The 57,671-nt window shown below is 64.2% G+C and carries 42 protein-coding genes and 6 pseudogenes (2 of these 48 cut by a window edge); 22 read left to right on the forward strand and 26 right to left on the reverse strand.

Annotation, left to right across the window (positions count from 1 at the left end):
- Positions 1-1,965, forward strand: the final stretch of a protein-coding gene (locus tag ACZ6DL_RS21585; RefSeq protein WP_466053549.1) for a DEAD/DEAH box helicase. The gene continues 3,312 nt to the left of window position 1, outside the view; the window shows 1,965 of its 5,277 coding nt (coding positions 3,313-5,277); its start codon lies beyond the left edge, outside the window; its stop codon occupies positions 1,963-1,965.
- A 602-nt stretch (positions 1,966-2,567) separates the two neighbouring features.
- Here the strand turns inward: ACZ6DL_RS21585 and ACZ6DL_RS21590 are convergent.
- From ACZ6DL_RS21590 to ACZ6DL_RS21615, 6 genes and pseudogenes are all read right to left on the reverse strand, one after another.
- Complete coding sequence (locus tag ACZ6DL_RS21590; RefSeq protein WP_466053790.1) at positions 2,568-2,819, reverse strand: transposase; 252 nt, start codon at positions 2,817-2,819, stop codon at positions 2,568-2,570.
- A pseudogene (locus ACZ6DL_RS21595) lies at positions 2,788-4,003 on the reverse strand (IS110 family RNA-guided transposase). The gene ACZ6DL_RS21590 and the pseudogene ACZ6DL_RS21595 overlap by 32 nt, the downstream one beginning before the upstream one ends.
- A 325-nt stretch (positions 4,004-4,328) precedes the next feature.
- Positions 4,329-4,886, reverse strand: coding sequence for a hypothetical protein (locus ACZ6DL_RS21600; protein WP_466053551.1), 558 nt, complete (start codon positions 4,884-4,886; stop codon positions 4,329-4,331).
- Between the two features lie 110 nt (positions 4,887-4,996).
- Positions 4,997-5,662 (reverse strand): hypothetical protein, encoded by a 666-nt coding sequence (locus ACZ6DL_RS21605; RefSeq protein WP_466053553.1) that lies wholly within the window; start codon positions 5,660-5,662, stop codon positions 4,997-4,999.
- Between the two features lie 383 nt (positions 5,663-6,045).
- A complete protein-coding gene (locus tag ACZ6DL_RS21610; RefSeq protein WP_466053555.1) occupies positions 6,046-6,264 on the reverse strand; it encodes a hypothetical protein in 219 nt (72 codons plus the stop codon).
- Positions 6,265-6,685: 421 nt separating this feature from the next.
- The gene (locus tag ACZ6DL_RS21615; RefSeq protein ID WP_466053557.1) at positions 6,686-7,114 is read right to left on the reverse strand and encodes a hypothetical protein; all 429 of its coding nucleotides are present in this window, start codon (positions 7,112-7,114) and stop codon (positions 6,686-6,688) included.
- A gap of 778 nt (positions 7,115-7,892) precedes the next feature.
- Here ACZ6DL_RS21615 and ACZ6DL_RS21620 point away from each other — a divergent pair.
- The 3 genes and pseudogenes from ACZ6DL_RS21620 to ACZ6DL_RS21630 all read left to right on the forward strand — a co-directional run.
- Positions 7,893-8,195 carry a helix-turn-helix domain-containing protein gene (locus ACZ6DL_RS21620; protein ID WP_466053559.1) on the forward strand — a complete coding sequence of 101 codons (303 nt, stop codon included), beginning with the start codon at positions 7,893-7,895 and terminating at the stop codon, positions 8,193-8,195.
- A 179-nt stretch (positions 8,196-8,374) separates the two neighbouring features.
- Positions 8,375-8,521, forward strand: a complete 147-nt coding sequence (locus tag ACZ6DL_RS21625) for a hypothetical protein (protein WP_466053561.1) — start codon at positions 8,375-8,377, stop codon at positions 8,519-8,521.
- 29 nt (positions 8,522-8,550) lie between these two features.
- Positions 8,551-8,634 (forward strand): annotated as a pseudogene (locus tag ACZ6DL_RS21630) (single-stranded DNA-binding protein); the annotation flags it as partial.
- A gap of 362 nt (positions 8,635-8,996) precedes the next feature.
- Here the strand turns inward: ACZ6DL_RS21630 and ACZ6DL_RS21635 are convergent.
- Positions 8,997-9,577: pseudogene (locus ACZ6DL_RS21635) on the reverse strand (8-oxoguanine DNA glycosylase OGG fold protein).
- Between the two features lie 200 nt (positions 9,578-9,777).
- Here ACZ6DL_RS21635 and ACZ6DL_RS21640 point away from each other — a divergent pair.
- The 3 genes from ACZ6DL_RS21640 to ACZ6DL_RS21650 all read left to right on the forward strand — a co-directional run bounded on the left by ACZ6DL_RS21640 (position 9,778) and on the right by ACZ6DL_RS21650 (position 18,314).
- Positions 9,778-10,740 (forward strand): phosphatidylserine/phosphatidylglycerophosphate/cardiolipin synthase family protein, encoded by a 963-nt coding sequence (locus ACZ6DL_RS21640; protein WP_466053563.1) that lies wholly within the window; start codon positions 9,778-9,780, stop codon positions 10,738-10,740.
- Between the two features lie 709 nt (positions 10,741-11,449).
- Positions 11,450-17,587, forward strand: a complete 6,138-nt coding sequence (mobF, locus tag ACZ6DL_RS21645; protein WP_466053565.1) for a MobF family relaxase — start codon at positions 11,450-11,452, stop codon at positions 17,585-17,587.
- A 256-nt stretch (positions 17,588-17,843) separates the two neighbouring features.
- The gene (locus ACZ6DL_RS21650; RefSeq protein ID WP_466053567.1) at positions 17,844-18,314 is read left to right on the forward strand and encodes a hypothetical protein; all 471 of its coding nucleotides are present in this window, start codon (positions 17,844-17,846) and stop codon (positions 18,312-18,314) included.
- Positions 18,315-18,543: 229 nt separating this feature from the next.
- Here the strand turns inward: ACZ6DL_RS21650 and ACZ6DL_RS21655 are convergent.
- A pseudogene (locus tag ACZ6DL_RS21655) lies at positions 18,544-19,152 on the reverse strand (DUF4913 domain-containing protein); the annotation flags it as partial.
- A 122-nt stretch (positions 19,153-19,274) separates the two neighbouring features.
- Entirely contained in the window at positions 19,275-20,075 is an 801-nt protein-coding gene (locus ACZ6DL_RS21660) for a type IV secretory system conjugative DNA transfer family protein (protein ID WP_466053568.1), read from the reverse strand.
- A 1,333-nt stretch (positions 20,076-21,408) separates the two neighbouring features.
- Between ACZ6DL_RS21660 and ACZ6DL_RS21665 the strand changes: the two genes are divergently transcribed.
- Positions 21,409-22,458 (forward strand): tyrosine-type recombinase/integrase, encoded by a 1,050-nt coding sequence (locus ACZ6DL_RS21665; RefSeq protein ID WP_466053570.1) that lies wholly within the window; start codon positions 21,409-21,411, stop codon positions 22,456-22,458.
- A gap of 361 nt (positions 22,459-22,819) precedes the next feature.
- On the opposite strand, the gene ACZ6DL_RS21670 is transcribed toward ACZ6DL_RS21665, so the two are convergent.
- From ACZ6DL_RS21670 to ACZ6DL_RS21720, 11 genes are all read right to left on the reverse strand, one after another.
- Positions 22,820-23,197, reverse strand: coding sequence for a hypothetical protein (locus tag ACZ6DL_RS21670; RefSeq protein ID WP_466053572.1), 378 nt, complete (start codon positions 23,195-23,197; stop codon positions 22,820-22,822).
- 445 nt (positions 23,198-23,642) lie between these two features.
- Positions 23,643-24,611 (reverse strand): DUF6301 family protein, encoded by a 969-nt coding sequence (locus tag ACZ6DL_RS21675; protein WP_466053574.1) that lies wholly within the window; start codon positions 24,609-24,611, stop codon positions 23,643-23,645.
- The gene (locus ACZ6DL_RS21680; RefSeq protein WP_466053576.1) at positions 24,608-25,099 is read right to left on the reverse strand and encodes a DUF6301 family protein; all 492 of its coding nucleotides are present in this window, start codon (positions 25,097-25,099) and stop codon (positions 24,608-24,610) included. Before ACZ6DL_RS21680 ends, ACZ6DL_RS21675 begins: the two co-directional genes overlap by 4 nt.
- Before the next feature lie 186 nt (positions 25,100-25,285).
- Positions 25,286-31,534 (reverse strand): toxin glutamine deamidase domain-containing protein, encoded by a 6,249-nt coding sequence (locus ACZ6DL_RS21685; protein WP_466053577.1) that lies wholly within the window; start codon positions 31,532-31,534, stop codon positions 25,286-25,288.
- A gap of 1 nt (position 31,535) precedes the next feature.
- Positions 31,536-31,850, reverse strand: a complete 315-nt coding sequence (locus ACZ6DL_RS21690; protein WP_466053579.1) for a WXG100 family type VII secretion target — start codon at positions 31,848-31,850, stop codon at positions 31,536-31,538.
- The gene (locus ACZ6DL_RS21695; protein ID WP_466053581.1) at positions 31,847-32,365 is read right to left on the reverse strand and encodes a YbaB/EbfC family nucleoid-associated protein; all 519 of its coding nucleotides are present in this window, start codon (positions 32,363-32,365) and stop codon (positions 31,847-31,849) included. Before ACZ6DL_RS21695 ends, ACZ6DL_RS21690 begins: the two co-directional genes overlap by 4 nt.
- Before the next feature lie 159 nt (positions 32,366-32,524).
- Entirely contained in the window at positions 32,525-33,298 is a 774-nt protein-coding gene (locus tag ACZ6DL_RS21700) for an ESX secretion-associated protein EspG (protein WP_466053583.1), read from the reverse strand.
- Between the two features lie 113 nt (positions 33,299-33,411).
- Positions 33,412-34,611, reverse strand: a complete 1,200-nt coding sequence (locus tag ACZ6DL_RS21705; protein WP_466053585.1) for a WXG100 family type VII secretion target — start codon at positions 34,609-34,611, stop codon at positions 33,412-33,414.
- A gap of 9 nt (positions 34,612-34,620) precedes the next feature.
- Positions 34,621-35,067 carry a hypothetical protein gene (locus ACZ6DL_RS21710; RefSeq protein ID WP_466053587.1) on the reverse strand — a complete coding sequence of 149 codons (447 nt, stop codon included), beginning with the start codon at positions 35,065-35,067 and terminating at the stop codon, positions 34,621-34,623.
- Between the two features lie 72 nt (positions 35,068-35,139).
- Positions 35,140-35,817, reverse strand: coding sequence for a DUF3558 domain-containing protein (locus ACZ6DL_RS21715; RefSeq protein ID WP_466053589.1), 678 nt, complete (start codon positions 35,815-35,817; stop codon positions 35,140-35,142).
- Between the two features lie 515 nt (positions 35,818-36,332).
- Positions 36,333-36,737: a hypothetical protein gene (locus ACZ6DL_RS21720; protein WP_466053591.1), complete on the reverse strand. Its 405-nt coding sequence runs from the start codon at positions 36,735-36,737 to the stop codon at positions 36,333-36,335.
- Between the two features lie 764 nt (positions 36,738-37,501).
- On the opposite strand from ACZ6DL_RS21720, the gene ACZ6DL_RS21725 reads away from it, so the two are divergent.
- From ACZ6DL_RS21725 to ACZ6DL_RS21750, 6 genes and pseudogenes are all read left to right on the forward strand, one after another.
- The gene (locus tag ACZ6DL_RS21725) at positions 37,502-37,993 is read left to right on the forward strand and encodes a hypothetical protein (protein WP_466053593.1); all 492 of its coding nucleotides are present in this window, start codon (positions 37,502-37,504) and stop codon (positions 37,991-37,993) included.
- A gap of 885 nt (positions 37,994-38,878) precedes the next feature.
- The gene (locus tag ACZ6DL_RS21730; RefSeq protein WP_466053595.1) at positions 38,879-39,616 is read left to right on the forward strand and encodes an exonuclease/endonuclease/phosphatase family protein; all 738 of its coding nucleotides are present in this window, start codon (positions 38,879-38,881) and stop codon (positions 39,614-39,616) included.
- A gap of 1,247 nt (positions 39,617-40,863) precedes the next feature.
- Entirely contained in the window at positions 40,864-41,403 is a 540-nt protein-coding gene (locus ACZ6DL_RS21735) for a hypothetical protein (protein ID WP_466053597.1), read from the forward strand.
- Positions 41,404-41,411: 8 nt separating this feature from the next.
- Positions 41,412-42,437, forward strand: coding sequence for a site-specific integrase (locus tag ACZ6DL_RS21740; RefSeq protein ID WP_466053598.1), 1,026 nt, complete (start codon positions 41,412-41,414; stop codon positions 42,435-42,437).
- Positions 42,438-43,443: 1,006 nt separating this feature from the next.
- On the forward strand, positions 43,444-43,602 hold the full coding sequence (locus tag ACZ6DL_RS21745) for a hypothetical protein (protein WP_396982732.1): 159 nt from the start codon (positions 43,444-43,446) through the stop codon (positions 43,600-43,602).
- Between the two features lie 150 nt (positions 43,603-43,752).
- Positions 43,753-44,032, forward strand: a pseudogene (locus tag ACZ6DL_RS21750) (FGGY family carbohydrate kinase); the annotation flags it as partial.
- A 260-nt stretch (positions 44,033-44,292) separates the two neighbouring features.
- On the opposite strand, the gene ACZ6DL_RS21755 reads toward ACZ6DL_RS21750, so the two are convergent.
- Both ACZ6DL_RS21755 and ACZ6DL_RS21760 read right to left on the reverse strand, forming a co-directional pair.
- The gene (locus ACZ6DL_RS21755) at positions 44,293-45,591 is read right to left on the reverse strand and encodes an endo-1,4-beta-xylanase (RefSeq protein ID WP_466053601.1); all 1,299 of its coding nucleotides are present in this window, start codon (positions 45,589-45,591) and stop codon (positions 44,293-44,295) included.
- A gap of 541 nt (positions 45,592-46,132) precedes the next feature.
- The gene (locus ACZ6DL_RS21760; RefSeq protein WP_466053603.1) at positions 46,133-47,374 is read right to left on the reverse strand and encodes an MFS transporter; all 1,242 of its coding nucleotides are present in this window, start codon (positions 47,372-47,374) and stop codon (positions 46,133-46,135) included.
- Positions 47,375-47,723: 349 nt separating this feature from the next.
- On the opposite strand from ACZ6DL_RS21760, the gene ACZ6DL_RS21765 reads away from it, so the two are divergent.
- The 3 genes and pseudogenes from ACZ6DL_RS21765 to ACZ6DL_RS21775 all read left to right on the forward strand — a co-directional run bounded on the left by ACZ6DL_RS21765 (position 47,724) and on the right by ACZ6DL_RS21775 (position 49,571).
- Positions 47,724-48,161, forward strand: a complete 438-nt coding sequence (locus ACZ6DL_RS21765; protein ID WP_466053605.1) for a nitroreductase family deazaflavin-dependent oxidoreductase — start codon at positions 47,724-47,726, stop codon at positions 48,159-48,161.
- Positions 48,162-48,396: 235 nt separating this feature from the next.
- Positions 48,397-49,091, forward strand: a pseudogene (locus tag ACZ6DL_RS21770) (SDR family oxidoreductase).
- A 24-nt stretch (positions 49,092-49,115) separates the two neighbouring features.
- Positions 49,116-49,571 carry a nuclear transport factor 2 family protein gene (locus tag ACZ6DL_RS21775; RefSeq protein WP_466053606.1) on the forward strand — a complete coding sequence of 152 codons (456 nt, stop codon included), beginning with the start codon at positions 49,116-49,118 and terminating at the stop codon, positions 49,569-49,571.
- A gap of 351 nt (positions 49,572-49,922) precedes the next feature.
- Here ACZ6DL_RS21775 and ACZ6DL_RS21780 read toward each other — a convergent pair whose 3' ends face one another.
- The gene (locus ACZ6DL_RS21780; protein ID WP_466053608.1) at positions 49,923-50,186 is read right to left on the reverse strand and encodes a hypothetical protein; all 264 of its coding nucleotides are present in this window, start codon (positions 50,184-50,186) and stop codon (positions 49,923-49,925) included.
- Between the two features lie 173 nt (positions 50,187-50,359).
- Positions 50,360-50,737 carry a hypothetical protein gene (locus tag ACZ6DL_RS21785; protein ID WP_466053610.1) on the reverse strand — a complete coding sequence of 126 codons (378 nt, stop codon included), beginning with the start codon at positions 50,735-50,737 and terminating at the stop codon, positions 50,360-50,362.
- Between the two features lie 58 nt (positions 50,738-50,795).
- Here ACZ6DL_RS21785 and ACZ6DL_RS21790 point away from each other — a divergent pair, with 58 nt between their 5' ends.
- Both ACZ6DL_RS21790 and ACZ6DL_RS21795 read left to right on the forward strand, forming a co-directional pair.
- Complete coding sequence (locus tag ACZ6DL_RS21790) at positions 50,796-50,999, forward strand: hypothetical protein (protein ID WP_466053612.1); 204 nt, start codon at positions 50,796-50,798, stop codon at positions 50,997-50,999.
- The gene (locus ACZ6DL_RS21795) at positions 50,966-51,469 is read left to right on the forward strand and encodes a thioesterase family protein (RefSeq protein ID WP_396982200.1); all 504 of its coding nucleotides are present in this window, start codon (positions 50,966-50,968) and stop codon (positions 51,467-51,469) included. Before ACZ6DL_RS21790 ends, ACZ6DL_RS21795 begins: the two co-directional genes overlap by 34 nt.
- A gap of 1,109 nt (positions 51,470-52,578) precedes the next feature.
- On the opposite strand, the gene ACZ6DL_RS21800 is transcribed toward ACZ6DL_RS21795, so the two are convergent.
- Together ACZ6DL_RS21800 and ACZ6DL_RS21805 are read right to left on the reverse strand one after the other, a co-directional pair.
- Positions 52,579-53,352, reverse strand: coding sequence for a hypothetical protein (locus ACZ6DL_RS21800; RefSeq protein WP_466053614.1), 774 nt, complete (start codon positions 53,350-53,352; stop codon positions 52,579-52,581).
- A gap of 152 nt (positions 53,353-53,504) precedes the next feature.
- Entirely contained in the window at positions 53,505-54,365 is an 861-nt protein-coding gene (locus ACZ6DL_RS21805) for an IclR family transcriptional regulator (protein WP_466053615.1), read from the reverse strand.
- 322 nt (positions 54,366-54,687) lie between these two features.
- Here ACZ6DL_RS21805 and ACZ6DL_RS21810 point away from each other — a divergent pair, with 322 nt between their 5' ends.
- The 3 genes in view from ACZ6DL_RS21810 to ACZ6DL_RS21820 are tightly spaced (at most 22 nt apart) and all read left to right on the forward strand, a layout consistent with a single transcriptional unit that may run on beyond the window.
- Complete coding sequence (locus ACZ6DL_RS21810) at positions 54,688-55,914, forward strand: DegT/DnrJ/EryC1/StrS family aminotransferase (RefSeq protein WP_466053617.1); 1,227 nt, start codon at positions 54,688-54,690, stop codon at positions 55,912-55,914.
- Positions 55,915-55,936: 22 nt separating this feature from the next.
- Complete coding sequence (locus ACZ6DL_RS21815; RefSeq protein WP_466053619.1) at positions 55,937-57,154, forward strand: cytochrome P450; 1,218 nt, start codon at positions 55,937-55,939, stop codon at positions 57,152-57,154.
- Positions 57,151-57,671, forward strand: partial view of a TIGR03621 family F420-dependent LLM class oxidoreductase gene (locus ACZ6DL_RS21820; protein WP_466053621.1) — the 5' portion only. The gene runs 460 nt beyond the window's last position; 521 of the gene's 981 nt are visible here — the first part of the coding sequence; its start codon is at positions 57,151-57,153; its stop codon lies off the right edge, out of view. Before ACZ6DL_RS21815 ends, ACZ6DL_RS21820 begins: the two co-directional genes overlap by 4 nt.

Here is a 57,671-nt window from a genome sequence, read left to right on the forward strand (position 1 = left end):
ACGACGATGGAAGTGGGCGTCGACATCGGATCTCTGCGGTCCACGCTCATGGCGAACATGCCGCCTCAGCGGTTCAACTATCAGCAACGCGTGGGCCGCGCTGGCCGAGCGCGGCAGGCTCTGAGCTTCGCAGTGACGATCTGCCGCGACCGCACGCACGACGAATACTACTTCAACCGTCCAGAGCGCATCACAGGAGACGTCCCACCGCAGCCTTTCCTCGACCTGGGAAGACGCCGCATAGTCCAGCGGGTTGCCGCGAGCGTGTGCCTCTACGAGGCGTTCGCCGCACAGAAGCACCCTCCCGCATGGACGCAGAGCAGCAATCACGGGACATTCGGCCAGATACACGAGTGGCCCGCCCACCGCGACGGCGTCGCCGCATGGCTGGCGAATTCCGTCCATGTCGATGCGATCATCGACCGCCTCACCGCGCACACCCTGATAAACAGCGATGACATCGAAGCGATCAAAAAGTACATCAGATCTGAATTGATCTCCGAAATAGACATGGTGACAGTCGAAGAACAGAATTCGACCGACACCGAGCTCAGCGCAGCGCTAGCCCGATACGGCCACGTGCCGATGTTCGGATTCCCGACCCGAGTGAGAAACCTTTGGAGACGCCGCATAACGAGCCGCGAGGAGTTGGAGCGCTTCGCAGTCAGCGATCGAGCGCTGGAACAAGCGGTTCGCAGCTTCGCGCCCACCGCTGAAATCGTCAAAGATGGGCTGGTTCATACGGCCAACGGCTTCGCTGCGTATGCACTTAAGGGCAACACAGCCGTAGCCGTCGACGATCCCCTTGGTCCGCCTAGGACCGTCGCACTGTGCAGGACATGTGGACAAACAGCGCTGACCACCGCACCAAAATGTACGGCGTGCGACGAGGCTGCCGAGCAGATCAGTCTGTTCGAGCCGAGAGGATTTCGCACCGACTATCACGAAAGACCTTATGATGACGACCAGGAGGCTTTGAGCGTCGCCTCGCCCCCAGCCCTGATACCAGGAAAAACGCCGACAAGCAGCGAGGAGCACGAACGATTCAAAGTGGACCTCTTCGCCCACAGTCAACTTGTCACGATCAACGATAACTTCGGCCGCGGATACTCTTTCCGAGGCCAAGTCGACAAGAGCGTAATCGCCGAAACTCCCAGCGCCGCCGGAACAGAAAAGACTGCCATAGGCGAGGTGCGAGTCACCGACGCGTTGCTCATCACCCCCGTTGGCCTCGACATCGGCACAGGCTCCATCGCCCTCTACGAACTTCAGTCCGGCAAATCGATCTACAACTCCTTCGCAGAAGTACTCCGAAGAGCTGCTCAAGTACTTCTCGACCTCGATCCCACCGAACTGACTTCGGGCCTCGTGCCCAAGAAGCTCCCTATCCTCGGGCAATTCCGACACTCCGACGAGCAGGTCGGCGCAGGCGTCTTCCTCGCCGACACCGCTGAGAACGGAGCAGGGTATGCCGTAGAGCTCGGCCAAGACTCTGTCTTGCCTGCGCTGCTGAAGAACGCGCTAGAAGAATTCCGAGAGGCCTGGGAAGACCCGGCCCACAGCCGGACTTGCGATACCTCATGCCCGGATTGCCTTCGCTCCTACGACAATGCCCGTCGGCACCCGCTGCTCGACTGGCGGCTTGCGCTCGACCTGCTCGAACTCATCACCGCACAGCCGTTGACCTTGTCACGATCGCTTCCCAGCGAGGGAAAGTGGATCGAAGCAGCGGCAGCTGCGCTCGAAGGCTCATCCGCCGCTGTCATCGAAGAGATCCCCGCCGTGACAAGGAACGACAAATGCGTGCTTCTCATCCACCCGATGTGGCGCACCGACGACAACTACTTCACTACTGAGCAAACGCGTGCCGTGCAGGCCGCGCAGGAGGACTTCCAACAAGTTCGGATGGCCGATATCCGAGCGTTTCGTCGAAACCCTGTATCGATATTCGAGGACCTGAGGTAATCGTTTACTTGCGAGGGTCGATCAGTGCTCCGGCTTTCACTGCGACCAAACCGCCGGGGCTCCGCGCTCGCTTGCTGTGCGCTTGCCCCGACGGCCGTCAGGCAGGTGGAAGACGTCTGTCGCTGCTTTGCCCTGGCAGCATGTGCCGAGCTCAGCGGCTGGCGGGGTTCGTGCGGCTGCGGCGCAAACTTCGCCGCAGTACCGCCTCGACCGATCACCTTATATGCGCGCTGCTTCCACCGGTCGGGGTGTTGGCGCTAAGCGAGTGTTGGCCAGAGTTGCCAATCGAAATGGGCCAGATGGCTTGAGGTGGAACCTTAACAGGTTCGGCGGTGTAGTGGGACGATCGTGGTGTCGGTCGGGACGCTCGGTCGAGCGGCTTCCGGCGTTGTCAGCAGTGCGACGATGGTGATGGACTCGCCGCAGTGCGGGCAGGCGCGTGTGGCCCCGTCGCCGGGCAGCGGTCGCGGGTAGACACCGACATGCCGAAACAGTCCTTCAGCATGTCCACAACGCGGCGGCGGGCGGCCGGGCTCACTATTTCCTCTTGGCGATCTTCCGCAGCGCGTCCTTCTCCAGCTCGGCATCGACCAACAGCCGCTTCAACCGCGCGTTCTGCTCCGCAGCTCCTTGAGCTCTTTCGCGGCGTCGGTGTCCATCCCGCCGTACTGGCGGCGCCAGTTGTACAGCGTGGCCGAAGAGAACTCCAGCTCGGCGGTGATCTCCTCACCCAAGCGGCCCTCCGCGGCCAGCTCGTCGGCACGGCGCAGCTTCCGCACGATCTCCTCCGCGGAATGCCGCTTGCGACTCTCAATGATCTTGTCAAGCCGCAGCAGCGACGGGATTCGGTGAATCGAGCACGAATTCTCGTCCGTCGCGTAGCAATGCCCACAGCACGTCGACCAGGCGGCGGGCCAGCGCCATCAGTGCTTGGGGGTGGATCCGTCGTTCGGCGCGCTTTCGGTCGTAGAACTGCCGTGACGGGCCGTTTTCCACGCGCAGGCTTGATAACGCTGCGAGGTAGAACACGCGGCGCATGCGGCGGTTGTAACGCGTCGGGCGCCGCAGATTCCCGCTGACGCGACCGGAGTCACGCGGTACCGGGACCAGACCGGCGTAGCTGGCCAAACGCCCGGCGGAGCCGAATGTTGCCAGGCTGCCGCCGGTTTCGACGAGGAAATCGGCACCGAGGCCGGCACCCATTCCGGGCAGGGACTCGATGATCCGCGCCCACGGGTGAGCGCGAAACCGCTTCGCGATCAGCTTGTCGGTGTCCTTGATCTCCCGATCCAGATCGAGCAGCTTACCGGCGATGCGCTTGACCAGCACGGCCGCGTCTGCCTCGCCCGGCACTGCGATATCCTGCACGTTCGCGACGGCCACGGCAGTCGAAGCCAGCTTGGAAACCCTCGAGGGCCGCACGCCATTCTGACTCAAATGGGGTGTGACACCGTCAATTCCGGCGGCCATGATCTTCGGACGGGGTGCACAACGCCGACACCAGAATCAGCGGGCCGCGGTTGGAATAGTCGAACGCAGCCTCAAGCACCGGAAAGATCGATCCCAACACCGCACGCAGACGGTTGACCCCTGCGACCCAATCCGACATCAGATCTGACCGATATCGCGTCAGCTGGGTCAGCCCGGCCACAAGCTCTTCGGGCATCGCGACCTCGGCCAAATCCCTACGCATGCGGGCGGTCTCGGCGATCCCCCGTGCATCCCTGGCATCGGTCTTTCCCTCGCCGCGGAACCCGCGACTCATGGCGTTCACGACGCTACCCGGCACATAAACAACTGCCTGACCAGCGTTCAGCAACACGGTGACCAGCATCAATGACAACGGGCCGGTCAAGTCGACCGCCCACCGCACGCTTCGTGCGGCGCTACCCGAACGGGCAACCAACTGTTCGATCGCGCGTTGGTCGTTGCCGAATCTCTGACTGAACACCACCTCACCAGCGGCGTCGACCGCACACGCATGATGCGATCGCTTGCCGACATCGATCCCGACCCAGATCTCCGGGCGCTCGGCCACTCATCCACTCCCGTCGTCGCAATCCACGCCCATGGACACCCCGCCGACAGGTCCCTAAACAGCGATGATCCGCAACAGCTCTCAATCAGCGGCCGGAGAGTCCAGGGCGGCAGGGCGGCAAGTCGCAAGAAGCCACAACGACAACATCCAGCACATCAGCCACACCCCACCGGCCCAGGCATCCGAAGACCGGCTCCGGACCCCTATCAACTTAGGGTCCTGCCATGTCCCGCAGTGTCCCTTCCGACCCCCACCAGGGCCAACAGGACTCTAAACCAGGTGGTCTCATTCACCGGGACACGCCAGGTGGGCTGTCCGGATACCTTCACTCCTGGACAGATCTATATCCGGGAGGCAGCCATGCGCCTTCGCTAACTGGAAGTGCGCCGCTCTCGATACCCAGGTCAGCTCGTGCGGATGCGTAAAACTCATCTCTCAAGCGTCCGATGGACTCGTAGAGCCGCACGTACTCATCGTGCTCGATGGTTGTATCTCCTCGAGCGACGTATCGGAGCGACCAAGCAGCTTTGTGCCAGCTACGGGCGGCTGCAATCGTCTCTGGCGACCCCAGCAGGAGCACGGTCTCCCACTTGGCCGTCCGATCAGCTTCTGCCGTAGCCAGCGCTTGCAGTCCGCCTTCGAGGTCGATCGGCAACGCGGAAGCGGGATAGCCTCGTGTGGCCGCGAGACGGTATGACACCTCCAGAGACTTCTTCAATACATTGGCATAGTCGCTGTAGGCGGTCAGCCGCCTGTCGTCCCAGCGAGTATCAAGACTTCGTCGCCACTTCGTTCGTTCAGTCGAGGCTGTCGCTGTGTACGTCGCGCCCGCGCCAAGTAGCACGCCGGCGAGTGTCAGAAGCTGTTGGACCACTGTGCTCACAGGTCCAATTCTCTCTGCAGCAGAACGCGAATTGGGTTGGACCCCGGACTTCGGGACGTCCGCGGTGTCGTAAATCGATCAATTCGCTGGTTGACAGTGCGGCTGCGACTTCAACTACATCGCGATGTCGCCGAACAGTTCGAGCCGCTCGCTGTCGGTGAGCGCGAGCGGTTGCGCGGGCGCGGCACGGTGCGGCCGAGCAGGGCGCGTACTCGGTCGGGGTCGAGTGCCTGCTGCCCGAGGCGGGCGGCGACGACTGCGGGTAATAAACCTTCGCGCAGCATGCGTTGTTCGGCGGTGGCGCGCAGCGTGCTGGCGAGATGTCGAGGCGGGTGTCTGCGCCGACAGCGCGGATGGCATCGTCGACGGTGCGCACGGCCAGCCGCCGGTGCGGTGCCTGCTCGGTGAGGAACAGCGCGACCTGTTCGGGGCGGCCGCGGAGCAGGCGACGGCCTTCGCCAGCCAGGCGACCAGCGCGGCCCGTGCGCCGCCGCGGCCCGCAGCAGGGCGCGCTGCTCGGAGGGGCCGAGGATGCGTGGGTTGATCGGCTCCACCACCCGAGGCGTGGTCGAAGCGCCGAAATTAAGCCAGGTGTAGAAGACGGTGAGCGCGGTGGAGCTCAGATTGACGGTGCGCCCCACGATCCCGCGTTCCTCGACCGCCGCGCTCAGGTAGGCGTCCACAGCGCGGTCACGCCCGGAGCCGGAGTGCAGAGCGTCGTCGTGGCCGCGGTTGGCCGCCAGCCAGCCCGGGAAGTGTCCGACCCGCTGAAGCACTGCCGAAGACTTTCAGATGCCCCGGTGATGTCGTGGGTGTCCCTCCCGGAGGAAGGATTCACCTGGACTGGTCCGGGCGGGGAACCGACCTGGTTCGAGATGTTCCCGCAGGTCTGCCGCGGGTTCTGCCCGAAGTGCGGTTCCTCGGTCGCGTCCGGGCGATGAAGCCGGCCTGGTGGGCGTCACGATCACGGCATTGGATGATCATGCCGACCTGGCGCCGGTCAAGCAGAGCTTTGCCCACAACGCAGTTCCGTGGATGGCCCCGCTGAAGTGAGGCGCTGTGGGCATACCCCTACTCGCCGCCAGTGCACTCATCATCGCCACAAACCGATGTGCCTCGACCAGCTCAAGCGTCAACAACGTCCTGATAAGCGCAATAACTAGTCACTGCCAGCGTGTCGGTCACTGCCCGCGGTCTTACCTTTCGTCATCATCTGCTGCTGTTCAGCTTCGCGCAGCAGCTGTTCGGCGTTGCCCCTGGTTATCCGCGGCAGAATAGACTCTGGCGCCTCCAGTTCTTCGGAGAAGACCAGACAGTCGAGGAAATCCTGCGGGCTGTTGGCGCTCGCGCCTAGTGCCTGCTCCCACAGATCAGCCATGCGAACGATTATTTCATGCCGAGTCATGTTTGCTCGCGGAATATCCATCCGAACATTATTGCTGGGCGTATCACTCATCTTTTTGACTACCGTCGTGTCTGCCGGCAGTCACCGTCGGCGCGGGACAGAAACGAACAGGCGTTCAGGTTCCCCGCGGGCAGGCCGGCCCGGTGGACTCCGCGAAATACCCGTAAGTGTGTCAGCAAAGCGTGGAACGCTCCCCGCGCCTACACCACCCATCCACAGGCTCATACCGCCATCGCCCGGTCTCCCACTTTGATCTCGACGGTGGACCGCTGGCGGCGTACTGCGCCGCACGATTGTCGGCACCGGCCGGTGGCTTGCGATCGCGCCTGCACTCGGCAGCGATCCGCTCGACCGCTGCAGCGTTCGGGCGACGGCGGTAGAGCCGCCAGCCGGTCTACTGCCCTGCCGGTCTACTGCTGTGGATGGTGGCGAAGACATGAATTCCGTCGCTGTCACCTTGTTCCCAACATAACTCCCCGCTGTCGTAGGCATTCTCGAAGTCTGCGATCACTTCCAGCGGCGTCTGCTCGTTGTCAGCTGCCCATTGCGCTACACACGTCGCGACCTCAGCCCCGTCGCAACTGCGTAGCCGGATGGGAGTGTAGGTCAGCAACTCCAGGCACAACTCGACCGACATGGGTGCCGATTCCGGCTCGGACGTCACCTCCGCCATATCTGCGGCGATTTCAAAAGCACGCAAAGGAAACCGCCACACGGGCACACCCGCCGGCTTGTCGCCCAGTGCTGCCAACCACGCATTGAGATTACGAATGACAGTCCGGTTCAGATCCGCAGCATCAACCGGATCCGCCGGATCACGCATGGCAGCGTTGCGCGATCCTCGGTCCTGCGACCGCGACGGCCACCGAACTTCACCAACCCCGTTACAAAGCCTCATGCGCCACTCCTCCGTTCTCTCTCACTACTGCTGTCGTGCACACCGGACGCTGTTGCGCCTGCCACTGCGAGCTGTAATTGGAGATCCTGTTCAACACGTGCGCCCTGCTCCTCCTAAGCCGTCCGCCGAACCGACTCCGGACCATGATGATCAGCACACGCTGAAGCGTCGACCGCGTAGTCGTTTGAAACCGGCTGCGCACGTTGTAAATCGAGCGCGATCCGCGTCGGCATTGCGAGGAAGCCAGAATCAATGGGCACCGGACCACCCGCCCTGTACCGGGCCGACGCGATAGCTTCGGACGATTGGGGGCGGCCAGCGAGTCGCCTGCCGAGTCGGTGGCCGCCAACTATCCTCTCAACCCCTTCACAGATGCCTTCCGCGGCACCCTTCACGAGCGAAGCCGACAACTGCATCCTTCCGATCCTGTAAACACTCGATCCCCGTGGAAGACGGCGGCCTCCCGCCGCCCCAAACCTCGATGCGCCACAGCATGACACCCTCGCGTGCCTGCGAGTCGCAACCCTGGCGGCGTGTCCCCATCGTTAACATGCTGTTTGTATCGCATGAGATACTTTGGTTCCGGGATGCCTGTCTGGTTCCAAGCGGCTGGTTCGAGGCTGAGTAGGGCATGCCGTGCGATGATGCGGCCATGCCCGTACCAGAAGCCTCGCTGTCTCCGCAGCAGAGGAAGGTGCGCAAGATGAGAAGAGACGCAGTCGGTGCGGCCATACGGCGCGCACGTGAGGCGGCGCAACTGAGTCAGGACGAACTGGCCACCGCGTCAGGCGTCTCGAGACCTGTCATCGCCCGCATCGAACTCGGCAACAGCAGCGTCCAGATCGATCGACTGTGGGATCTGGCAGAAGCACTAGCCACAACCCCGTCGGCACTACTAGCCGACGCTGAACAGCATGTGGCCAACGACAAGAGACCCAACACCTCACAACCCGCCCGGACATCGAAGAGGCGCAACGCGGGTCGCGAGCCCGCTGGCGACCACTGAGCGGCGCTTCACCACAACGAACCGTGGTGAGCGTTAACCAGCGGCAGGAGGTTATTCGACTCGCTTAACCTGATCATCGCCGCGAGCGCGGAGACACGAATCACGCATTCCGGCGGCTGTTCGCGGAGGCCGGACATCTGCCACGACCAGTCTAACGACAGCAGTCGTACCGTTCCGGTTTGAGCGTGATCAGTCAGTTCACCGGGCACCAAAAGGCCGACATCGAGGTCCGCAAGCCGAGCTCCATCCTCGACATCGTCAACCGCGCCTACCTCAGCACATCGACGGCATCGAGCCTGGCCAGCACGCCGGGCGTGAGATGGTGATCGTCAGCGGGGTGACTTAAGCAGCGCCTTCCGTGAGCCCCCGTGGGGGTGAGAAGCGCATGGTCGTTGCACTGGAAGTCGACGAAATCGGTCCGTCCCTGCGTTACGCCACCGTCTCCGGCGTGTCCAGGAAAACTTCGGATCTACCTGCCGACCACCCTGAAACCCCAACATGCTTCTGCACGTCGAACCTCCGAGCCCGACACCCCAGCCGATGCACTGGAAGCGAGCGCGGCTGCAGCCGTCCTACTGGATCACTTGGGCCATCACGACAACAGCACTGTCGGCCCCACGGCCATGCTCGCCCTGTCCGGCCGCACACGGCGCGACGCGATCGGCCACACCGTGACCGCACTGGTCATCAGCGCAGCGCCGGCCTGCGGTTGGATGATGCTCGACGTCTCCCCGGTGCCCTACCGACCTAGGACATCCGAGTGCGGCGTACTCGCGCCCGCACCGAAGGCAGACCGGCTGTTCAGATCGCCGAGCCGGCGGTGTCGAACAACCACCGCTTATCTATCGATGCCCGCGCAACCACATTCGTCTCGCCACCTGTGTAACAAACGCAGATACCGGCCGTAGACCTCGGACTCCATCCGCTGCTGCCCAGCCCTGCCCAGCCCGCTGCTCGCAACGCGGCGGCTACGCGGTCATCGATGATGCAACAGGGGTGACCGGTACGGCCACCACCGGTGAAATAGAGGAACTTGGTGAAGAACGCAGGCCTTAGCCACCGCACCGCATTTCGGTATGGCGAGTGCCGCAGCAGGGTGTAGGCCGGGACCGGGCCCCTGCGGCCCACGGTGCCGCCTCGACCAACAGCGCACTGTAGGTGTCGCGATTGGCCGCCATCGCCGCGATACGCCGCCGGTTGTTGCGGGCTCTGCGACCCACACCCCACACCAGAGTGTTCCACAGTAACGCCAGCGCCCCATCGGCCGTCGCGCCCGCGGCATCGGCCAACGCGGACAATTGCCCCCGGCTCACGCCCGTGTCCACCACCGGATTGTCGAACCCATGCGCGGCCAAATTGTGCGCCCACCAATCGGGGGCCATATCGATGCGGTCGTCGACGATCACCGTATCGGGGCCGGTACCGGGAAACCACCGTTTCAATCCGGCATGCACGTCGAGCAACACCTCGGAGGTCACAACTCGAACATGCCATCCCCCATCGTCCCCGCACGGGATATGGGCGGCCGCCCGGACTCTCCGGGCGGCGGGCGTACCGGGACTGGCGATGCCATGATCGGGGCATGGGTACCGAGTTCGTGGGAACGACACCGTGGAAACGCATCAGCGCCGCCATCGCCACCACCGGCCCCCGCGCCGCAGCGATCGCCTATCTCGGCATCGACAGCCCTCGGCTGCTGCGGGGATTGCGACGTGGAGATCTATTGGTCGTCAACGCAACCAAGGAAGCAGTCGCCTCACACGCCACCTCACCGGCAGCCATCGCCGCGCTAATCGCTCGCGGCGTCACCGTGAAAACTTCGGCGCGCCTGCACGCCAAAGTCGCCGCTACCGCCGATCACGCGGTCATCGGATCAGCCAACGCCTCAGCACATTCGCAAGCCAGCGACGAAGCGGTCGTGATCACCGACGTGAAATCGCTCGTGCGCGATACCCGCAACTACATCGACGCCATCGCCGCAGACGCCACACCGATCACCGAGGAATACCTACAGCACCTGCAGCACGTGTGGGACCAAGCGCCACATGCCACCCCGGTCCCCGGGGTCAACGCCGTCTCCACCGAAACCGGGTTGCTTCCCCGTCGCATCGCCGCCGTGAGACTCGTTCCCACCGCATACGACGACCTCACAACCAGCGAACGAGCCGCGATCGCGGACACAGTCGAGCACACACCAGAATTTCCAGTCGAGGCTCTCCAACTCGACGACGGCGACAACGGATACCCGATCGACACGGTCCTGCTGCGATGCGACCCCACCGGTCAGGCCATCCTGCGGCCAGCGGTCACCTGCTCACCGGCACTATCGCCCATACCGACCCGCGGCACCGGCGCCTACCAGCTCATCAGGGAACAACGCAGCCACCGCAGCCGCAAAGTAGCCACAATCCGCGCTCACCTGTCCGCGAGCCAGTTACGCAGCTTCGACGGCGCACTCGCCAACGAGACCGACTCCACCCTGCCACCGGCCCTGAGCGAAACCCTGCTCGCGTTGTGGAAGCTCCACCCACCCGCCAATCAGTGACCGGCCCGCCCCGTCGTGGGGACAAGCGGTGCCGCAGCCCGCGCCGAACAAGCCGACTCCCAGGAAGCCCCTTGCAGTATTCTCGCCGACCCGACACGTTCACTGACACTCGGTGGGAAAACACTGACAGCCCGGGAAACGTGAGATCAAACGACTGAACTCCAATGGGGACTCTCATCGTGGACGGCGTTAGCGGGGTCGAGGATGACCGGTTGAAGCGAGATGTGGCCCACTACCTCATCACTGAACTGCACAAGCGCGTGGCGCTGACCACCGCCGCGGCCTGAACCGCGACCGCTTACGCGCACCGCGCCCCTGCCCCTGGTCGGGCAGGGCTAAGCGTACCGCGTCTCGGCCCTGCCGGGCCGGTCGGCCGCCGCCTTGCGGCGCCCGGCGCGCCGCAAGGCGGGTGGTACTAAAGATGACCGACGTACGCGGCAGGGAAGCGTCTTACCGCTCTCCCACGCCGCCCCTCCGCTGCCGGCCCGCTTCGCTTTCTCTACTCTTGTGCCGCGATCCGACTGCATAGCGCACCCTTCCCCCTCGCCGTCTTCCTCCCACCCCCTCTTTTTCGTCCTTTTCGCCCGTCATACCTCTTGCATCCCGGATAACTTTTCCATAACGGCAATCTATTGCGGGAATGCATTAATGCCGACTGCAGCACCAAATCGACTGGCCGACAAAGGAGAGTAGGTCCTGTCATGGAGGTGTGACCGTTACCCTCGCCAAGATCAGCGCTGGCGACGGCTATCAGTACTATCTGCGGCATATCGCCGCGCATGATGCGGCCGAGCGGGGCCGCTCGAGCCTGGCGGATTACTACTCCGCGCACGGTGAGTCGCCGGGGCGATGGTCTGGTGGCGGGCTCGCCGCGTTGGCAGTCCACTACCGGGGGATGCCGGTGGAAGGCTCGGCGGTGCGGGCCGGGGATGTGGTGACCGAGCCACAAATGAAGGCACTGCTCGGTTTGGGCCGTCACCCGCAGGCCGATGCGATCGAAGCGGCCGTGATCGCCGAGGAAATCAGGCGGGGTGCGAAACGCAAGGACGCGAAGCGGGCTGCGTCGCAGGCGTCGAGGTTGGGTGCGCCGTTCCGGATCTACAACGGCGCCAGCGAGTACCGCAAACGGTGCGCGGTCGCGTTCAACACCTACAACACCGACCTCGGTCTTCCCCGGTATGCGCCGATCCCCGACGAGCAGCGGGCCGTGATCCGCACCGCGGTCGCGCGGGAGATGTTCAGCGAGAACTTCGGCCGTCCCCCGCTGGATGCCCGGGAGTTGTCGGGGTGGGTGGCGCGTAACTCTCGTCAGCACACCACGGCGGTGGCGGGTTTCGATTGGACGTTCTCGCCGGTGAAGTCGGTGTCGACCTTGTGGGCGGTCGCGCCGCGCGATGTGTCGAAACTGATCGAGCAGGCACATCATTGCGCGGTCGCTGATGCGATGCGCTACCTCGAACAGCACGCCACCTACACCCGCGTCGGCCGCAACGGGGTCCGCCAGGTCGAGGTCGACGGACTGATCGCCGCGCAATTCGATCACCGCGAATCGCGTGCCGGTGACCCGGATCTGCACACGCATGTTGTGTGCGCTAACCGCTCGCGGGCTGCGGATGGGCAGTGGCGGACGCTGGATGGCGCGGTGTTCTACCGTGCCGCGGTCACCGCCTCGGAGATCTACAACACGCGCCTGGAAATGCATCTGGAGCGGCTGCTCGGGTTGCGGTTCGCCGAACGCGCGGGCCTGGATCCCGGTAAGCGCCCGATCCGGGAGATCGTCGGTGTCGACCCGGCGTTGAACGCCCACTGGTCACAGCGTGACGCGGCGATCACCGCGCGCTTGGGCGAGCTGACCGTCGCACACCAGGCGACCTACGGGCGCGAACCGCTGCCGGTGGAGATGTATCAGCTGGTGCAGCGCGCCATCCTCGACACCCGCGGACCCAAACCGGCAGCGCGGTCGCTGGCCGAACAACGCGCCGCGTGGCGAAGCCAAGCCCTCGCGGTGCTCGCCAGCCCGGCGGCGTTGGCGGCGATGATCACCGCCGCGTTGCATCCGGGCGCGCCGGTGCGGCCGGTGATCGACGCCGACTGGATCGCCCGGTGCGCGGACCGGGTGGTCGCGACGGTGTCGGCGCAGCGGTCGGTGTGGCGGCGTTCGCATGTGCGCGCCGAAATCGAGCGGGTGATCCGCGGGCTGGTGCCGGTCGCGCAGTGGGCACGCGTGGTTGCCGCGGTCGAGCAGCAAGCGCTCGCCCCGACGCGGTCGGTCGCGCGCGGGAACCCGGACGTGGCCGCCCATCCCGAACTGGCGGTGGTGCCGGCGTTGTTCCGCCGCGCGGACGGCCGTTCGATCTACACCAGCGCCGACGGCCAGCTCTACACCTCCCCGAAGGTCCTCGCCGCGGAGGCGGATCTGATCGACATGGCGCGAACGCGCGACGGTCACGCGATCCCCACGTCGGTGGTGGATGCGGCGATCGCGGCGTTCAGCGCGGATCCCGACAACCAGCAGCGGCGCTTGAACGAGGGCCAGCTCGCGACGATCCGCGCGTTCGCGACCTCGGGCGCGGGAGTGCAGATGGCCAACGCGCCCGCGGGTTCGGGCAAGACGACCGCGATGGCGGTCCTGTCCGACGCGTGGCTGGTCGGCGGGGGCACCGTGCTGGGTTTGGCGCCGACCGCGCGCGCGGCCGCCGTACTCGGTGCGGACATCCGGGCGCGGGTGGAGACAGTCGACAAACTGCTGCACGTCCTGGCACGCCACACACCCACCCGGGAGCGGTTTCTGTTCGAACCCGACCGGCTGCCACCACCGCTGCCGCAGTGGGTGCTGGACATCGACGACCGAACGCTGGTCATCGTCGATGAGCACGTACAGATCCCCGACACCGCCCGGCTGCGGCTGCTGATGTTCCTGCGCTCACGCGGGGCGACGGTCCGGCTGGTGGGTGACACCGAACAGCTGCCCGCGATCGACGCCGGGGGCGCGGTACAGGACATGATCCACGCCGCCGGATCCCGCACCCAAACCCTCACCCACATCGTGCGTTTCGTCGACGACGCCGAAGGCGACGCCAGCCTGCTGCTACGCGACGGCGACCCAGCGGGTTTGGCCTACTACCTCGACCACGGCCGCATCCACGTCGGCAGCCCCGCCGCCGTCGCCGACGCCGCGTTCGCCGGATGGCTGGCCGACCACAGCGCCGGACGCGACAGCGTCATGCTCGCCGCCAACCACACGAGGGTGACCGAGCTGAACCGGCTCGCCCGCGAACACCGCCTCACCGGGCAACCGGCGGGCGCGCAGGTGCCGTTGGCCGACACCCTGCACGCGTCGGTGGGTGACACGATCCGCACCGGCCTCAACAATCCCCGGTTGAGCGTCGGCGCCGACGACTACGTCCGCAACGGCTACCGGTGGATCGTCATCGACGTCCATGCCGACGGGTCGCTGAGCGTGGTCCAGTTGCTCGAACACCGCCAGCTCGGCGCGCGGGTGCGGTTGCCGGGCGACTATGTCGCCGCCCATGTGCGGCTGGGTTACGCCGCCACCATCGGCTCCGCCCAGGGCATCACCGCCGACACCTGCCACACCGCGCTGACCGGCCACGAGGCCCGCCCCCAGTTGTATGTCGCGGTCACTCGCGGCCGCGCGGGCAACCACCTGTATCTCACCACCACCGTCGACGGCGACGAACCCTCGTTCTGGACCGAAGAAGCAGTGTTACCGCGCACCGGCCTGGAGTGCCTGATCCGTATCCTCGGGCGCGCCGACACCGACAAATCCGCCCACACCGAACTGCGAGACGCGCTGGACCCGTGGCGGCGACTCGGGCGCGCCACCGACATCTACCTCGACGCCCTGTCGGTCGCCATCGACCACGTCCTCGGTGCGCCCATGTTGGCGCGCATCGACCGCGAAGCCAACAGGTTGTGGCCGGGCCTGACCCGCAGCCGCGGCTATATCATGTTGCGTCAGCATCTGGGGCGGCTACTGCTGGCCGGCCGCGACCCCATCGGCGAACTCGCCGCCGCGATCAAAGCCCGAGAACTCGGCAGCGCGGACGATGTCGCCGCGGTGCTGGACTGGCGGCTGGACACCTCCGGCGCGCACTCAGCCCCTCCCGGGCCGCTGCCGTGGCTTCCCGGCATCCTGGAGTCGCTGCGCACCGACCCGGACGTCGGTGGGTTCCTCATCGCCCGCGCCCGCATCATCACCGAACTGGCGCAGGAGATCCGCGCTACGGCTGCCGCGTTCACGCCCGCGAGCGCACCGCTGTGGGCACGCCCCCTCCTCCGCGCCGATCCGGGGTTACTCGGTGACCTCGCGGTGTGGCGCGCGGCCGCGCATGTCGATGACCTCGACCGCCGCCCCGCCGGACCATCCCGGTTCGTCGCCGCCGAACGCCACCACCACGAACTACTCACCGCCCGCACCAACGAAGCGATCGGCGATATCAACCTCGCGGTCAACAAATGGTCGCCGGCCGCCAAACGCATCGCCGTCGGGGTCACCGACGACCCGTTCTGGCCGGTCCTCGCCGAACGGCTCGACACCGCCGACCGCGCCGGCATCGACGTGTCCGCCCTGCTCGCCGAAGTCGCCGCGATACGCCCGCTGCCCGCCGAGATGCCCGCCGCGGTGCTGTGGTCACGCCTGGCGCTGGGCCCTAGCACCCTGGACACGCCTCGTGCAGAGGCGCCCCTGACGCCGGCGTGGACACCGCAACTGCGGGCGGTACTCGGTGCCGAGGCCGCCGACCGGGTGCTGGCCGACCCGGCATGGCCGAAAGTCGTCGCCGCCATCGACCGCGCCGCCGAATCCGGCTGGACACCGAGCGAACTGCTCGAAGTCGCCAGCGAACTGCTTGTCGGCGGCCGCAGCGACCAGCACGACCGGCTGCGGCCCGACCAGTTCGCCACCGCCCTGGCCTGGCGCATCGACGCCCTCAGCCGCCGGGTCCCCACCTACCCCGATCAGCCACCCGGCGAGCCGCCCGACCTCGACGAGTACCCCGCCACAGAACCCGACATCCCCCCGGTCCCCGACCACATCGCCGAAACCCTGTCCGTGCCCCCGGAGGCCACCATGGACGACAACCCACCACCCCGGACAGCGACCGACCCCACCGCCGCACATCCACCCGACAGTCCACCACCAGCCACGGCATCCCCCGACCGGGTGCCGCTGGCCGCGCAGATCCGCGAGGCCGCGAACCTGCTCAAAACCGGACGGATCACCTCCGCGGCCGACGCCATCGCCCGGCTCAGCGGTGCCGCCAGCCCGCTGGAACGCGACACCCTGCGACGGGTCGAGGAAACTTTGCGCCGCTACGCCTTCCCTGTTGCCCGCGCCCGCCTGGAACACGCCGCCACACTGTTCCCCGACCGAGCCGAGCTGATCCGCGCCTGCATCCCCGACACCGACCCCGGGATCTTCCGCCGCGACACAGATACACGCCAACCCTGGTACCGCCGCAACAGACGCCAGTGGACCGATCCCACCCGCAAAATCCTCCTCGACCGACAGCGACGGGAACCAGACGAGGTCTACGACTACACCACCCGCTATCTCGACTACATCATCCAACCCGACGCCGATGACCGCACCCGCGACGACGAACACCTTCCCCGCAAATCGGGCGGGGTCGTGAGATCGGTCCGGATCGGGGACAGCGACGACCAACGCCCCCTCCGCAGACCCACACTGCACCGAAGCGAGGACCCTGACCGCTTCGACGACATCGAACCCGCCCGTACCCGGCACCGTGCGGGAGATCCGAGCCGAGACGAGCACCTGCAGGCACTGCTGGAACCGCCGCGCGACCTACCGTGCGTGGGTTGCGGATTCGAACGTCCCCTTCTCGACCAACCCGCATTCGATCCCGCGACCGGAGACACCGAACCCGACGACGGGCTCTGCCGCGATTGCCGCGACCACGGCGTGGCAGGCATACCCAACCACGACCCCAACCGATACATCGAGGCACGCTGCGCACACGTCGCCGCGACCCGACCGGCGCCGGAAGCGTTGGCGTTCCTGCACCGCGACTGGCACCGAGTCGCTCTCGCCCACCGCCACCGCATCCGCACCTGGGTACTCGACCACGGACTCAAAACCCAAGCCGAACAAGCCCGTAGCGAGCCATCCGACTCGATGCGCGAGATGTCTGACACGGAACTGAGCGACCACATCGAGCAGACCCACCGGCGAATCGCGTTGACCGCCAGCATGAACGCTGCCGAAACCCTGCCAACCGCGCCGACCATCATCGACCCCAGTACTGCCCGGTCGCAGGGTGTTGCGGCCGCGGACGCGATCACCCATGCACGCTCTGCCGCCGCTGCGGTAGACGAACTGGGCAAGCAACTGCACAGCATCGGCCGCAAGATCGCAGCCACCCGCACCCAACTCGTTTCCGCCAAAGGCGACGCCCAACCCCTGCAGACCGCTCTCGCGGCCCTCCACCAAACCAAACAGCAGCTGATCCAGACAGTGGCCGCCGCCAAACGCACAGCACAGGACGCCCACCGCGACGCCGAACTCCTTGCAGGACCACCCGAACGCTGGGACGAGACCCTCACTAACCCCGGAAGAATCCCTCCCCCATCTACCACTGCGACCGCGACCGCGACCTCGGCTGACCACGAGCGCCTACACCGCCAACTCGAGCAGCTGCGCGCCGAACAACGCCGACGCACGACCCTCTCCCAAGCTCAGCGTGAGCACGAACAGCCACGCCGAGCATCCGCCCACCGTGCGCCGGAGCCGGCCGACCTCGACCTCCCTCACAGCATCAACGAACCACCGACCTCCGCGCCAACCGACGACTTGGGGTTGTGACCCGGTATCGCCGTCGTGTGCATCGAGTGCGTCGCGCCACAGCCACACCGAGCCGTGGCCAGCACTACCGACAGCTGCGCACCGCACAACCTCGGTTGTCCAGCTACGGTCCAGACTGGAGAAACGCGATCAGCGACCTCGACACGGCACCCGCGCCACGCACCGAGAACTGTTCGCCAACAGAAACAAAACACTCAACAACCGGAGACGGGCTGCGGCAGCTGCAACGCCGCTACCGCAGACAGGAGTGACCGTCGTGGGAACGATCCTCACCCCCACCGCCGACATGACCCCCTGGTGCGTGGAGGTCGGCAGCCGATCCGCGCACATCATCGGCGGCCAGCTACTCGCACGCTGCGACGGTGGCGTGGGCCATTCCGGATTCGCCGTTCGCGCTGCCGAAGCCCCCGGGCCGCTGGCCGCGCTGGATCAGATCATCGACCACCCCGCATATCGGGAGCAGCAGCCGAAGGTGCCCATTCGTGCCATTCTCAACCCCAGCTGGTCGGACACCTACTCCAACGGCTGGATTCAGCTCGTCGGCGGCTCCTGCCACGTCTACGGCGCCTCCGGCACCGGCTGGGTACCCGCCTCCATTATCCGGTTCGACGGCTGCGAAGTCGGCATGCTCGAACTCGGCTATGAAGAGATCTTCCACGTGCGCGACAGGGTGAGCGCCGCACTGATCCGCCTCGTAAACACGAGACCGACCGACGTGACCGAGTAGAACGGTGACGGATGCGTCGGAGCACAGCCCGGCTGCACGCCGACCAACGTTCGAAACATGAGCACCGCAGGCCATCCTCCGCCGCATCGGCCTGAACGCGTGCGCACCCGGGGTCACGAGATTCGGAAGTTGTTGAGGAAACGGAAGTCCGGTCCGAATCCCGCGTCCTCGACCGCGACGAGAACTCCGGGCAGGTCGAACCAGTCGTGCGGTACGTCGGTGAACGGTAGTCCGGGCTGTCGGTGTGATGCTCGGGTGTGCAGCGATGCAGTGGCCCGTTGGCGGCGTCGAGGATCAGCCGCATGTGGGGGTCGATGTGGCCGACGAAAAGGCTGCTCATCTGGCTGCGGTCCTCGCTGCGGCGCGCGGCTTCGAAGATCGCGTGCAGCGACGCGAACCGTACTGCGACGGTTCGGTGTCGCCACCACTGTCGGCACCACGTGTACATGCCTTCGCGGCCCTGCCCGATCAGCCGCACCGAGGTCACCGGCAACAACCATTGCTCGGTTAACTCCACGAACGTGGGAAACCGCAGCGGCGGCGGCTCGTCTTCTCCGCCGTCGCCGGTCGGCGGGGCGGCGACGGTAGGGACCGAACCATCCTGGGGGACGGGGTCGAACGGCAGGGACGGCACGGCGACGTGTTTGGCGCGGCTGCAGCGATGCAGGGGCCCGTTGGCGGCGTCGAAGATGATGTGGAAGTGCTGGTCGACATGCCCCAGCAGATAGGTGCTGACCGCGGCGGCGTCTTTGCGTGCGTGGAAGGTTTCGAACGCCGTGTGCAGGTGGGCGATACGGACCGCGCCAGCGCGGTGTGCCCACCATTTGGTGCACCAGGTGTAGGTGCCTTCGCGGTTGGCTTAGGCCAGCCGCACGCTTTTGCAGTGGTCGGCGAAGGTAACGAAGTCCCGAAACCGCTGCGGCGGTGGCGGGGCGGCCGCAGCGGTGCGCTTCTTGCCGGTCACAGTTCGTCCTCGTCCTCGTCCTCGTCGTCTATACCGGGGTCGAGGGTGACTGTGTGTTTCGGTGTTTCGTCGAACATGGCCAGGGAGGCGGTGATCAGCGCGGCGTGTTCACCTTGTTGCCACCAGGGTTTGCGGACCAGGATCGGTCGGTGGCCGGGCAGCCGCACCAGGGCCCGCTGCTTGGGCAGTGCCGCCAACGCGGCCACGTTGAGTATCGGTTCGGCCCGCCAGGTCAGGGTGCGGTTGGAGCCACCGGGGCCGACGCTGTGGGAGCGGTCGGCGACATCGTGCTCGTCGGTGACAGTGGACAGTTGCTGGAGGAATTCGGTGTCGCTGATACCGCCGCCGTAGACCTCGATCGCTTGGGCTCGCATGGTTTTCAATCCGTTTTCTCCCCAGAGGTCTTTGCCTTGTTCGAGGACCTGCAGAAAGGTCATGAGGATGACGCCGTGACCGCCCGCATACGTGTAGTAGCTGGGTAGCAGGGAGATGGGGCAGCAGTTGGCGGCCTCATCGAGCACCGCCAGCAGCGGCACCGCCAACCTTCCGTCGGCGCGGGCCCGGGCGGCGGTGAACGCCGATTCGAGCAGTTGCCCGACCAGAGCGGCGGTCAACGGTGCCGCCGAGTCGGGGCCTTCGATGCTCAACGCGTACAGGGTGTCGTTGCTGGTGACGAACTCGCGGGGGTCGAATTCGGGCAGGTCGTGACGCGGCCCGCCCTCGTCAAGCCCGATGTCGATGTCGTTGTCGCCGCGTTCGTGGACGGTGATGGTGCGCCGGATCGGTGGGCACACCATCTGCGCGCGGACGTGAACTCCGCAGCACGGTCGATTCGGCGTTGCGGCGGTGGCAGACCCTGTGGTCCGGTGGCGTAACTGCTGATTGCGCTGCTCCAGCAGAGATGCGGTGTCATGGCCCTACCGCGGCGGCGACGTTTTGGTGCGCTGGCCTCCTGCGCGGGTTCGGTTGCGAGATTGGACTGCGCTGCCAGTTTGGGGGCGGCGTTGGCCGCTGCTGGGGCCGAGAAGAAACAGAGGCGGGTCTGCGATAGGCGGCGGCCGCCTCTGGTCGCTTCGAATTAACCAGAGGCAACTGAGCATTAATGCAGAGCGCATCGTGCGTCCCCCTGGTGGCGCAGGCGTCGATCGTTGTCTCATAGAAGTGAGCCGACGCGCAATCCCACATACCTTGCGGGGTTCGCATCGGGAAACACTCGCCACTTCATGCCCCTGCGAGTGTGTTTCGAGGTAGATGCGCCACGGATCCATGAGACTCTGCGGTAATCGTAGATCTGTCACGAAGTACGGACGGTGGGAAAATTAAGAGAGAAGACCAGAGCAGACGTGTTCAGGAAAAATCAATACGGAGGAACGAGGGAGCCGGCTACGCACGCCACCCGGGAACGCTTATGCAGCCGGATCGGGGCACCGATCGGCAATATGTCCGTCCACCTTCTGATCCGTTCCCTAATCGCGTACATGGTCCTCTACAAGGATCTGTACTGCAGATATTGCAGACAACGAAGAAGCAACCGATGACTGAACACCTTGCGCCTCGCCCTGACAGGGCGGTTAAGCAGGAGCTGAATATCGCCACGCCGCCTCGGTTGGTCACCGCTTTTGACAGCGATGACCCTCCCATCGAACATATAGAAGCGCCGTCAGCGTTAGAAGGAAACGAGTTCGTAAGTGAACTTTTCATTGGACTGTACAACGCTGGACCCGTGTGCTCGGGAGCACCGGAGGCGTTGGCACCCCACTTTGCTTTTCCAGACGGCCCCAACGAAGCGCCGATCGCCGTCTTGCACTGTTCGGTCACAGCCGTTGACAGGCGGGGGCGTCTGGGAGCGAAGTCGTTACTCAGTCTGCTCGGATGGATTCCGGGGCAACGCTTCTCATTCGAAGTCGATCAGACATTGATCAAGATCCGCCGGTCAGGCCCTGGTTTACCGCTAGGGCGCGACGGGTTTCTCGTGCTTCCCGCCGACGTCCGCAATCGGAGCAACGTCAGTGCCGGAGATCGGCTATTGATGGCGGCTTCTCTCCAGCACGATCTTCTTGTCGTGTACCCGCCGAAAGCGCTGACGGCCGCCTTGTGGGCGTGCCATCCACGCCTCTGGGGGAAGGCGTCATGAAGGAGGAAGATGCCGCTGAGTTGCTAGAGAAGATCTCGCAGCTGGTCGGCAAGGATGCAGCTAATACTGCTGTCGAGGCGCCGACGTTTGGCGAGTACATCCCACGCGTGATCAATGCCGTGACGGCGTTGCAGCGTGAGTCGTACGGTTCCTACTGGAACATCATGCTACGCGAGTGGGAAGAGCGTCGACTGGACGAACTGGCACCCGCTGAGATCGTGGGGTTGATGAACCGCCATAAGGCGAATGCGGTTGTGCGCTCGAACTGGCGAGGGGGCGCCGGCGCGGCGCGGAATCTTCTTCATGCTATACGGTGCGTGTACCGGTTCGCCGAGATGGAGGACTTGATCAAACCCTCGGCCAACCCTGCCGCGAAGGCGCCGATGCCCCGGAAGATGGCGGGCAACCGACACGGACTCACCCCAGAACAGGTGGCTGATCTTGGCCGTATTGCTACGCAAACTGGCAACGACGTTGAGCTCGATGCGTTGATCGTGCGTCTGCATATCGAGACGGCGTGCCGCCGCGACGCAGTACTGCGACTGCGTATCGATGAATTGAGTATTGACGACTGCACTGCTCTCCTGCATCACAAGGGAGGCGTCGACGCCTGGCATCCGATCAGCCCGACCCTTATGCGGAGACTGCGCGAACACTTCGAGCGTCGAGGAGGAATCGACGCCTCAGCTGGGCATCGAGTACTACGGACCCGCAGTGGGAACCGGATCACCGATCGCCGTTACGACAACCTTCACGGCCGGTTTCATCGGCATCTTCCCTGGGCGGAGGCGAAACGTGTGACTGTGCACTGGCTGCGTCACACGACCCTCACCTTCGTCGAGCGTAAGTTCGGTGAGGCCGTCGCGCGGCGGTATGCGGCCCACCACGACCCTGGGTCAACCGCTACGCCGACCTACACAAAGGCGTCGATCATCGAATGCGCGGAGGCTCTGGTCGCGGTCACTGGGCAACTGCATCCACTTGCTCGAACCGTTCGGCACCCGTTGGCTTCTCAAGGCGAGGAAGAGAATAGCTTCGACAAATAGGTGTTGTAAAACGGCATATATCCGAACAGTGCGCAGAAATGGGCGGCAGGCTTTTGGCGCAACGGTGGTGGCGTTGATAGGTCGTTCCGATCACCCCGTCCGGTTTCAATGACGCTATCACGTGCTCATCGAGCATCGACAACTCGATCTTGGCCAGCAGTGGCGACAGGATCCCGCCCTGCGGGGCACCGGTGTCACACTCGATAGACCACTATCGGTCATCCCCGCCAGCCTTGGGCTTCGGCGGCGAAGCTCTGTCATGTACAGCTCTATGTTCGGAAAGTGGCAAGATTCCGAGCCCCATCGATCGTCAACCTCCTAGCGCATCCAGCCTCCTCGGCGCCCCTCCTGCGGCACTCCTTCAGGTCAAACCACGCCGCGCAGGTCCGCGTCGGGGAGACAGCCGCGCCAGCGCTTCAATGACAGCACGGCTCGCGGCCTGCTGAGCCGCTACAAGCGGCACCGCCTCCGGCTCAGGCTCGCTGCCATATGCCCTTTTCAGATCCTCTTCGGCGAGCCAGCACAGATAAGCGCTCTTGGTCATGCCCAGCTCTGAAGCTCGGATGGAAACCCGCATATCCAGTTCGTTGGACATCTTCACCGATCGCGGCTTCTTACGGGCCCCAGCTTTGGGGTCGGCAACCAGCTCAGCCTGAGAATCCTTGCCGCGCTGGGCGTCGGCCACGATCTGCCCCATCTCGTCCGGGGTCACGTCGTTGATATCGCGACGGTCGATCATGGTGGGGTCCTCCCATTATTCGAACTCGGTGACTTTCGCAGCGATGAGAAACCGGACGTGAGTGGCGTGGGAGCCCACGGCGTGATTAATCGAGACTACCTCGTCGGGCAATCAGACTACTAGCGGGGCGCTGCCAATCCGTGATCGACGATCGTCGTCGCCCGGGATGTCACGCGGAGCGGCCGAGATGCCGGTAGATCGTCTTGCGTGACGCCCCGAAGGTTTCGGCGATCTGAGCGACGGTGTAGCGGCGTTTGTCGCGTTCGTCGGTCTCGTCGTACATCTCCCGAGAGTTCGACGAGCACGAAGCGGGTGTCAGCCACCCGGTGTCGCCGGGCTCGGGTGGCGTCGACAGACCGCTATTGGGGACAGGGCCGATGGTGATGGCGCTAACTGACACGCACGGATTCGCAGCCTGGTCGACGTTGACAGTCCGGTCAGCTAATCACTGATCCTGCGGTTCGTTGGTTCTGTCGTACGCGCGCAGCCACACGTTGCTGACAAGACGTAAGCGCACCATCAGCTGCAAGTTGGTCAGGAGCAACGTCGTTTCCTCTTCCGCCCAGCGGGTCTCGGGAATCGAGCCCGCAATTTCCGTGGTCGGCGCACCGAGTGCGCCGGTCAGGGCAGCCTTCGCTGCCGTGTATGCGTCATCGACTGCAGCTCGACCGGCGGTGTCATCCGCGGCGAGAGCGGTGAGCGCGATCTCGATGCGCTCCGCGGCGCCGTCTCTGCCTATCACGTCGCAGCTACCCGGGCCGAGACCGCTGTCGAAGCGGACCCAATCGTTCGACTGGATGATGGGATCCCGCCAGTTGAATTCCGCCAGCAGGTGCATCAGGTTTTCCATCCGCCACGACCAGACCAACGACTGCAGCTGCCTGGCAAGTGCGATGATGTCCGAGTTCCCCATCACCCGCCAACCGGCGGCGAAATCCTCGGAGCTCGGAACAACGCTCGCTGTAGCGTGTGCTGTCTTCGTTGACAGGCCGAGAAGCGGCAGTTCGACCTCGCCGCCGTGCTCGTTCCATGCCTCGTACACCAGCGTGGCCGGATTCGTGATTCCGAAAGCGTCACGTAGACCAGTGACCATCCTTACCGCCAGCTGGCGATAGCCGTCCGACGAGGCCGGCCAGCGCAACTCGTACCACCAGTTGTCACAGTGATCGGCGTCCGGGCGCTGCCAGCCGGCACCCTCGATGATCCGGCCACCGGAATCTCCGACTTGCACGTCGGGGTCAAGCCAGCTGTCGCCAGTCAGCTCTGCCCAAATCATGGTGTCGAGCTGCCGGAATTGGACGAAGCGGCGGCGCTCCTTCGGTTGGTCTGCCTCACCGATGATGACGACCGTTCCAGCAGACAACGTGGCTAGGTGCTGTGTCAGGCCGTCGGTGAACTCCGCCCAACTGGTCATATCAATCCTTGATCTTGCAGCTCGACGGTCTTGTCGTGCATGGCGAGCCATGAGTTGGTCACCAAGTACAGGCATACCGTCGTTTCGAGGCATACCAGTTGAAGCGTTGTCTTCTCCCCGGCCCAACGGACCTCGGGTTCTTCGCCTGGGAGTTGCTTCGACGGTGCGCCCAGTTCAGCAGTAAGTGCCGACACCATTCGCGCGAAGGCGTCGCGCAAGGATGCGTGGCCCGCTGCGCCACCGGTTGTCCTGGCAGTTACTGCGACCTCGATCACTTCGGCCTGGTCGGCGCGGCCTTGCACTCCTCCGCTCGCCATGCCGAAGCCGACGTCGAGGATGGCTGATCGCTCCTTGAGACTCTGCACCTGCCAGCCGAATTCGGCGGCCAGCTGCGGGATGTCGGACATCTGCCAGGACCAATCCAACGACAGCAGGCGGGTCGCCAACTCGACGATCTCAGAATTATCGAGCGCGCGCCACTCAGTCACCGGAGCATCCTACGCAGCGGATCGGAAAGCGCTCCGTCATCTTTTGGTAGGTCAGCTGAAATATCTACCCGATACAACGCGAACCGCCTCCAATTCTGCGTTCACTTCTCGACTTCACAGTATTCCTTGAACCGCTATACTACAGTAGGAATCCGGTACTAGCGACATTCTTGCAGGCTCCTTTGCTTAACGGTCTCTGTATTGACCTCGCTCACGTTCGCGAGCTGCGGCTTGATCGCGCCCACGCATCTGCAACTCCTCCGCCGTCGGCAGTGTGCGAACCGCTTCCTGCGCCGGAGCAGCCTGGCTTATTCGGGACAAATGAACCAGGGCAGCGTGTTCAACGGCGAGTCCACGTTGGATAGCTTGAGAAGCGCGCGCTAGATGCGCGGCCTGCGAATTATAGGGGATATGAATAGGTTCCCGACCCGGCAGCTCATAGACAAATGTATTCGTGCTGCTATCAAAGCGACTCGGAGCGTGTTCGAGGCAGAGCAAATATACGCGGGAGTCGAATGACGATTCCCGTCCCTCAGCGACCCTCAACGCGGGGTTCTGCTGTACCAGCAGGTTGTGCTGTTGGACAACTTGCCTCGTAACGACGTCTCTAGCCTGTTCGACTATCCGGGATGGGTCGGTTTCCAGCGCTTGAAGCACTTCCTGGACATGTTCGGGTGCCGGCTTTATACGGTTGAGCACGCTGGCATTGTTTTCACGCTCAACGTGCTGTACCAGCTCCACCTGCTCGATCAGCTGATGGGCATCGAGCAGGTTCGCCATGTCCAAACCAGGGACTTGCTCGCGACTTTGCGCCAGCTGTTTGACCTGCTCAAGCGCCTGCTCCGCAGCGCGCTCGGCGGACGCGGATTGTGGTTCCCTGGCATTTAGTACCTGCTGCTTCAGCTCAGCTATGACTTCGCGATGCGCGCTGTCAAGTCCTGCCGCTATCCCGCGATCCTTGCCGTTAACGTCAACACGCAGTAGCTCTGCCGCAACTTGTTTCAGGTGTGGTTCGATATTCAGACTATTCAGCGCCTCAGTGCCGCGATATATTTCGAACGCCTGAGCCTGTTCCAGGAGCTGGCTTGCCTTCAGGATATCCCTGCTCGCTTGCCCCACATCTTGCCCGAGCGTTTCTCGGAATTTTTCGATTGCTTCGATCGCCTTGACTCGAAGCTGTGATGGCTTGGCAGGATCGACCGCCTCAAGCACGCGCTCGACGGCGTTTTGCACAACCTCACGGTCGCGCGGGTCCAAAGACTCCAGCAGTCTCGCCCTTTGGGCCTCTATCGCCTGTGCCATGTGCTGCTCCCGTTCCTGCGCACTGACGAGTTCATAGGCACGGGACTTGTCAATGCCACCGAGCAGTTCAGGTGAGAAGGGCTGTCCATCACGTTCGATATTGAAATGCGCGACGTTGACGGTGCCGTCGCGGGATACGTGGACGAGGTTGTACTCGATTAGGAGGGTTCCGTCGGCGTGAGCTCGGAGCAGCTGCTCGCGAGCCTTCAAGAACTTCTGCCCTTCAGGGCTGTTCGGGTCCAGGCCACGCGCCCGCATCTGCTCAGGGGTTTCCGAGAGCAGTCGCTGGAGGTTCTTCTCGATAGCCGCGGTGCGCTCGGCGTACTCGCGAGAGCCCTGCTGGGCGCGTCCATTTTCGGTATTGGCAGCACCCAGTTGTGAGGAGCCGCCCTTACATTCATCAACGATCAGCGTGGGCGGATGACCGGTGAAGGAGATGACGTCGAAGGTGTCGCGTCCATCTACCGCGCTCTCGAACGGGGTCAGCAGGACAGCGTCAGGGCGGTCGGTGGCGTGTGAGATCCCGCCCAACTCCCCCATCGCTTTTGAGGTGAGGACCTTCTCAGTGCCGAGTCGGTTGTAGTCCCGGGCGTTGTCCCGCATCTCGTGCAACCGCTCAAGCTTGGCCAGCTTCTCCTGGTTACTGAGGGAGGAATCATTGACGATGCGACCTTCTTGGTCTTTGACGAAGCCGGCAAGCTTTATCTCGCTCAGCTGGTCGATCTTGTCGACACCGAACTCCCTCATATGGGATTTGACGGCTTCGGCGGCAGCAGCGCGGTCTTGGTCTTGGCGGACGGCATCGGCGGCCAATTCGTCAAGCCTCGACCGTATGTCTGGGTTGGTTACTTCGTGAGTTCGGGCCGGGCCCTTATCTGCCAGGAACGCGACGTCTTCCCTGGATGCGGGATCATTGACCCACCTATTGCCATACCTCAGCTGAAAGCCTCTATCGCGGTAGCTGCCTTCTCGGTCTCCGAATTGGTGCCATCTTCCATCGGGGTCTCGATAGGAGTTGGCCGGATCACCCGGTCGGTGAAGCATGCCGTCCTCGCCGCGATACATGCCCGGCGGAGTCGACTGATTGTCACGCGAGGAGTTCGATCCCTCTGAGGAAGAGTGCGGGTCCCGTTCATTTGGCTGCTCGTGCGGATCTCCCTCTGGTCCGCCGGGGTCAGTGTGGCCTGGCGGCGCGATGTCTGGCACCTGCGCCGATCTCGGCGTGAGTAGCTCGCTAGGCGCGGCGCCCAGCGGGCTTAGTACTCGAACGTCCCTTGCTCCGGCCAGGTCCCGTTTATCCGGCTGCGCGTCTCTGCCCAGGCCACTGCGTTCGCCGATGGGGTGTCGGTCGGTTGGTAGGACAGGGTGTGCTTGTCGATCAGCAGTTGGTGCATGATCGTCGGTTCTGGGGGTTGCGCCATCGACTGCGCTTCGAGCCGGTACTCGATCTTCTGTTGATCTTCCTGCGTCCGCTGGATGCTCACGCGCCACTGTGGCGGGTAGACCTGACTGCCCTGAATCGGTTGTCCGTTCCGAATCGCTTCGTCGTACATCTGCCCGATCACGTGTGGGGGAAGGCTCGAATGCGCTGTCACTACCCCGGTCTGGGCGTTGATCACGTAGTTCCCCAGCCCGAGTCCCATCCCCTTGGCGGTCTCCTCTGGCGTCAGCACTTTCCGACAGACCCACCCGTACTCGGTCTTGAGTATCTGGAACTGTTGCTCGGTCGGGAAGATGCGTGCCAGATACTGTTCCACTTGCTCCCGTGTCTGAAGCTGTTCTGGCACTGTTGATTCCTCCATCGGGGCCGTTTGTCATGAACCAGAGCGACGATGAGTTCGCGGACAGGTAGGCCGGCGGGGTGTCTGAAAGCAGTCGCTGCTGCGGATCCCACCACACGGGCCCGCTGGCATCGTAGGGGTAGACGATGGCGGTGGCGTGAGAGCCATCGACAACCGGTGATCCGTCGGGGTGGTAGCGCAGTTCGCCTGTGTTGACGTCGCGTGCGTGCCATTCATTGACGATCAGTGCCGACGATCCTGGGCCCAGGTGGGCGACCCATTGGTGGAGTGCGTCGAACTGCTCCTGAATAGACTTGCCCTGGTGGTTGAAGTCCTGCCACTCACCCCCAAGCCATTCGGTAGCCCGTTCCGGTCCCCCCTCCTCACCTCCTACGCGATCAAGCGTTCCGTCTGGCAACACGTCAAGCCACCTGGGGACGCCCACCTGGGGGTCGCCGTGGAAGGACGAGATCGCGGCCAGTGCTTGCTCGAGGCAGTTGTTGCTGCGCCCGGGATTTTCGGGCCCGCCGTCGTTGATGAGTTGCCCATATAGGTTGGTACGGGGATCGGCTCCAACCAGGAAGCGGTTGCCGTCGCGCAGCGCATCCTCGACCGCGGCTTGGAATGCCTCATCCTCCAGGTGATTCAGTCGACCGCTGCCGACCTCGCGCGTTTGGGGCAGGTCCTGGAACCGGGACGGTGTGTTGGCACGGGCTATGGCGTTGCTGATGTGGCGCAGGTCAACCGCGTCGAGGCCCGGGGCGTGGCCGGCATCGGTGGGCAGGCCGAGCTGGCGCCGGAGGTGGTCAGCGAGGACGTCGGGGTGGTCGTTCGGATGCCAGGTATTCGGACCGGTCGTCGCGTGGTCGACATTGATGAGCAGGTGCGCCGCGGCCGAGTCATCGGTGTGCACGATATCGACCAGCAAGCGGTCGCCGCTGAGAAGTCGCTCACCGCTGTTGAAGGCTCGATCGGTGCCCAGCTGGGCGCTTTCCAGCACACGCTGGATGTCCTGCGGGGATAAGTGGTCGCCGGACGACAGATGCACCTGGATGGTGATCAGCGCGACCGGGTCGTCCGGGTTATCGGTAAACCGATGCACGTCGTAGGCGGCGTCTTCGTTCGAGCGTCCGCGCGGCGCAACCGACGTCAGGCGGCTGCCGTCATCGGCCTGGTGTCGGTAGTGCTCACGCTCGGGGCGAGCCTCGTTGACGTGCGGCGCCTCGCGCGGGGCATGGTGTTGAGGCGGGGCGCCGGGATCGCGCGGCGGCCGATGAGAATCATGTGGCCGAGCGACAGAGGAGTCATCTCGCGCGGGCCTGTGCTCTGGAGTCGTCGTGGTTGGCCGATCAGACTCCGACCGCGGCTCTGAAGCGTGGGTACTTCGCTCGGACTCGTAACGAGGCCGACCAGTAGTGGATTCGGCATCGTGGGCCACGCTTCTCGGCGTCGGATCTGAAAGCGGCGGCGCGGCCCCCTGCGGCACCCGAGAATCTGGACGCACCGCGGAAAGGTTGTCTGGACGCGCAGCGGTCGGTGGAACCGCAGCCGAAGTAGGCAGACCAGGCTGAGCTGGATCGGAGAGTCCCGGGTGGCTGGGTGTGCTCGGCCTGCTGACCACCTCATGCGCAGAGGCGCTCAGCCCGGGAGCGACGGCCGTGCCGAGCGAGGGGTGCGCTGGTACAGAGAGAGCATCAGCCACGGCGGTCGACGTCGAATGGGGAACCGCAGTCGTATCCCGATGACTTGGCACGGCAGTCTCGACCGCCGCACCATCCGGAACATCACTGACCGCCCTTGGTGCGATGACGTCGTGGGGCGTCGAGGCGGGCGCGTCTACATGCGACGGCTGAGAGTTGGGTTCACCGGTCGGCGTAGCAAGGGGTGTCTCACTGCCGGGCGGGTGGAGAACGGTTTCGATGTCCAGTGAGCCGTGACCAGACAGCAGCGTGGAGCCGTCCGGGAGACGCTCCATCCTCGGACCGCTGACTTGGCTGTCAGAGAGTGACGGCGAGGACTGCTCCGATGGCAGCGTCGGGCTCTCGTGATGGCCTGTGGGCATCGCGTCGGAATGCGCCAGCGATTGCGTCGAGGCGGGCGGGGCGTCGCTGGGTGCGGTCAGCCGACTGGTGGTGTCTGTGGTTGTCGGCGATGGACTGTCCTGGTGGTGATCCGGACGAACTGTTTCGGTGCCAGTAGAGGCCGGCGCGGTAGTGACCTCGTGCTGACCGGGTGATGGCGGTGCCGCAGGTGATGCGTGTTCGACGGCCGGTGTTTGGGGACTTGGTTTGGTGTCGGTCGTAGCGAGCGTTGGCTCAGCCTCGATGGTCGGCGATGGCTTCGTGCCGGTGTCCTGGGGGCTACTGAGATCGAGGTGCGGCGTATTGCCATGGTCGATGCTGGGCGCAGTCGAGTCGTGGTTGTGGTGGGCACCCGCACCGGCAGCAAAGATGGCGCCGTTGGCGACGGAGGAGGTCACCATGGGCGCGCCGAACTCGAAGTTTCCGCCGAGGGGCACCGTTGCTGCAGTGCCTGCCGCATAGGCGGCCGTGCCGACGGCACCGTCGACCGCGGTTTGGGTGGCGGCTTTGCCGAGTTTGGAGCTTGCCGCGTCGACAGCGTTACTCCCGAGGCCACTGGCGCCGAGCCCGCCACCGATTGCACCGGCAACTGTTCCGGTCAAGGTGCCGAGACCGACTTGGTTCCAGTCCTTGGCGTTTAATCCGTCACGGTGACCGTCGGCGATCTGCACAAGGCGGGCGCCGAGGTCCACACCACCGCTCTGCAGAATGCCCCACCCAACTCCCTTCAACGCGGCACGGGCCGCAGCTTTGGCCGCGGCCCGCGTCAGCATGCGTTGAATGAGCTGCCGGATCGCCATCCGGATTGTGATTTGGGTAGCGACCCGCGCGGCGACCTCTGCAGCTGCCGCGGCCGGGGCACCGATCCCGGTCGCGGCGACGCCCAATGCCCAGAGCGCTTGGGCAGCGAAGATGACCAGCGCCGCGATGATGACCATCTTGGTGTGCTCGATGTCATTGGCGCCATCGTTTAGGCTGTCGGCGAGAGACTGGCAGCGCTTGATCAGCGCAGGCAGTGACCCGTCTGGGCCGTCGATTTGCCGCCAGTAATCGGCGAGCGCGTCATGGGTCTTGCCGCTATCGAGCGCAGTCAGGACATCGCGCAGCGCACCGTCGGCGTCGCCCTCAATGTCGCTATCGAGCACGGTGGCTAAGGTGTCCCACGCCTCGGCGACCCGCCGCATCGCGGTCTCGTCACCCTCAGGCCAGTCCCCCGCACCGACAACCCATTTCGCAACCCATTGCAGTTCGCCCGGTAGCTCTATGCCCATGTCACGGCCTGATCTGGTTCACTTTGTCGGCGGTTGATTGATCTTGAGCCTGCACCTTGTCGGCGATAATGACGACGCTGTCACCGAGGTTGGTCAGTACCTTCGCCAGGCCGTCTGTCCCCTTCAACCCATCGTCGGCGCCGGGTACGTAATCCTTTGCGAAGGATTGCCCGATCTTGTCGTCCCCCCAGCACGTTCCTTCAGCGTCAATGACCCGCCGCAGATCCGCAGCCGCCGCTTTCACTCGATCGGCAACGTTCACGAAGCGAGGGTTGGTCGTGCGCAACGCCTCTGGATTGACGCCAAAGTCGCTCATGGACGCTCCTCCAGATAGGAGGCATTGCGGAAGTACTCGTCTTCGTCTGCGTCATCAACTTTCGGCCGCTTCGGCTTTGACGGCGCAGGGCTCGGCTGCCGAGGAACGACTGACTTGAACAAGTCCTTGACGCTCGGGGCACCGGGAATGAGGTCGGGGAGATCAGGCATGCCGTCCACCAGATCCTCGATAGGACCGAGAGCCCGCTGAGACTTCTCGGCGGCCAGTCGAGCAGCCAGTTGGGCGGCTTCGGTGAAGGACCGGCCGAGCTTCTCCGGCGTCGAGCGCTTGAATGCCTCCGGGATCACCTGCACCTCGATGGGGATTCCAGCGATGTTGCTCACCACCCGAACCAGCCGATCGGACGACCATGCCTCGGCCGTGGTCGACGCCAGGCGGGACTGCGCAGCGACGAACCCCTCGCGCTGGCGCTGCAGCTGCTCAAGCATCGAGTCGACCTGCTCCCCTAGCCCGCTGCTGTGTGCGCCGAGAGGATCCTGCTCGATGCCACCCATTCGTGCTCCTCGTGTCCGAAATCAAGTCCGTCAATCTATTCCGACGCAGCAGGCCGCCGATCGGTTCCATTGGATCGCAGTTGGTTTGGCGGCGTGCCCGCGCAGACGCTGTCGCACGCGCAGCCGTGCTTGCGGGTTACCGCAGGCCCAGCCGGACGGCTACCACCTGGCGCGCGTGTCTTCTTGCAGGCGTTGCAGGGCGCGCTCGATCCAGATCGTGAACTGGGTGGATAGCTCCTCCACCGAAGCGGGGCCAACAGTGACTTGATCTCCGCTGCGCCGTTCGATGTAGCGGCCATCGTTGGTGAGGTCGTGCCACTGCAGCTCATATATCGGCCGAGACACCACGTTGATAGGGCCGGTGAGCAGGCTGGCGCTGCCCCCGCCGTCGGCTGGACGATGGAGCAGGCGCTCGTACCTCTCTCGGGGGCTGGCGCGTGAGACGTCTTCGAGATGGCTGCCAGTGTGAGGCTGCAGGTCTCGGATATCGAAGGTCGCCAGCTTATGCTGGCCCGCTTCGCGAACGGGGATCGACTTCGCCACGTGCGCGGGGAGATTCTCAGGGTTGAACAGGCGCAGTCTGATAGGTCCGTCATGTTCGACACTGGCAGTCTGGTAGAGCGATACAGCCTGGTACTTGGTCCGCGCACCCACGATCCGGTACATCCGCACGCTGCCGTCGCGGCCCTTGTGTTTGGTGGTGCCGCCGAGTACTTCGATGCGCAGATCTGAGGTCGTCAGCGTGTCGACAGCGAGCTGGATTCGCTCCAGCTCGTCCCAGGAGTAGCGCTCCCGCACGGCAACCCGGTGCGCTGCGAACTCGTCTCGAAGTGCGAACCGGCTTCGGTAGTGCAATGGATTGGGGAAGCGATCGTTGGCGTCGCTGTACCAAAGCGCAGCGAAGTCATCTGGTTCCCAGGTCCATTCATCCATCCCATATCCATTCATTCACATCGCAATGCCCTCCCAAAGTGCATGCACTGCGGCGATGTTCTAGCGCGGCGTCGGCGTTGCGAAGCTGGGGGCTCAAAGAAGGGCGACAGCGATCAGATCTCAGTAGAGTCGGGCGTTGCACTCACCTCTGCACTTTCGTCCTCGTCTGCGGGGAGGCCGACGTACTGCGGGTCCCGGCCGATAACTCCCGCCGGTATGGTCCGCGGCAGCTCCCCGATCAGCTCAGCGGTGTTTTCCTGGTTGATCAGGTAATCCGGGGTCTTATGCGTGGACTCCTCATCGGACTTGCCACGACCAGCCCCACCCATTCCCGGGACCATCCCCGGCGTGCCAATACTTCCGCGACTGGCTGCCGATGGGCTGACCGCGGACGTGTTAGCACTTGGTCTGGGAGTGCCCGGTGCGTTGCTTCCTGGGATCGGAGCGCGACTTTCGGGACTACCCGGAACCACAGAAGTCGGCGTATGCGGCGTGCTCGGAGAGAGCGTGCTGGTCGGCACCGTACTCGCTGGGGTTGTAGTCGGAGAGGCCGGAGTGGGGGTGCCTGGGTCGGTCGCCGTCGGGTCGTAGCCGGTCGGCGTGGTGGCAGGCGCATCCGAATCCGGCTGCTGCGACGGTTCGTCTGTAGCAGGCAGGTCCTGCGCCTGATCAGTTGGCACACTGGGCGAACCCGGATTGTCTGGCGCGCCTGGATACGATGGGCTGAAGCTGCTGTCAACCGTCGGACTGGGACCCGGAGTGAACGTCGGAGTGTCGGACTGTTGGGTCGGATTAATCCCCGACGGCAGCACTGGCACCTGCGCGTCGTAGTCGGCGAAACGGCTGACGTAGATGCTGTGCATGGCGTCACGGGCGCTCTGCTCGGCCTCGTTGCGGGAGCGCTCTTCTTCAGCAGCACGGGGCGGCCAGACATTCGCAGTCCATGAGTGATCGGCATAGCCGGGGATCGCATTACGGGTATCAACGATGGCAGCCGCCGATTCATTGATCTTGTTCGACAGCTGCGTCAGCATCGGCTCGAGTGTCCGCACGGCGTCGGTGTACCGCTTGATCGCGTCCTTGGCAGCCTCAGCCGCCGAGCCTTCCCACGCCTGCGAGATCGAGCTGATGACCGAGCGCGCGAAGGTTTCCACCCCCTGATCCCACATTGTCGCGGCATTGGAATACTGCACTGCGGCGTTGTAGGCGTTATGGGTGTTGAGTGACTCGAAGGCGTCCTTGATCTCGCGGTGCGACCAGGCACCGGTGTACTCGCCGTTGCCTGGGATCTGCTTCGGTTCGTTCTCCTGCATCGACGACCGTCACTCCTTCGCGAAGGGCACTGAGAAGATGCGCTGCGGCGCGGGGGATTGCGGCGGCAAGGTTGCCTCCAGCTCGCGGTAGCGCGCACCCCACTCGGCATCCTGCTGGCTGTAGCGCTCCCGAATCGTGCGGAATAGATCCTGGATGTCCTCGACGACCCGGTAGTGGGACTCCATCACCGCGTACACGCTGTTCTGGGAGCCCCGGGCCTTCTCGCGATACCGCTGGACCATGGTCTTTCCCGACACCAGCTCGTTGCCACTCTTGCTTCGGTAGTGCTCACCGAGGCCCCAGGTCTGCTGCTGCGCGATGTCGGTCATCATCTGCTGGATATCGCGAATCTTGGCCTTGAAAAACTCGCAGTCGCGATCGACGTAGACGAACTGCTCCGGATCCATCCGCACCAGCAGCCGGCCGTCGCGTGCTTCGTTGACGAAGTTCGCCAACGGCCGAGGTAGGTTGTCATCTCCGCTCAATGATCCAGCCTCTCTATCAGTGAGTCCTGCCTGCCGACGCAGTCACGCCGTCGCGGGCATGGTCGGCACCACTTTCGCCGCGAGTGTCCGGGCGAGATCACATGCATCAACGCTTCCGGTGTCACGGTTGGAGGTCGGGTTATTGAGGTTGAACTCCAGGCTGCCGCCCCGCATCGACACGTCCACAGTGCAGGCTTCCTTGACGAAAGGGCCATCGAACTGCCGGGTGGATATCGCCTGACGGTCGGCAATGGTGAACTCCTGCGCCTCCGGAAGGTTCCTGGCGCGCACGGCATCGACAGTCAAGTTCGTCGTTCGGATGCTCACCACGTAGCCGTTCGATCGGCCGTACCGACAGCCGCGCCACTTGACGCCACCCTCTGCCTCTGCATCCGCTTGCCCCCTGGGCGTGAGGTTCTCCGATGTCAGAACGCCAGCCGGGATGTCTTTGCACGGGTCGAACCCTTGCGGTACCCCCGCTGCGAGTGATGGCACTGTCGTACGAGCGGGACTATCTGGTGGTGTGTCACCGCTGCTGTCGGAGGACCCGCATCCGACGAGCGACGCGGCAGCAAGGATCGCCAGACTGGCAATGCACGATGTATCGCCGCGTGTCATGTGGCTCCCCTCACGGCCGCGGCGCACTGGTGGCGGCAGGTGGATTGGATCCGGCACCGTGCTTCCTGTTGGCTGCCTCGGAGCACCGTACCGCGAGTCCATTCGCACTTGCAAGCACGCCTAGAGCACGTCGGTCTCGCGGATATGCGCTGCTGCAACATGTTTCATTGATGCGAGCTGCCTACAAGCAAAGCCGGTGCACCGCCATGGTGCCGTTGACTCCGAATACACTTTGGACGTAGTCCATGGCTGGCACACCTCCGGTCCTGTCTGAAGGCTTATGCAAGAAGGCCGACGCGATGCCCGACTGAAAGACCCGACTCGACCGCTTGTCAAGGTCCGCGCTTCGCGCTGACCTCAGCCCTGTGGTTCGGTCCGGCCGATTTGGACCGATCGACGGGGTCTCGTCAGTGGGACAAGTTTGTGGCACCAACTCCGCACGCATGGCTGGGTCTGCCTTCTTCAGCGTGTCCAGTTGCCTCGCCTTGACGCTGCAAGGTGTCTCGGGAGTTTGCAATGCGGCCGTCGGTACGGGTACGGACGGAAGAGGTGAAGTTCGGCGGCGTCCGAGCTGCTCGGCTGGCTCACGTTGCAGGTCGTCGCATACCGCTTGGTGATCAGTGTGGTCGGTGGAAACCGGGCGATGCGACAGACAGACGCAACGTGTCGTCACGGTGGGTCAGGGTGAGTTCGTACCAGTCAGAGGTGCGGACGTTGGCGAGGATTCCGTCGGCGTCGGCCGACAGCGTCACCCGCCAGCCGTGCTGCTCCCAGATGCGGACAATGACGGGCGGGTAGATGTCGGCGCGGTCGAGGGCAGGTGGGTCGAGGAAGTAGCGGGCCTTGAGCCGGTCGACCTGGTAGATGTTGCCCGCGTCGTCATCGAACGGCAAGATCGCCTCTCCGTCGAGGCCCTCCTGCGGGCGGATGCGCATCTGCCCGCCCAGCGCGGCGAGCAGCTCGGCGACGAGGTCGCGGATACGCTCGCGCGCGCAGCGTCCTCGGTGAGTTCGCGGTTCCAAACGACCGCCCGCGCCGCCCAGGGCAGGGACATGCTCGCTTGCCGCAGTGCATCCGGTGTCGCGGGCGCGGCAGTCTCGGGTGAGTGGTCACGCTCGAGCTGGAAGCCGTTGCTCATCAGTTCGTCGAAGGTGCGCGCGAACTCCAGGGGCCGCTCCATATGGCCGTCTGCCTCCCAGCCGATACTGCCGCCGGGCAGGTCGGGCGAGACGAAGTAGCGCGTATCGCCCGAGCCCTTGGCGATGAGCATCCCCCTATCGCCCGGGACATTCTCGCCCGCGTCCCAATTGTGCACGGCTCGGGCAAGTTCAGCACGGAATAGGTCTGCATGGCCCGGGGCTGGGTGGGGCCATAGGAGATCTCATCGAGATCGGTGAAACCCGCGCGCATCGTAGTGAGGAACACCCGTAGCGCCTCGGGCAGCGCATCCCAATACGGCGGCAGGTCGGCGCCACCCACGAAGAAGTCGCCCACGCACTCGCAACACTCACCAACGAACCCCACCCACTCGACCGCGGACCCACACAAACACCGACACAGCCCGTAACCTGCACCCGTCACCCGTGGACCTACGACAGGTCTCTACGGTGACTTGCCAGGCCCCCTCCAACTTGGAGCCCCATCCTCTGAACTGACGTGTCCGATCCCCCGCCGAGGTGAGCTGAGGACGCCAGATCTTCGCCAGTCGGCGTTGTGGTGGCGGGTTCTGGTCTCCGAGGCTCGGATCGCCCCTAGACGACACCTCACGAGGGGCATACTCCGTGGAATGACCTCGAAGCCGCCCGGGACATACCCACCGGACGAGGATGCACTCAAAGTTCTCCTGGGCTGGTATGCCTCCGAACGCTCTGACGGAGCGTCGTTGATGACGGCAGGTTTCACCCAAGTCACAGGCATGCTCGCATACGTCGGCGTTGTAACCACCCTCGTGGGAAAGGCGCCACCACCGACGCCGTTGGTCATCCTTGCCGCGCCGATTCCAGCGCTATTGCTGCTGGTCTTCTACACCGTTCACAGCTTCAACCAAGGACTTCGGGCGACCTCGGCGCGCACCCTCGAACAACTGATCTACCCAAGCTTGAACGGATATGTCACCAGCCAGCCACTCCCCGGTCACCATAGGAGACTGCGGCCCACACGGTTCCACCGGAACCACGAAGTCGACTTACGTCGAGTCGCCATCGGCCTGCACGCTACAGAACTGTTCTTCAACGCCTCGCACGCAAACCGTTGGCACGCCGCGCTACTGACATGCTAATACCTACTCGCCGCAATAGTAGTCCTCGGATTCACCGGCATCCTCGACACCGTCGGACTGTACGCAGTATTCGGGCAATCCGTCGCTCACGACTGGACCGTGATCCAATGGACCCTGCTCTGGACGGAGTTCGGAGTCGGGATCGCGCTGGCCATCCTCTTCGCTTGTTTCACCGCATCGGGCATACGTCACCGCAACCGCGCCGAGGACGCCGCAGTCGTAGTCATCGCCAATGCTGGCACGACGCCACCTCCGGACCCAGAACCCATCCCCTCAACCGCCAACCAACAAGCCACCGAACCGGCGCTCGCGCTACCGTTGCGGCCGCGACAACGATGGATGAATCTGCCGCAAGCGCTACACGACTACCTCCTAGGATCGAATCGCTCGCGATGACGACCTCGTGACCGAGTCAGCGACAATCAGAACCGTCGGGCATAAGCATTCGGATGCCCGGATCCGGCGAGGAGTTCGACGGCGCAAGGGATGCCGACACGGACCCGCGATGTTCGTCCGCGTACGTATCGCGTCGCACCCTACGTCACGGGCAGAAGCAGCCCGCGAACGCCGAGATCGTTGCGGAACCACCGGCGATAGCGCAGATTGTCCTGTTCACTTATCGACGGCTACGCCGCTACCCATGATCAACAGCTGGCGGGCGATAACCAATCGTGGCCCTTGAACCAGGCAAACCGGTCCAGGGCCGCAATCAGGGGTATTCGTACCTGAGCGTTCGCTCGGTAATTGACATACCAACTGTATGCGAAACCCTGCGAGGCATACAAACTCGGGCCGAACGACTCAGCCGACGGCAAGCCGGTCTGCGACGGCGTGTCCTGAGCAGGGTATCGATTCCGGCTCAGTGGGTTGTGCTGCAATATAGCTATGGGCACGCCGCCGGTCGATGTTCAGCAGCAAGCGTCTCAGCTGGGTGCTGCTGTAGCCGCCACGATCCCTGCGGCGACCGCTGACAATCTTCCTCATCGGCAGCTGGAACCTGCGCATGTTCGGCAACCTCAGCCGCACCTGGCAGGCCACCTCCACCGACTCCCCAAACGTGACTGGCGTGCGGTCACCCTCATCGCCGAGGTGATCTCCCGCCTCGACGTGGTCGCCCTGCAAGAAGTCCACCGCAACACCACCGCCCTCCCCTTTCTTCTGGAGCAACTCGGCCAGCACTGGCACGTCATCGCCTCCGACGCCACCGAAGGCGACGCAGGAAACGACGAACGCCTCGCCTTCGTCTACAACTCCCCCCGCGTCCAACCCTCCGGCCTCGTCGGCGAAATCGTGCTACCACCCATCGCAGACACGCCGGCCCGCCAATTCGCCCGCACACCCTACGCAGCCAGCTTCGTCCGCGGCACGTCCGAATTCATCCTCACCACTGTGCATGTCCTGTGGGGCGACAATCCGGCGCAACGACTGCCGGAGGTCACCGCCTTCGCGCAATGGATGCGCTCATGGGCCGACCGCAAAACGGACTGGAACGACAACCTGCTGGTCGTCGGTGAAAAGCTGCGGGAACTGTCCGGCGTCGGCCATCTGGTGCGGTTGGGCGGAGCTGATGACCACGATCCCGTTACCCGGGGTCTCGTTCGCCGGGTGCGGCGGCGAAGGTAGTGCGTTCGAGGGTGAGCCGGTTCTCGATTTCCTACAGAGCTAAACAAGTGCTGTTCTGGACCTCGACGTACGTCAGGTCCGCTGCGGCCGCCCGGTGTACCGTTCGAGATATGGCAGGCCAACGGGACCGTGTGAAGATCACGGAGTTGCGCGACGAGCGCGGCCACCTCGTGCGCCTCCCCAGTGCCATACTGCGCTGCGGGCTACCATCGGGATACTTCGATGAAGATGCGCGCGCCCGGGAGGCTGCTGCCGCCGCGGCGGCTTTGGCACGCTACCCCTCCGAGGAGATCGTGGCCGCTCGGGCGTGGTCGGGCGCAATCACCGCCGGGCCTGGACAAGGCGATGGATGCAGAAGTCACGTGAGCGCGCGGCGGACTGAGCACTCCCCTGCGGCCTCGCTACTGTCCCGCTTACAGAGGTTCGCTCAAACAATGTTCGCTGCCGTCGCATCCATCTCAACTCGACTGGCGACAGACTCCGGTTGAGCGCCAGAGACGTGGACTGCATCGACATCCGGACCACGACCAGCGTCTCTTCAGCTGCGCGAATGGATCCTTCGCCGCGTGATCTGCCGTCCCCGACTTCCTGCCCCAGGGCTGGCTCCTGATAGGGTTCGACGCCTTCTCGCCAGCCAGCGTCTACATCCATGCCGCGTGTGCAGGCTCCGACTGGCTTGCGTCCCGCCGTGATGCCGGGACCTACGAGGGCGACACGAACGTGCCTGTCAGGTCCTGACATCCGGCCAAGTACTCCCCTCTTGCGCAGAGCAAGTCGGCCCACACCGCGCTGACGGCACACCGGATCAAGGAGAAGTTGCACATCATTGCGCAAGCACGCGGCTCGTCGGAAAGAACCCGTTCGTTAGTTTAGAAAGAGCTGCTAGAAACTCGTCTCATCGAATTGCTGAACATTCGCGAACTAGTCAAATTTCTTCCAACTCGATGACCTTGAACTATTGACAGGAGTACCGGCGTGTAGCAATGCTGAAACTGTGTCAGGGCAGCATGATCCGACTCCGAACAGCTGTAGGAGTAACTACAGCATCGGCATTCGGCTGTCCGCCTGCTCTCGGGGTCATGCCCTCCGCCCCGGCCACGCTGATACCGATGAAGTGGCGATCGCCTCGTCAAATCAATCGCATTGCGGGGCAGCGTGTTTCGTCAATACTCGCAGTTGCACATTCGTGTCCCGTGCCCGATATCCGGCGACCCGCTTCGTACACGGAGTACGTGTATGGTGAAGCCATGTACACGAAAAGTGTGCAGAAATGGGACAATTCGGGTGTCCGAGTCCCCCTCCGGACATTCAATGACACGGTTCTGTGGCAGATTTGCCACAGAACCGTGTATTTTTTGGCCTTTAACCAGGGTCCGGACCCGTTTTCGGCGGCAAAATTGCCGCGCGGTGGTGTCATTGAACGGCTCGGACACGGCCCCGGTGTCGCTGTGGCTGACACGAAGGATCCGCCGCCGTGGCTGCGCGCGGGCCGGTATCCGTTCCCCGTGACAGAGCATGTCCGACCGGATCACATTCAGCCCGATGACCTGGGTAAAAGTCGTCACGGTGGATCTGCCTTGAAGATCTTGACCGTGCTGTGGCGAACATCGGATGATGGACACCTGACAGTGGTGATGGTCACCGCGAGCCGTGAAGTATTCCCGGTTCGAGCCGGTCGGTCGACCACCCCGGTCCAGCGCAGTCGGCGCTGGTGCCGTCATTTTCCCGAGCGTCTTCCAGCCAATCAGCCCTGCCGTTGCAGGCACCGTCACTTCGCCTCGTATTGAGGAGCACCGTGAGTTTCGACGAAGTCCCCACCACACCACCCCCGCTCCCCCATCAGCCGCCGGTACTCGACCGCAGCGCCGGCGATGCCGGCCGCTCACCGGCTGGTTCTCCCCGGCTCGGTGAGTACATCGCCTGGGTGCGTACGAAGGTCCCGCCGAAGACGCTGAGGACCTACGACTCGGCATGGCGTGCGGTCAGTCAGGTATGGGGCGACCGAGTGTTGAGCGAGCCGACGACGAGGGAGATAGAAGAGCTGATGGATGCGCATCAGATTCGTTCTCGCGCTCGCGCCAACTCCCGTGGCGGAGGGGCAGCCGCGGAGAATCTGCTGTCGGCGTTACGGCACATCTACAAGCACGCCGAACGCGACAGACTCATCGATCCCTCCAGCAATCCAGCGGCGGCAGCAAGGCTTCCAGGCCGACGCGCCGGCAAAGGCGATGTTCTGACCAGCGAGCAGCTGCGGGAAGTTCATCGTGTTGCTTCTTCGACCGGTGATGACCCCGAGCTGGACGAACTGATCGTCATGCTGCACATCCAAACCGCGAGTGACCGGCAAGCTGTCATCGATCTGGCGCTTCACGATCTCGACCGCGACAACTGCCTGGTGCGGCTACGGACGCGCGGCGGCGGGTTTCACTGGCATCCGGTTTCGCCCCGTCTGATGGCCGCTCTGGGAAGGCATGTCGAACGTCGCGGAGGTGTGAACGCTACACATCGCGTACTGCGTAAACGCAACGGGCGCCCGATCAGCTACAGGCGCTACGACGGGTTGTGGAACCGCGTCCGCGAGAGCCTGCCGTGGGCAGAGGAGTTGGAGGTCACCACCTCCTCGATCACTGAGACCGTGCGTGTGCACGTCCGCCAGTTGTTCGGGGAGACGGTCGAGCGGGTCTATATCGGCCAGCACCACGACGACACCGCTGTCCTGACCCACCTGCGTGGTGATGTCATCGAAGCACTCATGACGATCACCGGCGAACCCCACCCACTTGCCAGGACCAAACGGTCCCAGGGGTCACCGGGTCGGTGAACGAAGTTGCTCGCAGGAGAGTGGGGTATCAGGGGTGGTCCACCCTGGATGAACAGCTCAAACAGATCGACAAGCTCATCGAGAGCCGATTCCCCCGCCGCCGCGCCACCGAAATGCCGCCGATTATGCTCGGCACCGGCCCCTGCTCGGCACCGAATTGCTCTCCGCCGCTGGCGACTCAGCGGCCCGCCTGTTCCACCGCGTATGTTCTGGGCAGCGGTCTGCACAATGGTGCGCCACGGTCGCCGCAACGTCCCAAAACGAGGTGGTAGGAGCCGACGGGCAGCGGCAGCGAGTGGTGCAATGTGAACAGCGCGAATAGTTCCCGAGACGGTGCGCGCCGTGCGCGCCGACACGTAACGGGTGCGCGAAGACGCCGAGATCGCCGTCGTGGACTGGACGACCGTCCACCTCGCCCACTCGGTGGATTCGCGTCTGAGCAAGCTTCGACGATGGATGCGCCCAACGACAGTGACTGGCTGGCCGTGTCTTGAGTGGTGACCGCGGCGCTGCTCGAGCACGGGCTTGCGGCGAGGACGGCAACGGTCGCGGATTGGGCAGATCCAAGCGCCACGATCGTCCGGTTCTTTCACCAAGTCAATGTGGCGAGGTCGCCGGCAACGGTTGGTCGACCAGATCCAACTGAACACCGGGAACATCGTGACCCCCCTGGCGGTGACTCGACGAGCCGACCTGACCAAGGTTCAATGGGCCCGGCTCGAAGCCGCTGCTGCCGTGCCCGGCCTAGCCCGGACGACCCTCCCGGTACAGCAGACGCTAGCTCATCGACGGCATCCGCTGGCGCATCCGGGTCGGCGCACCCAGGCGTGACATCCCCACCTGCTATGGATCCTGGCGAGCGATCTACGCGCTGTTTCCGGCGCTGGGCTCGCACTCGACCGAGGGCTGCACACCTCGCGCATCACCACTGGACGGGGTGATGGAAGATCCGGACCGCGCGGCCTGGTGAGCCGGGTGGGCGGCGGCATGGTCAAGGCTGTAGATCGTGAAGAGGATCGGCGCTGGCGCTGAGACCGCCGAGGAGTGTGTCGACGAGGGGGCGGATCTGGGCAGGGTCGAGGGGTTCTCGGGTGAGTACCACCCTGAAATGCATTGGAAAGAGCAGCATTTCGAGGGCATCGACATCAGCACCGCAACCCAGTAGGCCACTCGGTCCAGACGAGACTGGACCGACTATCTCGCTGCCCGCACCGAGGCAGGAAACCAATGACCCGACTCGACGAGGGGGCGAATGCTGCGCCATTCGAACACCGACTCGTCACCAGTCGATCAGGGCCTTAAATCCGGCACAAAACTGCGAGCAGCAATTCGGCAAGTGGCGGGCCTTGACGACGTCTCCGCCCTGTCGATCGGCGGCAACAGCACGGCATGATCTGCCTGGACGCCGACGGCCGCGTGATCCGGCCCGCCCTGTTGTGGAACGATACCCGCTCCGCCGAGTCGGCCGACGATCTCATTCGTCTCGTGAACTCGGGGATGGTGACAGGACAGTCGGCCCACGCCGCTGGGCGGATGCCGTGGCCACCGTTCCCGTTGTCTCGCTGACGATTATGAAGCTGCGGTGGCTCGCCGACCAACTTACTCGGGTCGATAGGCTCGGCAGAGGTCATCGCGTGAACTTCTCCTTCGCTGAGCTTGGCGGTTCAAGAAAAATCACGCGGTGACCGCCCGCCAACCGTGGCAGCGCCAGGAGTCGGTGCGCAGCATTGCGGTCCTGGATGTCGGCGGCGGTCACTGGTTGCCGCTTCGTGTGATGCCTTCACCTGCTCCAGGCCGCAATGCTGGTCTCGACACCGTGCCACAGGGTCTCTGCGGCGCTATCCGTCCATAGCGCTCAGTTCAACTTCGACAGTGCCCAGTTGAGCTCGAAGAGCAGACCTTGCCCATCTTCACGCGACAACTTTCCGCTATCGACCAGGTCCTCCGCGAACTTGATCGCCGACTGCAACTTCGAGGCGGCAATCTTACTATTTTTCTTATCCATATCGAGCTGCTTCACAATCGAATCGAGCTTGTTCGTCAATTCGGCAGCTTGGGTTGCATCGAGAGCGCCGGCGTTCACGAGTTTTTGTACATCCTTCTGGACCGCCCCCAATGCTTGCTGCGGTGAAGCCCACGCATGATTTGCCAGAGCTGCCCAGGTAGCGAAGAAGGCCGGCTTCGGATTGTAGTCCTCGTCGAACATCAATGGTTTGGCGCCAGGAACCCATGTATAGGCGTGCTTGTCGGTGAAGCCCCAGAAACTGATGTCCCGTATGCCCGCCGCCAGCGCCTCGGTGATGACGCTTCCGTAGATCTTTCCCTGTTCGACGTTGCTGTTTGCGTCGGGAGTCAGATGAACGTCCATTTCGGTGATGGCGACTTCGAGGCCGAGTGCCCGGTAAGAGTTGACCATGTCGGTGATCACTCCGGAAGGGGGTCCGACCTGTGTAAGATGCATTTCGAGGCCCACTCCGGTGATCGGAACCTTTTTGGCGACCAAATCTGAAATGAGATCATGCAGTTCCTGTCGCTTAGCCGGATATGATTCGACTAGAGACTCATTGAGAAACAGTTTTGCGGTGGGGGCCGCCTCATGTGCGATGCGAAACGCCTCCGCGAGGTAGTCCGGTCCCAGGACCTGGTAGAAGTAGTTTTGCTGGAGGCCGGTGCCGCCGAAAGTGGAGAATACCTCGGTAGCGACATCCCACCGATCCACCTTGCCGGCGTACCGAGTCATGATTGTTTGGAAGTGCGTTTTGATGATGGCCCGCAACTCGTTTGGATCCTTGATCTGCTCAAGCCAGGGCGGATTGAAAGCTCCTGAGATGAGACCGTGGCCCTTCACTGCCATGTGGCGCTGTCCCGCGAAGTCGACGATCCGATCCAGCTTCGTGAAATCGAACGCGCCTTGCTGCGGTTCCACATTCGACCACTTCAGTTCGTTCTCGGGTGACAGACTGTTGAACTGCTCCGACAGCACCTGCGCGAACTGCGGATCATCGAGATAGTCGGGATTGGTCGCTCCAGAGCCGATCAGAATCTTCGCCTCGCCGGCCGGTTCTCGGAGGCGCAAACACAGAACTGATGCATCAGCCGGCGCCGGAAGATACGCACCAGCGAGAAGTGTCAGTGCGGCGGCGACTGCGGACACACTTGTTCGTAGGAATCTGCGGCGATGAGATACTCGTGGCCGAGCGTGTGTACTGTCGTAGGGCAGAACTGCAATCATACTTGTTTTCCTCATTTCTCGACTCTGGACTCGATGGCACCATTGGATTCGATGAGTGGGAAGGTGCCGGACACCCGCGCGTCGAGAGGGCCGTCGCCGACTACCGAACTCCACTCTCCGAAGTCGAAGCGGATCGCCAACCTAATGCGGTCGAACTCGGAGGAATAGCTTCACTTCCCGCTCACCGGGAGATTCGCGCCGATCCCGCGGAACGAAACGCATTCCGGCCGCCGGGCTCAAGGCTGCTGCGCTCTGGGTGCGTATCGCGCCGCTGCTCGGTCGGAAGCGCTTGCCGGTGATCGCGGAAAACAAGACCACAGTCACGACGGGTCGTGGTGACTCATTGAACTGAGGCTCGCGGTTCCCGTTCGAGGCAAACCGAGGTTGCTTCTGCGCGATAGGTGGCGGTGGCAGGCGATTGCCAGAAGTATCAAGGCCTTCGCGTGACGGTACCCGGATGCGGTTACAGGGTGGCAGTGGTGAGTGAACGGCCGGGCAGAGCGTCCCTTTCGGCTCGTAGCACTATCAGCGCGAGGCAAGTGCTGACACACAGGATCGCCGCCACGAACACGACCAGTCCCGGCCAGCCGTGCGCGGCGAAGGCGAGTCCGGCCAGGCCGCCGATCAGTGCGCCTCCGAGGTAATAGGCCAGAAGGTAGAGCGACGACGCGCCGGAGCGATTGTTCGTGGTTGCGCGAGCGGGCACCCATCCACTCGCGATCGAGTGGGCGGCGAAGAAGCCGGCAGTGGTGAGTGCGACACCGATCAGAACGATTACCAGCGAATTCGGCAGAGTGAGTGCGATTCCCACACCCATGACGCAGATCGCGGCAAGCAGCACGCGCCCGCGTCCGAAGCGATCGCCGTAACGCCCGGCGATCACAGAAGATGCCGTGCCGGCCAGGTAGAGGAGGAACACCGATCCGACGAGCGAGACCGGCAATGAGAACGGCGGGCCGAGCAGTCGGTAAGCCAGAAAATTGTATACCGCCATGAAGGCGCCCAAGAGCAGGAAGCCGAGCCCGAAGAGGCATCGCAGGGTGCCATCTCGAAGGTGCTGGATCTGCGCCGAGGCGAGATGTCGCATCGCGATCGGTCGCGGGGTGAAGTTCTCCGACGCCGGAACCTTGCAGGTGAAGACGATTGCGAAGAGCGCGGCCAGGCCGGCGACCAGTTGAAACGCCCAGTTCCACGTCATGACGTCGAGACCTATCGTCGGTATGAGTCGACCGGTCAAACCACCGAACGAGGTGCCGGCGACGTACGTTCCCATGGCGGCACCTATATCGCGGCCGTCGATCTCCTCGACCAGATAGGCCATCGCCACTGCAGGTACTCCCGCGCACAGCAGTCCTTGCAAAGCTCTTCCGGCGAGGAGTGTTTCGAAATTGGGGCTCCACGGCAGGAGGAGTCCCACCCCGGTGCTGGACAGTGCGGAGAACACCATCACGGGGACTCGCCCGAATCGCTCGGACAGTGCGCTGGCCGGCACGATCGTCAGCGCGAGCAGAGCAATCGTGACGGACAGTGTCATCGCCGAGAGCGTCGGAGAAACGGAGAACTGCTTGGAGAAGACAGGAAGCAAACCCTGGACGTAGTACAGCGTCATGAAGTTCGCCATTCCCGCGGCGAACAGCGCCAGCGTTGCGCGGCGGTACGCGCCGCATCCTGCACGGTGGCCGCTCGTGCTACCAGGGCTTTCCATCAGCGGTGGCCGAACCGGGCGATGGTGCCGAGTTCGGAGGTCGCGCTCCTCCAGGTGATCACGGGGCTTCCTTCGGTTGGTCGGACGTCCGGGGAGCCGAAAGTAGCGTCATGCACTCGATGATGGACTGGTGCTTCCCGATGGACGGGATGCCGACGCCTGCTCTGCCCGCGTCCGGTGATTCGGCGAATCCGTCCCGGTGAGTGGGAATTCCGGTCTGGATCGGATGCGGCACCCCTACGGTGTGCACACCGATTCAGTCGGCTCGTCATCTTGCCGGACCTGGTTTGCAGTGTCGGAACGATATGGAGTGGCCGTCGGAATGATCTTCGATGAGAGGAGTTCACCTGTGCGTATGACCGGTCAGTACGAGCCGAGCCCCAGTGAGTGGGTCAGTGGCCAGGTGGCGAAGTACGAGACCAGTAACGGCGCTGAGGCGAACGACCTGCAAGGGATGCCGGTGGTCATTTTGACGACCGTCGGCAGCAAGACGGGCAAGCTGCGCAAGACGCCGCTGATGCGGGTGGAGCACGATGGCAGATATGCGGTGGTGGCCTCGAAGGGAGGGCTCCCGACGCACCCTGCCTGGTACTTCAATCTGCTCGTGAACCCCGGTGTCGAGCTTCGCGACAAGGATGTAGTGAAGGCCATGGTTGCCCGCGAGCTCGCCGGTGCCGAGAAGGATGAATGGTGGCGGCGCGCGGTGAGCGCGTATCCGCTGTACGAGGACTATCAGAACAATACCCGGCGACAGATTCCCGTGTTCCTTCTCGAGCCCGTGGAATGAAGCGCAGAGCAATCTGGTCAGCTGCCCGACCAACGTAGTTCGTTACTTATAGGCTGACCGCCGCCTCGCAGCCAGCTCACCAGAATGATCGACACCGGCCGACAAACACCGTTCCGGTGACCGAAACACGGGCCGATTCGCCGCCAAGCCGCGATTTAACGTCGGCATCCTCAGTGAAAGGACAACCACACAGCTCGACGGGAAAGTAGCTCTGATCACCGGCGGAGCGCGCGGAATGGGTGCGGAACATGTACGACAGTTCGCCGTCCAGGGTGCACGGGTCGTGTTCGGTGATGTTCTCGACGAAGAGGGCAACGCGCTGGCCGCAAAGATCGGTGCCGATGTCCACTACGTCCACCACGATGTGACCAGCGAGGACCAGTGGGCCGCCGCCGTCGCCGGGGCGGTATCGCGCTACGGCAAGCTCGACATCCTGGTCAACAATGCCGGCATCATCCGGTTCGGCAAATTGAAGAGCAATCACCGGACGAGTTCCGGAAGATCGTGAAGGTCAACCTCTTCGGAACTTGGCTGGGGATCAGGACGGCCGCGCCGGCGATGTCGGACGGCGGCGCGATCGTGAACATCTCCTCGATCGAGGGCTTCACGGGCGCGGCCGGACTGTCCGCATACTCAGCGAGCAAGTTCGGCATCCGGGGACTGACGAAAGTTGCGGCCCAGGAATTGGGTTCGCGCAATATCCGGGTGAATTCGGTACATCCGGGCGGCATCGTGACACCCATGAACACCGAAAACGTGCCCGATCTCGACCCCGACACGCCGTTCGTCCCGACGCTGCCGATCGCCCGCTGGGGCCGCCCCGCCGAGGTGACCAGCGCCGTCGTCTACCTCGCGTCCGACGCCGCCAGCTACTGCAGCGGCACCGAACTGCTCGTCGACGGCGGCCTGCTGACCGGCCCCGGCTACTGACCCGAACCGAGAAAACCCCGCCCCATGACAATTCACGCAGACCGCGACCACATACTCGATGTGGTCAACACCTACGCCTACGCTCTCGACGAACGGGCTTGGCCGCAGCTGGACGACGTCTTCGCCGACGAGGCCGTCGCACGGTATGCCGGTCCCGACGGCCCCCTGCTCGAAGGTCGCCCGGCTATCATCGAAGCGATCCGCTCGTTCCTTGACGACTGCGGACCCACACAGCATCTCCTCGGCAACCACCTGATCGAGTTGGATCACGATATGGCGCGCTCGAAATGCAAGGCGAGAGTAGCCCATTACGGCGCGGGTGATCGCTCCTCGCTCATCCCATACGAATGCTTCGGCATCTATCACGACGAGTTGCGGCGCACGCCACAGGGCTGGCGAATCACCGACCGCGTCTTCAACGTGTACCTCGCGACCGGCGATCCGGCCATCCTCGGATCAGCAATCCGCGCGGAGGCATAGCAATCGGCGGGCAGAACATCTAGCACAGGCGCCGAATTCCGTGGGCAGCCACACTATTACCCAGTATGCAATACCGAGCCCTCGTTCACGCCGGAGCGAACTCGAAATCTGTGCCGAACTCCCGAGATCAACTGCAAGCTGTTCACCGACTCGGTTGGCGTGGCACAAGCAACGCACCTGACCTACGAGGTCTTACGGTGATCCGATGACCACTGTCAACGTCAGTGAGATCACTGTGGGTATCGAGTCCTTCGGTGACGACGCCGCGCCACTCGTCCTGCTCGCGGGCGGGACGACAATCCTTCTGCCGCCCCGCCGATGATCAGCGGTGGATGTATTGCATTCGCATGTTCACCAGTCCTGCCAGGGGACGATCGTCCGCAGCGGTCCGGTCATCAGAACCTCCTCCGCGGTCGGATGCGGTGCACTGAATCCTGTCGCCTCCCATTCCGTTTCGCGTTCGGCGATTGCGTGCGTCGCGACGACGGGATCGGCATCGAGGTACAGCAGGCGGATACGCAGGGATCCGGACGCGTATTCTTCGGCAGTGCCGCCGAGCGGGAGCGTCGGATGGTTCTGCAGAGTATGCAAGGAAAACGTCCACGCACCCGCCACGCCGGGACAGTCCAACAGCCCGGGGATGCCTACTGTGTCCTGCCAGTGGAATTGATCGTGGGTTTCGGTCGAATGCGGCTCCCGGAAGCGGCTGAGGGTTATGTGCAAACCGCGGTTCGGGCGAAACGGTAGCGCATCGGCCGAAACCCGGACCCGCGGCGCAACGTAACCTTTCACCGGTGGAAGGCCAGCAACGGCCTGTTCACCCCGGGCAGAATCGGCCCTCTGCCCCACTGGAACGAATCCTCACCCAGCTTCGTCCAAGCGGCAATGCTCTCCTCATAGGGCGCACGAAACCAGTACATGGCCACATAGTCGACGCCGGCGAACGCTTCGGTCGGCTCGGACCCCAGAGCCGCGTACTCAGTCGGCCGGGCCCATCGATCGCCCCAGGCCACGCCGGGCAACAGCAGATTCTCCGGGCGATGATCCAGTTGATGCCACTCGTTGTATTCCCGATGCCCACCTGGATCGGTCAGTTCGATGAACGAAAAGAAAACCCGCTCCGAGAACAACTTATGCCTCCATTCATCACCGAAGCTCACCGTCACCGGTGCACCTGGCAAAGCTATGCCACCCCCACAGCGCCGACATCGAGGATTCCACTCGATGAGATGCTCCGACAAGATCGCGTACCTGGCCGGACACCTTGTTGCTCATTCGTCTCTTTCGTCGCTGGTGTCGACGACGGTGCAGCGGGACCGGCGGCGGGGCTCGCAGAATTTCAGCCAGTGGGACGCGGTCGCGCTCGGGCTGGTCGATCCCGCACTATTGCGGACATGGCATCTGCGCTTCCAACGCTCGACCAGGTAATGATGTTGCCCGATCCGGTCGAAGGAGTAGTCACCGGTGACTTCATCGACATGAACGGGCACATGAACGTGGTGCACTACCTGGACTGGGGTTCTCGAGGAGCGGACGCGCTGGTACGCGTTGCCGGGATCGACAACGGCTATCGGTCCCAGCGTCGGATGGGCCTGTTCACCGCGGAGCATCATCTCGCGTACTACCGCGAGCTGCGCATGGGCGACAAATTCTCGGTACACGCGCGGGTACTCGACCGCAGCGACAAGACCGTGCACATGATGACATTTCTCGTCGATCAGTCAGCCGGACGTCTGTCGAACACGCTCGAAATATTGCTCGTCCACGTCGATCTCGACCATCGCCGAGCTATGGCGCTCCCGGACGATATCGCCGTAGCATTGGATCACCACATCACCGACTCCGAGAATCTGGGCTGGGCAGCGCCGACCTGCGGTGCGATCCGGATACGCCACTGACGTCTGGATATCGCGAGTCGCCCACGGTCGCTTCGTAGATGTCAGCGCAGGACGATGTGCTGTTCTAACTCCGCGCGATGTGCTCGCGGGAGGGCTCGCGCTTTGGGGCCGCACGGTCCGCCGGCGCAGTGCATGCGTCACTACGTGCACCTCACTTCCGGGCGGGAACCAGGCTTCGGAACATGGTCGACCAGTACCGTGCGGGTCCCGCACATCAGGTCGAGTCATATCCGTCCTCTCGCTCGGAGCGATGATGCCCGCTGGCCGACGGCGCGGCGGGCTGAACGTATGACCGTGGCGTTATCGATACGGAACAGCAGTTGCGGTCGCGCTGTATTACGAACCCGCGAATATCGATCCAGCGACCATCATGCTCACCGAGAAGAAGTGCACCGGCAGCTACGCTCACACGGTCGCGCATATCCGTTCAGTGAGATAACCCGCATAAACGGGCGGTCTGCGATGTTAGAACCGAAGGCAATGAATTTGCCGCCACCCGGTTGCGAATCCGGCAACGAAGCCGACCACAGCAGCCATCCCGCGAGCTGCGCCACAGCGTGCACGGAAGTGGCGGACCCCACGACGCAAACGGTGAGAACACGAATGTTTCGCACAGACCAGCCGACGAGCAATCCCGACACCTCGCGCGAGTCCCCCGACCGACTGCTGCACGTCTTCACTCACGAGATCCTGAATTATTTCGGTAAATGCCCGAGCTGCGGCTACCACGCCGAAGCTCGCACTCTGATCAAAATTTATTTCGATTATAATAGGAGCACGGAAACGTATGCGACATGCGGTCTCCCCTGCGGCTGGCAAGGACTGGTGCACCCCGCCATTCCCCCGTTGTGACTCCGCTGGCCGGAATGCGGCTCGTCTTTCGTGTCAAACATCTTCCGCAGCAATCGGCGAACGAAGCGGACCATCGTCGCCACAGGAAGGGTCGACCACGCCCACCGGCCGCCGGTGTGCCTCGTCAGGTCCGTCGAGTGCGCGGTTCATCCGCCGACGGACTCTGCATCCGTCGGCGGTTCGCTCGAGCCACCAATGGTGCGCGGTAGCGTTTGATACCCGCGTCGGAGACGCGAACGACGCGCCAACGCCGGATGTCACCAGTCCCGGAAGGGAACGATGGTCCGAAGCGCGGTGCTCATCAAGCATCGAGCTCCGGCCGCCGCCGAGGAAGGCAGATCACGGGCCGCCGACGTCTGCGCGTCGTGGATTCGCGCGACCGTCTCCAGCGGTTCGCCGTCCAGGTAGACCAGGCGTATTCGCATCGATCCCACGGAATCGTCGCGAGCGTCCCGGGGACGCATCGTCACGTGCTGGTGATGATCGAACGAGAATGTCCACACACCTGCGACCCCGTCCAACGACAGCAGTTGCGGAATCAGGGACCGATCCTCCCACCGGTGGTGTTCGTGAGTGTCGTCGGAACGCGCTTCGGCATATCGGGTCAGCGTCAGGTGCAGGCCCTGATTCGGCCGGTACGGCAGAACGTCCGCTGAAACCAGTGCGGGTGCGGCAACGTAACCCTTGACCGGCCGGAAGAATCCGAGCAGCGAGCGGTGCACCCCGGGGATAAGCGGGCCGCGACCCCACTCGAACGAATCGGCGCCGAGATCATTCCATTGACGGACCGACTCTTCGAACGGGTCCCTGAACCAGTACATCGCCACATAGTCCGTCCCTGCATGCTCATCGATGACGGGACCGGTACGAAACTCCTCTGGTCGTGACCATCGATCACCCCAGGCCACCCCTGGCAGCGCCAAGTTCTCCGGCCGGTGATCGAGCTGGTGCCAGATGTTGTAGGAACGGTGCTCCGGCGCACCCGCGTTCTGCAGTGTCACGAAAGAGAAGAAGACCATCGGGAATCCCATGCCCCCACACAACACGATTCGTCCAGCAGGACCGGTCGCGGTTTCGCTGAGCGGGAGGCTGCCGCATCGGAGCGGCAGCCGCTTCGACACCGAGACCACGCGATCACTGGTGACTCGCGCAACATGCCACCGTAGGAGCCGCCCAAGACGGATCAAGAAGGCAGACCTGACGGAGAACTGCCAGTTCGGAGTGTTCCTAGCCGATGCCTCCGGCCACGGTCATGCGCTGGAGGGTCACCGACCAGCCGCGGACGCGGTGGCGGTGCGCCGACTGCAGTCCGCCAAACATTCGCGGCGCCATTGCGGACCTCGGTGATCGCGATCTCGAGGCGCAGGCTGCGGGTGGGACCGCACAGTGAGAGCGCGAATCGCCCTTCCCCGTCGTCGGTTCCGATCGAAGCGGCCACCACGGTGACGCCCAGCGCGCTCCCCTGCGCGTCCACCGCCACACCGCCGCGGTCGTGGATGCGCTGGAGGTCGTGCTCGAGCTGCCGGAGGGTTGCAACGCTGTAAAGGGTGACGGCGTCGCCGAAGTCCAATGCGGGCCACTCCTCGCGCGGCATGGCCGCCAGCAGCGCCCGGCCTGCGGCGGTACGCACCACGGGCTGGCGGGCGCCGACGCTCCATTCGGTGCCCGTGGCGGGCCACAGCCCGACACGCTCGAGGTGCAGGATTTCCGCGCCGGTCAGCATACTCAGATGCGCGGTCATGCCGGTGCGGCGGTGTAGTTCGGTCAGCACCGGCAGGGCGGCGCGGTGCACGCTGCGCTGCCGGGTGAACTGGGCGCCGAGTTCGAACATGCGCAAGCCGAGGGCGTACTTGAAGTCGTTGCGCTCCACCCAGCCCAGCTCCACCAGCCGCTGCAGGATGCGGTGCGCCGAGGACCGGGGCAGATGCGAGCGGCGCGCTATCTCGGCGAGGGTCAGCGGCCGTTGCCCGACGAAGGATTCGAGCAGCGAGGCCACCCGGTCGATCATCGCCGTGGGTGCCTCATCGATGTGCGCCGTTGCCATGAACACCTCCCGCCGACCGAAGTCAGCTTCTGCCTATCTGTCAGATTGTGACAGATGTGAGTGTAGGCACACCGGGCTCAGGGTGTAAAGCAGGTCACATCCCGATTCGAGCGTGCCGGGGTGCCATCGGGAGCGGAACCCGGGGCGTCCATTCAGTGGAAGAAACAACGGAGACGCGGTTGCGCCCGGGTCAGACTGGCTGCGTCGATCCGAAGCCGGACCGGGCGGAACAGGCCGGGAGCATGCCGAATTGCGCCCACCGGCCGCGATACGACGGATCGATTCCCGTCCGACTTCCTTCCCCACCCCGAGGAGAGCCACCGTGACCAGGGTCATCTATGCGCGCAGCGTCCACGACGACGCCGAAATCAACGCCTGCCTGGAAGTGCTGCGCGGTGGTCCCTACGCGCTCAAGATCGGCAAGAACGTCGCCGAGATGGAGCGGCGCACCGCCGAGCTGTACGGCAAGAAGCTGGGCCTGATGTGCAACTCGGGCTCCTCCGCGCTGTACCTGGCCCTCGAGCTGCTGGACCTGCCCAAGGGTTCGGAGGTCATCACCTCGCCGCTGACGTTCTCCACCGATGTCTCCCCGATCGTGCGCGGCGGCTGGATTCCGGTGTTCGTCGACGTCGAACCGGACACCTACAACGTCGACGTCCCCGCGATCGAAGAACTGATCACCGACAAGACCAAGGCGATCCTGCTGCCGAACCTGGCCGGCAACGCCCCGGACTGGGACGCGATCCGCGACATCGCCGACCGGCACGGCCTGAAGGTCATCGAGGACTCCTGCGACTGCATCGGCACCACGCTGCGCGGGACGAGGACCGGCAGCCGCTCCGACATCACCGTCACCAGCTTCGCCATGGCCCACATCATCACCTGCGCCGGTCAGGGCGGCATGGTCTGCGTGGACGACGAGAAGCTGCGCGACAAAGGGCTGATGTTGCGCCGTTGGGGCCGCCGCTCCGAGCCGCACCTGTTCGGTTCCCAGGCCGCCCGCACGGGCCGCGTCTTCCGCGAGGATCTGGACGGCGTGGCCTATGACAACGACTTCGTCTTCGATGTGCTGCCGTGGAACTTCGAGCCCTCCGAGCTGGGCGCCGCCTTCGGCCTGGTGCAGCTGTCCAAGCTGGACCAGAACTACCGCCGTCGCGGCGAGATCTTCGAGGCGTTCAACGGCGCGTTCGGCAGTTACCCCTCGCTGTTCCGGCTGCCGCGGCAGAACCCGGAGTTCCACACCGCGTGGCTGTGCTACCCGGTGACCATCCGGGAGGACGCCGGCTTCGTCCGCGCGGACCTGCAGGGCTACCTGGAGTCCGCGGGCATCGATACCCGCACCGTGTGGAGCGGCAACGTTACCCGGCACCCGATGATGCGCGGGGTCGAGTACCGGATCCCGGCCGGCGGGCTGCCCAACGCCGACGAGGTGTTCGAGCGCGGCATGTCGCTGGGCATGAGCCACGGCATGAGCGACGAGGAACTGAACCACGTCGTGGCCCGCGTTCACGACTTCGCGCGCCAATACGTGCCCGCCCCCGCCCAGTGATCCGACGGAAGGAGACGACGCCGTGACCACAGCCCACGCACCACTCGAACTCCCCTATCTGGACACCCACACCCCCGAGTTCCTCGATGACCCCAACCGTTTCCTCGGCGGTGACGCCGACCGGCTGCGGGTGGTCGAGGGCCGCACCGGCGCGGAGTTCTTCGCCTACGACACGGTGCGCGCGCTCTACCGCGACGACCGGGTGGGCCCGCGCAACCCGCAGTTCTTCCTGGACAAGGGGCTGACCGGCGGGCCGATCATCGACTACCTGGTCGACGGCAACCTGAACCTGACCTGGACGGCCAATCACGACCGGATCCGCCCGATCCTGCTGAAGGGCTTCCGGCCCACCCGGATCGCGCAGGCCAGGCAGATGATGAGCGAACTGGCCGAGAAGCTGGTGGACCGGCTCGCCGGACGCGACCGGATCAACTTCGTCACCGAGTTCAGCCACCACCTGGCGATCGGCGTGGTCGCCGGGTTCATCGGGATCCCGTTCGACGAGGTCGACGCGTTCGCCGACGCCACCGTCAAGCTGCGGCTACTCGGCCAGGAACCGATCTGGCCCGGGGTGCCTGCGCTGGGGGACGCGCTGCAGGCCGTGCACGACTACAGCGCCGTGCTGGTCGAGCAGCGGCGGCGGGAGCCGCGCGAGGACTTCATCAGCGACCTCATCGAGGCCAAGGACGCGGAGGAGGCCGACATCTCCGACGTGGAAATCGTTTGGCACATCGCCGGCGTCCTGCTCGCCGGGCACGATACGACGCGCTACCAGCTCGCCTCGGCGGTGCGGGCGATCACCGAGGCCGGGCAGTGGGAGGCGCTCGGAGCGAACCCCAAGCTGATCCCGGCAGCGATCAACGAGTCGCTGCGATTGCATCCGGCCACCCCGCGGCAGGTCAAGGTGGTCGAGCGGCCGCTGACCCTGGAGGACATCGACTTCGAACCCGGGCAGACGGTCACTCTCAACATCAGCGGCGCCGGCCGGGACCCGCTGTCCTTCCCGGACCCCGACCGGTTCGATCCGCAGCGGCCCGCGCCGCTGTTCGACATCGGCTTCGGCTACGGCGGGCACTACTGCCTGGGCCACGCCGTCGCGAAGGCGGAGATGGAGGAGGGGCTGAAAGTGCTCACCCGGCGGTGGCGCTCGGTGGCCCTCGACGGCCCGGTCGAACTGGCCGCGGGCGGTGTCATCGCCGGCCCCGAGGTGGTGCCGATCCGCTACGAGCTCGCCGAATGAGCCTGCCCGTGGTGCGGCAGTTCAAGACCGCCCTCTACGCACCGCCGGTGCAGCCCGATCTCGCGGACTGGCACCGGCGGCTGCATCGGATGGACAGCAGCGGGCTGACCGCCATCACCGTCTCCGACCATTTCCTCACCGGCCGCCAAGACCCCATCCCGGCCCTGGCGGCCATCGCCGCGGCGACCGAGCGCGTGCGGGTCATGGCGCTGGTGCTGGCCAACGACTACCGGCATCCGGTGATCACCCACAAGGCCGCCGCCACCCTCGATCTGATCGCGCAGGGCCGCTTCGACCTGGGCATCGGCGCGGGCTACCTGGCCGACGAATACCACGCCGCCGGAATGTCATTCGACCCCGCGCCACAGCGGGTCGAACGGCTCGAGGAGGCCGTCGCGATCATCACCGCCCTGTTCAGCGGCGAGCCGGTGCAGCACCGGGGCGTCCACTACACCGTTAACGGGCTGACCGGCACTCCGGCGCCGGTCCAGCGGCCGCATCCGCCGCTGGTGATCGG

This window comes from Nocardia sp. NPDC041819 (genome assembly GCF_055590505.1).

What these genes read in the sequence shown, in the direction of transcription:
- ACZ6DL_RS21805 (WP_466053615.1), bottom strand. Translation starts at nt 54,365, where the DNA reads ATGGCAACGGCGCACATCGATGAGGCACCCACGGCGATGATCGACCGG.
- ACZ6DL_RS21685 (WP_466053577.1), bottom strand. Translation starts at nt 31,534, where the DNA reads ATGGGCATAGAGCTACCGGGCGAACTGCAATGGGTTGCGAAATGGGTT.
- ACZ6DL_RS21695 (WP_466053581.1), bottom strand. Translation starts at nt 32,365, where the DNA reads ATGGGTGGCATCGAGCAGGATCCTCTCGGCGCACACAGCAGCGGGCTA.
- ACZ6DL_RS21665 (WP_466053570.1), top strand. Translation starts at nt 21,409, where the DNA reads ATGAAGGAGGAAGATGCCGCTGAGTTGCTAGAGAAGATCTCGCAGCTG.
- ACZ6DL_RS21660 (WP_466053568.1), bottom strand. Translation starts at nt 20,075, where the DNA reads ATGGTGTGCCCACCGATCCGGCGCACCATCACCGTCCACGAACGCGGC.
- ACZ6DL_RS21735 (WP_466053597.1), top strand. Translation starts at nt 40,864, where the DNA reads ATGTACACGAAAAGTGTGCAGAAATGGGACAATTCGGGTGTCCGAGTC.
- ACZ6DL_RS21700 (WP_466053583.1), bottom strand. Translation starts at nt 33,298, where the DNA reads ATGGATGAATGGACCTGGGAACCAGATGACTTCGCTGCGCTTTGGTAC.
- ACZ6DL_RS21715 (WP_466053589.1), bottom strand. Translation starts at nt 35,817, where the DNA reads ATGGACTCGCGGTACGGTGCTCCGAGGCAGCCAACAGGAAGCACGGTG.
- ACZ6DL_RS21800 (WP_466053614.1), bottom strand. Translation starts at nt 53,352, where the DNA reads ATGGGATTCCCGATGGTCTTCTTCTCTTTCGTGACACTGCAGAACGCG.
- ACZ6DL_RS21775 (WP_466053606.1), top strand. Translation starts at nt 49,116, where the DNA reads ATGACAATTCACGCAGACCGCGACCACATACTCGATGTGGTCAACACC.
- ACZ6DL_RS21790 (WP_466053612.1), top strand. Translation starts at nt 50,796, where the DNA reads ATGAGATGCTCCGACAAGATCGCGTACCTGGCCGGACACCTTGTTGCT.
- ACZ6DL_RS21610 (WP_466053555.1), bottom strand. Translation starts at nt 6,264, where the DNA reads ATGGCTGATCTGTGGGAGCAGGCACTAGGCGCGAGCGCCAACAGCCCG.
- ACZ6DL_RS21640 (WP_466053563.1), top strand. Translation starts at nt 9,778, where the DNA reads ATGGGTACCGAGTTCGTGGGAACGACACCGTGGAAACGCATCAGCGCC.
- ACZ6DL_RS21730 (WP_466053595.1), top strand. Translation starts at nt 38,879, where the DNA reads ATGGGCACGCCGCCGGTCGATGTTCAGCAGCAAGCGTCTCAGCTGGGT.
- ACZ6DL_RS21620 (WP_466053559.1), top strand. Translation starts at nt 7,893, where the DNA reads ATGAGAAGAGACGCAGTCGGTGCGGCCATACGGCGCGCACGTGAGGCG.
- ACZ6DL_RS21795 (WP_396982200.1), top strand. Translation starts at nt 50,966, where the DNA reads ATGGCATCTGCGCTTCCAACGCTCGACCAGGTAATGATGTTGCCCGAT.
- ACZ6DL_RS21725 (WP_466053593.1), top strand. Translation starts at nt 37,502, where the DNA reads ATGACCTCGAAGCCGCCCGGGACATACCCACCGGACGAGGATGCACTC.
- ACZ6DL_RS21615 (WP_466053557.1), bottom strand. Translation starts at nt 7,114, where the DNA reads ATGCGTGATCCGGCGGATCCGGTTGATGCTGCGGATCTGAACCGGACT.
- ACZ6DL_RS21675 (WP_466053574.1), bottom strand. Translation starts at nt 24,611, where the DNA reads ATGACCAGTTGGGCGGAGTTCACCGACGGCCTGACACAGCACCTAGCC.
- ACZ6DL_RS21705 (WP_466053585.1), bottom strand. Translation starts at nt 34,611, where the DNA reads ATGCAGGAGAACGAACCGAAGCAGATCCCAGGCAACGGCGAGTACACC.
- ACZ6DL_RS21670 (WP_466053572.1), bottom strand. Translation starts at nt 23,197, where the DNA reads ATGATCGACCGTCGCGATATCAACGACGTGACCCCGGACGAGATGGGG.
- ACZ6DL_RS21760 (WP_466053603.1), bottom strand. Translation starts at nt 47,374, where the DNA reads ATGGAAAGCCCTGGTAGCACGAGCGGCCACCGTGCAGGATGCGGCGCG.
- ACZ6DL_RS21690 (WP_466053579.1), bottom strand. Translation starts at nt 31,850, where the DNA reads ATGAGCGACTTTGGCGTCAATCCAGAGGCGTTGCGCACGACCAACCCT.